Genomic DNA, 56,870 nt, shown 5'->3' with positions numbered 1-56,870 from the left:
CCATGATGACCTTCGAGCCTATTCTGACGCTAGACCCTAAACAGTGGGATACGCTGATGGCCGTCAACCTGCGGGCCTTTTTCCGTCTGTGCCAGCTTTGCCTGCCCCACATGCAGGGCGGCAGCATTGTCGTCGTCAGCTCAGTACACGCCCACCAGACCACGCCCAACGTGGTGCCCTACGCGGCCAGCAAGGGAGCCATTGAGGCCTTCGTACGGGGACTGAGCCTCGAAATTCCGCATACCCAGGCCCGGGTCAACGCCATTGCACCCGGCGCCGTCGACACGCCCATGCTCTGGAGCAACCCCAACGTGAAAAGCGGCAAGGAGAAAATTACCGGGCAGGTCGGTACGCCCGAGGAGCTGGCCTCTGCCATCTGCTTCCTGGCTTCCCCCGAAGCCAACTTTATCAACGGCTCCACCCTGGCCGTCGACGGCGGCCGCCTCGCCGCTTTGTAAATGGTGAAATGGTGAAGTGATGTTTAATGATACGTGTCCTTGCGAGCAACGCGAAGCAATCCGTCCTCTGAAATGTGCTGAGCCTTCTGAAGTGAAAAGCCCTTTACTACTGGTATGTAGTAAAGGGCTTTCTGGTAAAAGGACGCGTCGTACTGCGTAGAGGACGGATGGCCACGGCTGCGCCTCGCAAGGACATATTCTCCCCCATTCCTCACAGTAGCTCATTAACTTCCCTTCGGCGTCGGGTGGCGCTGCTCGGGGCCGGGCAAGGGCCGGCCGGCTGCATAGAGTACCGCGTCCCGCTCTCCGGCTTCGCGGGCCTGCACTTCGAAGGGTATATTGTAGTAGCCGTGCTTGGCCCAGTCGAGCAGGTAGCGCCACAGAAAACCCAGGCGGCCATACTGCTGAAACTGACGGATGTGCTCCATTTCGTGGGCCACCCAGTACGGGTCGCTCAGGAACTGCTCCCGGGTGGCTCCACTCAGGTGAATGCTGCTACCCAGCACCATAGCTACGCTGCCGGCTTTGAGCTTCAAACGCGCAAGGCGCGCCCAGGGCGAATTCTCAACAATACGAGGCAATTCCATAGGGCAAAAACTGAGGGCCGAGTATACGCCTATTCTAGATGGGTAGTTGCATCAAGCTCAACTACTATTTTGATATTATATTATACTTTATAAAGAACTTTTGGCGATTTAGGGGTAGAAACTAGGACGTTTAAAATTTAATGGGTTAGCTTTAACAAACGGGGAAGGCAGAAACCGTCTGTTTTCAACCCGCATTACCCCCTCAATCGATTCTCTTTTCGGTGGTTTAAGGAACCCAAACCTCACGAAAAAACAAAGTACTTCGGCTTCCCTGCTACCTCGGAAACGGAGATTTTGCCACCCTACGACGGACAATGAAAAACAGTATCCTGTATTGCCTCGCCGCTGCCTCGCTGGCCCTCTCTTTTTTCTTCGAATACGCTCCCGAATCCTCCACTACCTTTAGCGGTGCCTCAGTAGTAGCCACTGCCTCCCTCCTGCCCGACTTCTCGGGCGACAATGGTGACGAAAATCGCCCCCTGGCTACTGCCAGCGACTCCGCTGCCTACAGCCACTACTCCCAGGCCCTGGGCCTCAAGCTGACCTATAACGAAGACCAGAACCTGCTCCGCACCGTCACCGATTGGATCGGGACGCCCTACCGCTACGGCAGCAACTCCAAGTCGGGTACCGACTGCTCCGGCTTCGTAACCCGCGTTTTCAAGGAAGTATACGGCATTACGCTGCAGCGCAGCTCCCGCTCGATGTTTGAGAAGGTGAAGCGTGTAGGCAAAGACGAGATGCAAAGCGGCGACTTGGTATTCTTCCGTCGCGGCCCCGGCCAGCCTATCTACCACGTGGGTATCTACCTGCAGGACGGCAAGTTTGCCCACTCGGCTACGAACGGCGGCGTCATGATCAGCTCGCTGAATCAGCCTTACTACCACCGCAACTTTTACGCCGCCGGCCGCGTAGACCTCAACTAACCGGCCGCCGACCGTATCTAAGTAGCAAAGCCTCGTTCCTCCGAACGGGGCTTTTGTCGTTTTTAGCCCTCTCCGCGGGCAGCAATAACCATTTTGCGCCGAACCAGTATTAGGGCGTATATAGTGAATCCGCCACGGTCAGGCGCTCATTTTGTAGCTTGGCCCCAAATTTACCCCCTCTCCCATGGATAAGAATAACCCCAAAGGCTCCGACATTGCCGGCTCCCCAATCTTTAAGAAGTTCCTTGGCAAAGCTGAGGACTATATTAAACGTCCCACGCGCGTGAAGCAGCTGCTGAACGATGCTTACCAGAAAGCCAGTGAAAAGAACGACGTGGGCACCATGGCCCACGAAGCCTGGGAAAACCTCCAGATTCTGTTCCGCCTGATCAAAACGTCGGTTTCGGGCGAGTATACCGGCTTGCCTACGCCCACCATCGTGGCGGCCATTGCCGTAGTCATTTACTTCCTGAGCCCCATCGACCTGATTCCGGACTTCATCCCAGTGCTGGGCCTGCTCGACGACGTAGCCCTGGTAGCCTGGTTTACCAGCACCCTGACCGGCGAGATGGATAAGTTTAAGGAGTGGGAACGGAGCCGCCCCATTGTGGTGACCGAAGCTACCGACATAAAGCCCGGCCCGGCCACTACCATGCAGTCCTCGGACGGCACTACCGCCAACTCCGGCCCCAAGCCTGAGCACTCGGTGCACCAGACCTCGGACGCTTCGCTGATGGACGGCTTCCACGGTCAGGAAAGCTCCGAATCGACGAAGCGCGCCGGCAAGGTTGACCTGGGCCAGCCTACCAACAGCCGGGTATCGGACACCGATTCGGGCATCTCTTCCCCCGACAGCAGTAACCCCAACCCCAGCCTAACCGGCCCCAACGACCCAGCTCCCAAAACGGACGTGAAGCCCCACGCCGACGATATTGCCAACCGCGGCGACAGCAGCCGCCAAGGCAACGACGGTGCGCTGGATACTGGTGGCAACGTGCGCTAAGACGCGCTAGCAACCCAGCAAAAAGAAAGGCTCCCAACTTGCGTTGGGAGCCTTTCTTTTTGTGATACGAAGCGCTGGCTACGCAGCCCAATCGTGGGAGGGCGTATGAGTAGCCACGTAGGTCACAAAGTCGCCGACGGTGCTCAGCGGCACCTCGTCGGGGATGGTGATGTGAAAGTTACGCTCAATTTCGAGGATGATATCCACGACATCTACCGTATCGAAGCCCAGTTCCTGGCTCAGGTTGCTGCTCACGCGCAAGCGAGTTGGTTTGATGGCTTTACGCTTGCTGATAATTCGCAGCACCTGCTGCTGAATGGATTTGGGGCGGAAGTCGTTGAAGAACGCATAAGAAACGACGTTGAACCAAAGGGTTAAGAGGGCCGAGAATGTATGTTACGCTTCGGCCAACACTTCTCTCCGAACTGGGGAGTCAGTTTTAGTCGAATCGGTTGCAAGGTGATCTGCCGAGCGGCCGGTTATTTTTTCCCGCAGCTTTTCGCTGATCAGGTACATAACGGGCACTACCAGCAGGGTGATTCCGGTGGCAAACACCAAGCCGAAAATGATGGTCCAGGCCAGGGGGCCCCAGAACGTTACCGATTCACCACCGATGAAGAAGTGGGGATTCAGGGAGTTGAACAGCTCGTAGAAGTCGACGTTCAGACCGATAGCCAGCGGAATCAGGCCCAGCGTGGCGGCCGTAGCCGTCAGGATTACCGGGTTCAGACGGGTGCGGCCGGCCAGGATGATGGCCTCTTTGAGCGGCATACCCTGGGAGCGGAGCATATCGGTGAATTCGACCAGTAGAATACCGTTTTTCACCACGATACCCGCCAGGGCGATGATGCCCACGCCGGTCATTACGATACTCACGTTCATGCCCGTAATGGCCAGGCCCAGCAGTACCCCGATGATGGAGAAGATAACCTCTGTCAGGATGATAACCGGCTTGCTGAACGAGTTGAACTGCGTAACCAGAATGATGAAGATCAGGCCCAGGGCGCCTAAGCCGGCCAGCGGCAGGAAGTCGCTGGTTTCTTTCTGGTCTTCCTCAGCGCCACCCATTTTCAGGGTGTAGCCAGCGGGCAGGGGGTAAGCCTTCAGCGCCGTTTCCACCTGCCGGGCCACGTCGGGACCGGTAAAGCCGTTGAGCACGTTGGAAGAGATGGTAATTACCCGCTTCACGTCCTTACGCTTGATACCGCCGTAGGTCGTGCTGTATTTCACATCGGCTACCGACGAAATCGGCACTTGGCGCATCTGGCCCGTCGCGTCGCGGAAGGTCAGCGGCGAGTTCATGATGGCGTCCACGTCGGCGCGGTAAGGCTTGGCGTAGCGCACCTGAATCGGGTAGTCGTCGTCAGCGGTTTTGAATTTGCTGGCTTCCGAGCCGTAAATGGCCGTCCGCACTTCCACCCCGATCTGCGCCGTGCTGATGCCTTCACGGTTAGCGCGGGTCCGGTCGATGTTTACCGCAATTTCGGGGTTGCGGTCTTCCAGGTTGGAACGCAGCTGCTCGATGCCGCCGATTTTTTTCGAGTTGATGTAGGTAATCACATCCTTCGACAGGGCGGCCAGTTTTGGGTAGTCGTCGCCCATCACCTCGATGGCAATGGGCTTACCCGTGGGCGGTCCGCTGGATTCCTGGTCAACCGAGATTTCGGCGCCGGGAATACCTTTTACCACCTCCCGGATTTTATCCATGTAGATGCTGGTTGCCGGACCGGTCCGCTCGCTGAGCTCCTTGAAGGCAACGCCAATCTTGGCCAGGTTCGACTGTGACGTACCAGCGGCCGAAGCTTCGCCGGGGTCGGCGGCACCGATGGCCACGTTGGTAATCACCGATTCCACGTCGGGGTTATTGTTGCCAATAACACCATAGATACGCTTCTCCAGCACCTTGGCTACCGAGTCAGTTACCTCTACCCGCGTGCCCACCGGCATTTTCAGGTAGGTGTACACGAATTTCGGGTCACCCTTGGGGAAGAAGTCCACCTTAGGCTGCCGAGCACCCACGGCGAAGAACGATACCACCCCCAGCACCAGTACGCTGATCATTACCAGCGCGGGATGGCGCAGGGCCCAGGCTACCAGATTGGCGTAGCCATCCATGAAGCGGGGCAGCACCTTGGTCTGGAACCCGGCAATCATGTGCACGAACACGAATCGGTCGAGGAAGCACAGGACAATGATGGTCACGAACAGGTTGCCGGTGAAGGTCGAGCCGGTTACGTAGCCAATCAGGGCAATGAGCAGCAGCACACCCATGGCAATCAGGAAGTTCTTGGTCAGCTTGGGCTTCTCACCGCTGTGGTGGTCTTCGCGCTGCATGAATGACACGGCAAACACCGGGTTCATGATGAAAGCCACGACCAGGGACGACATCAGGGTGATGATGAGCGTCACGGGCAGGTAGTACATGAAGCTACCCACGATACCGGGCCAGAACAGCAGCGGCACGAAAGGCGCTACCGTGGTCAGAGTACCAGCCAATACCGGCACGAATACCTCACCGGCGGCGTACTTAGCGGCCTGCGCCGTCGTCAGCTCAGGGTGCTCGTGCAACAGGCGGTGGGTGTTTTCGATAACCACAATGGCGTCATCGACCACAATACCCAGGGCCAGCAGGAAGGCGAAGAGCACAATCATGTTCAGCGAGAAGTCGAACACGGGAATGAGCAAAAACGCCAGGAACATCGAAATTGGTACCGACAAGCCCACGAACAGGGCGTTGGTGGTACCCATGAAGAACATCAGGATCAGCGTCACCAGCAGGAAGCCGATGATGATGGTATTAATCAGGTCGTGCAGGGTTACGCGGGTGTCGTTGGAGGTGTCACCGGTGATGGTGATTTTCAGCTCCTTGGGCAGCGTTTTCTGGGCGTCCTCTACAATCAGCTTGATTTTATCGGAGGCGTCAATCAGGTTTTCGCCCTGGCGTTTAATCACGTTCAGGGTAATGGCATTCTTGCCGTCGAGACGGGCAAACGACTCCCGGTCCTTGAAAGCATCCTCTACGGTAGCAATGTCGCCGAGGCGCACGGCCGAGCCGCTCAGGTTCTTGATCTGAATGTTGGCAATGTCCGAGGCATTCACGTACTGACCAGCCACACGCACGGCGCGCTTCTGGCTGCCCACGTCGATGGAGCCACCCGAGATGGTGATGTTCTCCCGGGCAATGGCACCCTGAATGTCGCTGAAGCCCAGGCGGGCGGCGCGCAGCTTATACAAGTCCACGTCCACGTTTACCTGCTGTTCCAGGGCGCCGATGATGTCGACCCGGGTGATTTCGGGCAGGGCTTCAATCCGGTCCTGGAAGTCGTCGGCCAGCTTCTTGAGCTGGGCGGCGGGCAGGTTACCGGCCAGGTTGACGTTCATGATCGGCAGCTCCGACAGGTTTACTTCCTGCACGGTGGGCGGCGTGGGCAGGTCGTTGGGCAGCTCCGAGCTGGCCTTGTCCACGGCGTCCTTGATGAGCTGCTTGGCGTACTGCACGTCGACGCCGGAGCTAAACTCCACGTCTACAATACAATAGTCCTGATTGGAGGTGGAGTTGATTTTCTTCACCCCGTTTACGCTCTTGATTTCCTTTTCGAGTTGGCGCGTTACCAGGTTCTCGATGTCGGCCGGCGAGGTGCCGGGGTAAATGGTGGCCACGATGATGCGCGGAATCACGATGTCGGGGAATTTCTCTTTGCCCAGCTTGATGTAGGCAAAAATCCCCGCCACGCACAGCAGCAGCGTGATGATGTAAATACTCGTCTTATTATTGATGGACCAACTGGTTGGCCCAAACTCTTTTTCGATATCCTGCATGGTACTGAAGTAGGGGCAGCTGACAGCCACCCGACGTTGATTACTTCCTGATCCTGTATTCCCGGCTCGTGTGTCCGTACGGTGTAGAGAGGCAGGTTACCAGCGCCGGGCAGCTAAGCCGGGCGCTGGCGAAGACCTTCTACAGGGTTACTACCTGTCCTTCGTTCAAATTCTGATACCCGGCGGAAATCACCTGGTCGTTGGTCGTAAGACCCTGGGTTACTTCAATTTTACCGTTATAAGTAGCGCCGGTTTTGATGACGCGCTTGGCCGCTATTTTCTGGCCGCCCTTCTGCTCCACTACAAACACGTAGCTGTTCTGCTCGTCCTTCTGAACCAAATCCACCGGCAATACCGTGGCGTTGGCGCGGGTGTAGTTCTGGATGCGCACCGTGGCTACCATGTTGGGGCGCAGCTCGGGCACGGCCTTATTCAACCGGAATTCCACCGAGAAGGTGCGGCTGGCGGGGTTAATCGTGCGGCTTACCACGCGCACCGAAGCCGGAATATCTTCGCCGCCGAGGTCGGCCACGCTGATCAGGGCTTTGTCGCCCACCTTAATCTGGTTGGCGTAGGCTTCCGACACGTCGGCAATGATTTTACCGCCGCTGCCGCTCAGCAGGCGTACCACCGGCACGCCCGGGCCACCGTTTTCACCCACTTTGGCCGGCACGTCGTCGACAACCCCGCTGAAGGGGGCCACCACGTTGTACTGGGCGCGCTGCCGCTGCTGGGTAGCCAGGCTGCGCTGCAGGGCCTCGTAGTTGTTCTTAGCCTGCAGGTACTGGATTTCGGTCCCGATTTCCTGCTTCCACAGGCGAGCCTGCTTTTCGTATACCACCTTGGCCAGCTCCAGGCGGGTGCGCAGCTCAGCAATGCCCGACTCGAGCACGGCCGCGTCCTGGGTAGCCAGCACCTGGCCCTTGCTTACCCGGTCGCCGCGCTGCACCCGGATGCTGGTGAGCACACCCGGTACCCGGGGCGACACGCTGGCGTTTTCGTCGAAATCGACGCGGCCCTGCACTTCGAGGTAGCTCTTGAAGCTCTCGGGCTGCACCTTCATAATGCTAACCGGCGTGGCCTGTACTTCCGAGCTGTCGGCGCCGGCAGCACCGGTTTTGGCTTCCAGTTCGGCAATCTTGGCCTGGTTGGCGGCCTGCTCTTGTTTCAGCTTAGCCAGCTCAGCGGCCGGATCTTGCTTGCCACCGCAGGAAGCCAGGAAAGCCATTGCCAGCACGGCCGCAGAAGTAGTGTATTTCATGGTAGTGAAGCTAGAGGATAGCCTGCCGGGCAGGCTAACCGAAAAGGAAGGAAGTTTCTTGAGGGAGAAGTACATCGTCACGAACAATTAGCGGCGGCCCAGGGTGCCAGCAGCTTTGCCGTAGTCGACTTTGGCCACCAGCGCGTCGTAGAGGGCACTGTAGTAGTTGGTCTGGGCCTGGCGCAGGTCGGTTTCGGCCGTAATGACTTCCAGGTTAGAGCCTACGCCCTCCTGGAACTTGATTTTGGCGACGCGGGCCACGTTGGTAGCCAGCTCCAGGTTGGCTTTCTGGTTGCCGAGCACGGCCAGCGTATTCTGCAGGGTCGTGGTGGTTTGAGCCCGCTCCAGGTCGATGCCCTGCTGCAGGGTGGTGAAGCCCTTGTTCACTTGCTCCACGGCCAGCTTGCCCTGCTCGATGTTGTACTTCTTGCGGAAGCCGTCGAACACCGGAATGTTGAGCTGCAGGCCCACGTTGCCGAAGCCAAACCAGTTCTGGTTGATAAAGCCGGCTTCGCTGCGGGAGTTGGGGCCGCGGAACTCCATCAGGCCGCCGAAGCGGTTGTCGGAGCCGGTAAAGCCGTACTGGGCTACCAGGTTCAGGGTAGGTAGGTAGCCCGAGCGGCGGTTGCGCACGTCGAGGATGGCCAGGTCGCGCTGGGTTTCGAGCACCGAGTACTCGATGCGGTTGCCGTAGTTGAAGGCGTCGCTGAGGTTGATCAGGCTGCCGCGCTCGGCTTCCACCACCGCTTCGTCGAGGCGGTCGGTGAGCTCCACGGGCTGGCGCTGGTCGAGGCCCATCTGAAACTTAAGCAGGGCCACGCTCAGGTCGATGAGGCGGGCGGCGTTCTGCTGCTCAATCTTGAGGTTGTTGACCTGCACCTGCAAACGGTCCACGTCGAGCTTTTCTACAAAGCCTTCCTTGTAGGTCTGGGTGGTCTGGTATAATAAGGTGTCGAGACGCTGCACGTTGCGCGAGAGCAGTTCCAGCCGCTCGCGGGCTACGAGCGTGCTGTAGTAGGCTTTCGACACCTGCTCTACCACGTCGATTTCGCTTTGCTGGGTTTGCTTGATGGAAAGCTGCTGGTACACTTTAGCCGCTTTCAAGCCCAGCAGATACGAGCCGTTGAACAGCATCTGGGAAGCCGAAGCCGCCGCGTTGCCGGCGTATTGCAGGCCGAAGGCCAGGGGCTGGGGGCCAGTGGCGGGCAACGGCGTGTAAGCCGGGGCCAGGGTCACGGTTTCGCCGCGCTGCACCCGGGCCAGCTGCTCCTGAGTCAGGGTCGTACCGTTCAGCTGCCCGGCTCCGCCGGCAAAGGCGCCGAAGTCAACCAGGGACTTCTGCAGCTTGAGGTTGTCGGTCAGGGCAGCACCCACGTTGACCTGGGGCAAGCCGGCCGAGCGAATCTCGCCCACGCGGGCTACGGCAATCTGCTCATTGATGCGCGTGGCCTGCAGCGTCGACTTGTTCTTTAAGGCATACTCAATGGCCTGCTGCAGCGAGAACTGCACGGGCGTGGAAGTGGCCACGGGCTGGCCCGTGGAAGGCGTTTGGGCCAGAAGCTGCTGGATACCGATGAAGGCCAGAGCCGCCAACAGAAACAGGAAGCGAAGCGTATTTTTCATAAGAGCGAAAAACGATAAGCGGAAAGGGTAGAGGGCTAGTTGCCGGAGCAGGTTATTCTTCCGGTTCGGTTACGTTCCGGTACTGGTTAATCAGGCGGTGGCCTTTGAGGGTAGAAATGCCCGTGAGGTAGTGCTCAATCATGGCCACGTTGACGCGCTGCAACCCAAACTGCTTGGGTGGAAACACCGTGTTGTTGAACATCAGCTCGATTTCGGACAGGTGCAGGCGGGCCATTACTTCCACGTCCAGGTCGGGCCGGTACAAGCCTTCCTCCATGCCTTGGCGCAGGTTGGTCAGGATTTTCTGCAGGATGAAGGTGTTCTTGTGCTGCTCGAATAGCAGCCAGGCCTGGGGATAATACTTCTGCAGGTCGTGAAAAATGCTGGGGTGAATGCTGGCCAGCATTTCCTTGTGCCAGGTTACCAGGTTGAACATGGCCTCAATGGCGTTGGAGCCGGTGGCAAACGCCTGCTCGCAATCCACTTCCTCCCGGTTCAGCCGGCCCTGCATCACGGCCAGCACGATCTGGTCTTTGTTCTCAAACCATTTGTAGAGAGTCTTTTTAGACATGGCCAGGTGCGTGGCAATGTCGTCCATAGAAACGCTGCGGATGCCGTTACGCATGAACAGCTCGATGGCAGCTACTAAGATCCGGTCCTTGATTTCCATACTCACGCCACAAAGGTACAACGGAAACTTTTAACGACTCCAAAGTTTCCATTAATTTTTTGCTAATGGTTTGCATGAGTTCCGAGGGGCGGCCCCAAGGCTGACGAACGAACGGAGGGAATACTTTATTCGCCGCCAACTATATTTCCATAACTGGTGAGATGGTGAACTAGTGAGATGGTGAGTTTGATGTTATGACTGCGCAAAGCCGCGCCGCTAGAACAACAACTCACCAGTTCACCATCTCACCATTTCACCGCTTCCCCGTACCTTGGAGCTTCCATTTTCCTGGTTCCCCATCTCCCCTACCCTATGAAAATCCGCACTGGCTTTGGCTACGACGTGCACCAGCTACAGGAAGGCCTGCCTTTCTGGCTCGGCGGCATTCAGGTGCCCCACACCCACGGCGCCCTGGGCCACTCCGACGCCGACGTGCTCATTCACGTTATCTGCGACGCGCTGCTGGGCGCGGCCAACCTGCGCGACATTGGCTTCCACTTCCCCGACACCGACCCGCAGTACAAGGGCATCGACAGTAAGCGGCTGCTGGCCGAAGTGATGCGCCTGCTGCGTGAACGGGGCTACAGCATCGGCAACATCGACTCCACCATCTGCCTGGAAGTGCCCAAGGTGAATCCCCACATTGCCCAGATGCAGCAAGTGCTGGCCGAGGTGATGCAGATTCCCGTCGAAGACATTTCCATTAAAGCCACCACCACCGAAAAGCTCGGCTTCGTGGGCAAGCGCGAGGGTGTGGCCGCCTACGCCAGCGTCCTGATCGTGCAACCCTAGCGGGGAAATGGTGAGATTGTGAAATGGTGAGCTTTTAGGTTTGTATTGCGCGAACTACACTAACCGAACGACAACTCACCATTTCACTATCTCACCACCTCACCATATAATGAAGAAAACCTCCCTCTACACGCTGCTCTTGGCGGCGTGCTGCGCTACGAGTGCCGTGGCCCAGCAGGCCCCGGAGAAAGTGAAAGTCAAGCACAAGCGTGGCAAGACGGAAGCTCCGGCCGCCACTACTCCCGCCGAAACGCTGCCGCCCGCACCCAAGCTGCCCCCGCAGGAAGCCGACTGGTCCTTTGCCTATGGCGCCAGCATCACCCAGGCCGACCTGCGTGAGCACCTGACCATCCTGGCGTCCGATGCGTACGAAGGCCGCGAAACCGGCGAAAAAGGCCAGAAAATGGCCGCTGAGTACATTGCCAACCAGTTTAAGAGCCTGGGCCTGACTGGTCCGGTGCAGGGCTCCGACAACCCCTACCTGCAGCACTTCACGATGGAGCGCTCCGTCTGGACCGGCGACGCCACGCTGAAAGTGGGCGGGCAGAGCTACAAGTGGCTTACCGACTTCTACGCCTACGGCAGCTCCCCCTTCCAAACCGAAACCACGGTGCAGCCCGTGTTTGCCGGCTACGGCATCGAGCAGGAAGGCTACTCTGACTACGCCGGCCTGGATGTGAAAGGCAAGGACGTAATTGTGCTGCTGGGTGAGCCCATGAACGCCCAGGGCAAAGCCCTGCTAGGCAAGGACGGACAGGGCAGCAAGTGGGGCATGGACTTCCGGGCCAAGGCCAGCAAAGCCGCCGAAAAAGGCGCCCGCAGCGTGTTTTTTGTGGATGTTACCCCCGACGGCTTCACTAAGTCGGCGGCCCGGATGACGCCCTACATGAGCCGGCCCACCGTCACGTTTCTGGACGGTAAGGAAGCACCTCGTTCGGCCTTTTTCGTCTCGCCGGCGGTGGCCTACAAGATGCTGGGCACCACGGCGGCCAACCTGGGCAAGTACCAAAGCAGCGTGACCAAAGCCGGTAAGCCGGTAGCCAGCCTCTTCAAGCCGGCCAAGATTACCATAAAAGCCCCCAAGAAAAAGGACCAGTTTACGACCGAAAACGTGCTGGGCTTTCTGGAAGGCTCCGACAAGAAGGAAGAAATCCTGGTCGTGTCGGCTCACTTCGACCATATCGGCGTGATTGGCGGGCAGGTGCACAACGGCGCCGACGACGACGGCTCGGGCACAGTATCGGTGCTGGAGTTGGCCCAGGCCTTTACCAAGGCCAAAGCCGAAGGCCACGGACCACGCCGCAGCATCCTGTTTTTGACCGTGACCGGGGAGGAAAAGGGCCTGCTGGGCTCGGAGTATTACACTGACCATCCCGTGTTTCCGCTGGAGCAAACTATTGCCGACTTGAACATCGACATGGTGGGCCGCACCGACAAGGACCACGAGGGCAAGAGTGACTATGTCTACGTCATCGGTTCCGACAAGCTTTCCTCCGAGCTGCACCGCATCAACGAGGAAGCTAACCAGAAGTACACCCAGATTGACCTGGACTACCGCTTCAACGACCCCGAGGACCCGAACCGCTTCTACTACCGCTCCGACCACTATAACTTCGCTAAGCACAAGATTCCGGTGGCCTTCTTCTTCAACGGCGTGCACGACGACTACCACGGCCCGGGCGACGAAGTAGAGAAGATTGAGTTTCCGAAAATGGAAAAGCGGGCCCGCCTCGTGTTCCACACGGCCTGGGAGCTGGCCAACCGCAACGACCGGATTGTGGTTGACTCGAACAAGCAATAACGCCGGTTCCTAATTCTTACTGAGTAAAAGGCTGGTTGCCGGACGTCCTTACGGGCCCCGGCGGCCAGCCTTTTATCATTAAAGTGCCGCCAGCAGCACGCGGCCGCTGAAGCTCCCCCGTTCCTGTACCTTTGCCCCTGATATGACAAAACCTTTTCTCTTCGGCCTGCTGCTTGCGGCCACCCTGGTCAGCGCCGGCTCCCCGGCTTGGGCGCAAAAAACCAAGGTCAAAACCAAAGTCAAAACCGAGGCCAAGCCGGCAACTCCCGCACCCGACGCCGCGGCTACCGACTGGTCGGTGACCTACGCCAACACCATCACGGCCGAGGACCTGCGCAAGCACCTGACCATCCTGGCTTCCGATGCGTACGAAGGCCGGGAAACCGGGGAGAAAGGCCAGAAAATGGCCGCTGAGTACCTGGCTCAGCAGTTTCAGGCCCTGGGCCTGACCGGTCCGGTACCGAGCTCCGACAACCCGTTTATCCAGCACTTTACCCTGGAGCGCAGCCGCTGGGACCTGCCCAATATGAAGCTGCAGCTGGGCAAAAAGCAGTATATCTGGCTGGAAGATTATTACTCTACCGGTGAGTCGCCGTTTGGGCAGGAAACCACGCTGCAGCCCGTTTTCGTGGGCTACGGCATTGAGGATGGTGCTTACTCCGACTACGCCGGCCTCGACGTGACGGGCAAGGACGTAGTAGTGCTGCAAGGCGAGCCGCTGAAAGACGGCAAACCCCTGCTGCCGGCCGGCGCAGGCCCGAGCAAGTGGAGCGCCGACTCCCGGGCCAAAACCGCCCTGGCCACCCAGAAAGGAGCCCGCAGCATTATCTTTATCAACCCCGACGCGGCCAAGTTCACCCAGGCCCTGACCCGCTTCAAGCCGTATCTGAGTCAGCCGCGGATGAGCATGCTGGGCCAGGCCAAGGGCTTGCAGCCGCCCCGGGCCGCCGCGTTTTTCGTGTCGACGCCGGTGGGCTATGAGCTGCTGGGTACCTCGGCCGAGGGCCTAGCCAAGTACCAGGCGGCCGTAGCGGCGGCCGGCAAGCCCGTGAAGTCGCCCTTTAAGCCCGGCAAGCTGCTGATTCGGGCCCCGCGTAAATCGGAAACCTTCGCCACCGAAAACGTAATGGGCTACCTCGAAGGCTCTGATAAGAAAGACGAAGTGCTGGTACTTTCGGCCCACTACGACCACCTGGGCATCCGGGACGGCAAAGTGTTCAACGGGGCCGACGATGACGGCTCGGGCACGGTATCGGTGCTGGAGCAGGCCGAAGCCTTCAGCAAAGCCAAGGCCGAAGGGTACGGGCCGCGCCGCAGCATCCTGTTTCTGGCCGTCACGGGCGAGGAAGAAGGTTTGTTTGGCTCCGAGTACTACACCGACAACCCGGTTATTCCGCTGGAGCACACCGTCGTGGACTTGAACATGGACATGGTGGGCCGCACCGACCAGAACCACAAGGCCGGCGACCAGTACGTGAGCCTGGTGGGCTCCGACAAGCTTTCCTCCGAGCTGCACCGCATCAACGAGGAAGCTAACCAGCGCTACACCCAGCTTGAGCTGGACTACCGCTACAACGACCCCAAGGACCCCGAGCGGGTTTACTACCGCTCCGACCACTACAACTTCGCCAAGCACAAAATCCCGGTGATTTTCTACACCACCGGCGACCATGCCGACTACCACCAGGAAACCGACGAGGTCGACAAAATCGAGTTTCCGCTGATGACCAAGCGCAACCACCTCGTGTTTCACACGGCCTGGGAGCTGGCCAACCGGGAGCAGCGCATCGTGGTAGATTCCAACAAGCCGTAACTCCGACTTGCTTTTTTAGCCGGCATTTGGCCCGCACTGCGGCGCCCGGTTTGGTTCTTGATCAGGGGCGGGCAAGAACCAAACCGGGCGCCGGCTTTTCTGACCTCTCCCCTTGCAACCTTCCGCGTGAAAAGAATTCTGCTTTGCGTGTTTCTGGCCGCTGCCGGAGCATTGCCCATAGTGGCCCAGCCCAGTGCCCCGGCAGCCCGGCCAGCCCCAGCCCCGGGCCTGGAATATTCGGCCAGCATTACTCCCGAGCTGCTGCGAGAGCACCTGACCATTCTGGCTTCGGACGCCTTCGAGGGACGCGAAACTGGCCACCCCGGGCAGGTAAAGGCGGCGCAATACCTGACGCAGCAGTTTGAGCAGCTCGGCCTGCGTGGGCCGGTTAGCGGCGGGAGCAGCCCGTTTCAGCAGTCGTTTGGCATCTTGGGCACGACGCCGACGGGCGCGGGCACAGTGCGGGTGGGCTCCACCACATTTGTGGACGGGCAGGATTTTGTCTTCTTCGGGGCCTCCACCTTCCCCGAATCCGCGGCTCCGGCCGACCCGGTATTTCGGGGCTTTGGCATCGAAACGGCTACCTATAACGACTACGCCGGCCAGCCCGACGTGCGCGGCCGCGACGTAATCGTGCTGCAGGGGGAGCCCAACAACGGCCTGGGCCGCTATCTGTTTTCGGGCTCCAAGCAGGAAAGTGAGTGGAGCTCCGTGTTTCGGAAGGCGGCCCTGGCCCGCGACAAAGGTGCCCGCAGCCTGACGGTGGTGACGTATGCCACACCCAAGGAGTTTGCCCGGCTGGCCGGCCCCGTGCAGGTCGACTCGCCGGAACCCACGTATTTCCTCGCCAGCCCCGTGCTGCAGCCCGAGGAGAAGGAGCTGCAGGTGCAGGTGCCGCCGGCCTATATCACCACTATCATTACCAACGGTCCGCTGGGCGCGGCCCTGCTGGGTACCACTGTGCCCCTGCTGTGGGGCTACGACGCGGAAAGCTATAAGCTGAAGCAGCCCCCGGCTCGCCTGCAGCCAGTACCGTTCACGATACACCTGCCCCAGAAGCGCGAAGCGTTGACTTCCAGCAACGTACTGGGCTTTCTGGAGGGCTCGGATAAGAAAGACGAAGTGCTGGTCATTTCGGCCCACTACGACCACGTGGGCGTGCAGCACGATACGATTTACAACGGGGCCGACGACGACGGCTCGGGTACTTCGGCGGTGCTGGCGCTGGCCCGGGCGTTCAGCCAGGCCAAGGCGGCCGGCCACGGCCCGCGGCGCAGCATTCTGTTCTTGCTGAATTCGGGCGAAGAAAAAGGCCTGCTGGGCTCGGAGTACTACACCGGTCACCCCGTGTTCCCGCTGGCGCAGACCATTGCCGACCTCAACATCGACATGATTGGGCGCACCGACAAAGCCCACCAGGGCAAGCCCGGCTACCTCTACCTGATTGGCTCCAACCGGCTCAGCACCGAGCTGCACACGCTCAGCGAAGAAGCCAACGCCCGCACGACCCACCTGCGCCTCGACTACAAGTACAACGACCCCAAGGACCCCGAGCAGCTCTATTACCGCTCCGACCACTACAACTTCGCCCGCCACGGCATTCCGATTATCTTCTACACCAGTGGCCTGCATCAGGACTACCACAAAGCCACCGACGACGTGGACCGGATTGAGTTCAAAAAGCTGGCCGAACGCGCTAAGCTCGTGTTCTTTACGGCCTGGGAGCTGGCTAACCGCGAAAAGCGCCTAAGCGTGAATGCCACCCGGCCCTGAGTGAGCCCAAAAGCTAGGACTCCGGACATAATTGGAGGTCAATGGCACGCGGGGCTGGTCGTTCCGCGTTATATTTGTTTAGACCCCGCTCCTAACTACTGCCTACTGCTATGACCAAAGTTGCCCAATTCCTGACCGACTCCGAGCATAAAGCCTTTGATCTGGAGCACCGGCGCAAGATTCGCTTCAACATCGGCAAGTACAACGCGGCGGTGCAAACCGGCCTGGGCTGGTACCACGACCACGAATTGGCGCGGGAGCGGGCTTCTTACCTCAAGGCCACGGCCATCAACAACCTGGACCACTACCTGCTGGAGTTCGAGAAGAACTTCACCAAGCGCGGGGGCAAGGTTATCTGGGCCCAGAATGCCGAGGAGGCACTCAACGAAATCGGCAAGATCATGCAGCGCAAAAAGGCCCGCACCGTGGTGAAGGCCAAGAGCATGACCACCGAGGAAATTCACCTCAACAAGTACCTGGGCAAAAACGGCATCGACTCGGTGGAAACCGACCTGGGCGAGTTCATCGTGCAGCTCAACGGGGAACGGCCCTACCACATTGTGACGCCGGCCATGCACCTCTCCAAGAAGGACATTGCCGACATCTTCGTCAAGCACCTCAAGATTGAGCCCACCGACGACGCCCAGAAGCTAGTGCTCACGGCCCGCCACCTGCTGCGCAGCAAGTACACCTCGGCCGAAGTAGGCGTGACGGGCGGCAACTTCCTACTAGCCGACATTGGCGGCATTGCCGTAACCGAAAACGAAGGCAACGCCCGCCTCTCCGCTACTTTCCCCAAAACCCACATTGCCATTGTGGGCATCGAAAAGGTCATTCCCAGCGTCCACGACCTGGATTTGTTCTGGCCTTTGCTCAGCACTAGCGGCACCGGGCAGCAGGTTACGGTCTACAACACCATTTATACCGGGCCGCGCCAGCCCCTGGAGAAGGACGGGCCCGAGGAAATGTACGTGGTGCTGCTCGACAACGGCCGCACCAACCTGCTGGCCCAGCCCGACAAGCGCGAAGCCCTGCACTGCATCCGCTGCGGAGCCTGCCTGAACGTGTGCCCGGTGTACAAGAACATCGGCGGCCACACCTACGAGGCCACTTACTCCGGCCCCATCGGCTCGGTGATTACGCCCCACCTGTCGGGTTTGCAGGAAAACAAGCACCTGAGCTTTGCCTCATCCTTGTGCGGAGCCTGCTCGTCGGTGTGCCCGGTCAAGATTAACATTCACAACATTCTGCTCAAAAACCGCCAGCAGAGCGTGCAGGCCGGCTATTCCGACAAGGAAGAGCAGCGGGCCATCAAGCTCTGGCTCTACGGCATGAAGCACCGCTGGCTCTGGGATATGGCCCCGGTGAGCGGCAAAAACTGGGTGCTGAGCCGCCTGCTGGGTCAAACGGGCTGGAGCAAGCGCCGCGAAGCCGTGCAGGTAGCGCCCAAGACCTTCCGCCAGCTTTGGAAGGAACGGAAGTAGCCGTCAAGGTTTCACCTGAACCTGGGTTTTCAGCTTCTTAAGCTGAACGGCGGCCTCAGCGCCCAACTATTCCGGGTGGTAGCAGTACATACGCCTAGCGGGCACGTTGCCACGCGGTTGCGTATTCTCTATGCTCGATTTGCTGTTGCGGGTTGCTGCCTTTGCGGGCGGCGCCTTTCTCATCATTACGGTTGTCTTATCCGCTATCCGCTCGTTTGTTCTGCCCCGCAATGAGTCGGTGCTGATCAACAACTGGGTGTTTATGGGTATTCGGCACCTGTTCAGCTTCCTGGCTGCGCGCTACAATACCTACGCCAAGCGGGACCGAATAATGGCCCTGTATGCGCCGGTAGCCCTGGTAACGCTGCCTATTGTGTGGCTGCTTATCCTCTCGGCTGCCTACGCAGGCATCTACTGGGCTTTGGGCGAAGGCGACTTCACCAAAAGCTACCTGCTCAGCTCCTCTTCCCTGCTCACGCTGGGCTCGGTGGAAGCTACTACCGTGCTCATCAGCATTGTGACGTACTCTGAGGCCACTTTTGGCCTGCTGCTCATCACCCTGCTGATTTCCTACCTGCCCACGATGTACCAGGCCTTTACCCGCCGTGAGCTGGTGGTAGCCCGCGTGGAGCTGCGCTGCGGCATCAACCGCACGGCCACCGAGCTGATCGGGTGGCTGAATCGCAGCGGTAACCTGACCGATGACGGGCCGCAGTGGAAAGTCTGGGAGGAATGGTTTGTAGAAATCGAGGAAACGCACACGTCGCTGCCTATTCTGTCGTTTTTCCGCTCGCCCCAGCCTGGCCGCTCCTGGGTCACGACGGCCGACCTGATTCTGGAAACGGCTGCCGTAATTATCAGCACCGTAGACCAGAAGCGCGACGCGGACATGGAAATGTGCTTCAAAGCCGGCTGCGTGGCCATCAACCGGGTGTCGCGCTACTTCGAGGAACGCGCTCAGGCTGAGCCGGCCGAGGTTATAGCCGAGGAAGACCCCATTGAAGACCCTACCCGGCGGGATTTTTTCCAGACCTACGACCAACTGCGTGAGGAAGGCGTGGCCCTGCACCCCGACCGCGAAGAAGCCTGGAAAAAGTATAAAGAGCTACGCACACGCTACAGCGACGCCGTGCAGTTCCTGGCCAAGCTGATCATGGCGCCCGAGTCGAAACCGGTGGGTGGCAACCACCAATAAGGACCCGGGAGAAGCAGCCGGCTGGTGTTTCAGAGGTGACTAACTACCTTTTTCCGCAGAATATGACTACTGCCAACACCTAGCTTTTGAGGCAAGGGGTAGCTGCAAGCACTACTCGCTCAGTGCAATAAAAAAGCCCCATCAGCTGTGCTGGCGGGGCTTTTTTGTGAAACAGTATCAGGAGCAGGGCTTACTGGTGGTCTTCGTCGGGCAGAATATTCACGTCCTGCACTAGCACCATCTTCTCGATTTCCCGGCCCCGGGTCGTGTTGGCCAGGCCGCCCAGGGCGGTTTCCTTGTAACGCGTTTCCATGCTCTGTCCCACTTCGCCCAGGGCGGCCACGCACTGGTCCACCGGAATTACGGGGTCGACGCCGGCAATTGCAATCTGGGCCGAGGAAAAGGCAATGGCCGCCGCCGAAGCGTTGCGCACCACGCAGGGCACTTCTACCAGGCCCGCCACCGGGTCGCAGACTAGGCCCAGCATGCACTGAATGGTAATGGCCACGGCCGCGAATACCTGGTCGATGGTGCCGCCCAGGCAGTAGACGATGGCGCCCGAGCCCATGGCGGCGGCGCTGCCGGTTTCGGCCTGGCAGCCGCCCACGGCCCCAGCCAGGGAGGCATTCTGCTCGATGATAAGGGCAATGCCGGCCGCTACCAGCAGCCCTTCCAGAATCTGGCGGTCCTCGAGGCGGTGCAAGTCCTGAATGGTAACTAGCACGCCGGGCAGAATGCCCGAGGCCCCGGCCGTGGGCGCAGCTACTACCCGGCCCATGCACGAGTTAACTTCCTTGGCGCCCAGCGCCCGGGTAATGAGCTGCTTGAACTCCGGCGACAAGACCGTGACGGGCGAAGCGGCAATTTTCTTGGCTCCGTTATTAATCATGCCCGAGCGGGACGTCATGTCTTCGGTCAGGCCGGTTTTCACCGCGTCGCGCATCACGTCGTAGGCGCGCTGCAGGCCGGGCCAGATATCGGCCTCGGCCCGGCCTTTCTGCTCGACTTCATAGTCGAGCACGGGCTGGTAGAGCGGCTGCCCGGTGGCCTCGCAATGGGTTTGCCAGGAAGCAAAATCAGTGAATAACAAAGACATGATGGGTGGAAACAAGGGTGGGAAACAACTCAGAACACGACTCCCGAACGGGCAGTTCGCCGGCGGGGGCCACGAAAATCGGGAGAAATTCTTCGTGGCTGGCTACTTTCCGGGTATCTACGCCAAAATGAGGCCGGCGGCGAGGCCCGCAACTTTCGGCCGCGGGCTTGCCGAGCCCCGGCCAATGGCTGTATCTTGGGAAGCATTTGACAGCATCTTTCTACCGTTTAAAACCATCCGGCTTTGTTTCCTTCCTTTTGCGGCCGCCTGGTGGGCACCGCCTTACTAGCCAGCAGCCTGATGGGCTGCAACTACACCACGTCCGTGACCAACAGCGAGGAGGACCGCAAGCCCGCCGAGCTGGTCACCGACTCGTTTCTGATGAACCAGAAGCAGGGCCGACGGGATGCTAACCTGCGCCTGTTTGGGGAAGAAATGTGGGAAACGACCTCCCGCGAGAAAGTGCGGCAGCTGTGGGCCCGGCGCGACACCCTGCTTGGGCCCTTGGTGCATACCGAGTTGGGGCCGTGGCAAACGCAGGTAGTGAAGGGCACCAACCCCAGCAGCAACTACGTGCTGCAATACAAAAGCAAGTACGCCAAAGGCAGCGCCCTGGAAACCTTTACTCTGGAGCGCGAAGCCGATGACTCCATAAAAATTGTGGGCTACAACATCAGCCTCGACGCGCTGTAATTGTGCCATTCATGTAAATGCCAACAGCGCCAGACCTGCCCTGCACGTCTGGCGCTGTTGGCATTTGGCAGCTTTCGAGCTTAGGCCTGCTGGGGCTCGCCTACCAGCTTAATGGCGGCCGAGTTGATGCACAGGCGCAGGCCGCTCGGGGCCGGACCGTCGGGAAAAACGTGGCCCTGGTGGGCGTCGCACACGTTGCAGAGCACTTCTACCCGGGTCATGCCGAAGCTGGTGTCCTTCTTGTAGCGGATGGCGTTTTCCTGCACCGGCTGGGTGAAGCTGGGCCAGCCCGTGCCACTCTCAAACTTGGTGCGTGAGTCGTAGAGCGGGGTGCCGCAGCACACGCAGGCGTAGAGGCCGGCTTCGTGGGCTTCGCAGTATTCGCCGGTAAAGGCCCGCTCGGTGCCATGCTGCCGGGTTACGTAGTATTGTTCAGAGGTGAGTTGGGCTTTCCACTCGGCGTCGGTTTTCTCCACGCGGTGGTCGGGGGCCGGGCTGCCGTGGTTGGCCAGCCGGATAACGTCGTTCCAGGTTTGCATATAAAGTTTGGTTTGGTTCCGTCGGAATTCAACAGTTCAGATGCTTTGCAAACGCGGCAGGTAGCCGGGAAGTTTTTTAACCGGCACTTCCTTCGGCTGGCTAGGCCTGCCACTGCTGCACCTCGGCCGCCACATGGAGCTGCCCGGCCGGGACCTGGGCCTGCAGAAAATCGAGCAGGCGTGTCAGGCGGCCGTTTTTTTCGACGGCACGCAGCGACACGGTGCGGCTAGCGCCGCTGGCCTCCTGAACGCGCAGCACCGGCCCGCGCCGCAGGGCCATGACCACCGCAAAGATGCCCAGCAGCACCGGAATTACGGGCACCACTATTTCTTCTATGTAGATCCGACCACCGGCATCGGAGCGAAAAAACGCCACGATCAAGCCGGCATACCATAGGCCGAAGCCAATCAGGCCCAGGCCAAAAGCCAGCATCAGGCGCCAGTTGCGAATATCGGCGCCGCGCTGCACGTAGAGCGTGGCCTCGCGCAGGGGAAGACTGGCATAGCGGAACCGGTTCCGCAGAAAATAGATAGAGTGCTCATCCAAACCGAACTCGTCGGTATAAAACAGGTACGGGTCATAAGAGCCAAATTACGGTTGCAAGTACGCTTATTGTGGCCGGGCCCCAACGCTTTTGCGGCCGTATCGTTCGGGGTATGGTGCCTGTTTACCGCTCGTACCTTGTTGCCGCTACCGCCCCATGAAGATTCTTACCGCCGCCCAAACCCGCCAGGCCGACCAGGCCACCATCCAAGAAGAAGGTATCAGCTCCGAAGCCCTGATGGAGCGCGCTGCTACGGCCTTCACTCAGTGGTTGCTGGCCCGCCAAACCCCGGCCGAGGCCGGCGAAATCCTGGTGTTCTGCGGCCCCGGCAACAACGGCGGCGACGGGCTGGTAGCAGCCCGGCAGCTGCACGCGGCCGGCTATTTGGTACAAGTATTTGCATTGCCGGCCGATAAGTACTCCCCGACTTTGAGGCCAACCGTTGGCGCCTGCCCTCAGAGTTGCCCTATCAGGAGCTAACCGAAGCCGCGCTGCCCGTTATTCCGGCCGGGGCCCTGGTTATCGATGCGCTGTTTGGAACCGGCCTGACGCGGCCGTTAACGGGCCTGGCCGCGGCGGTAGTAGCTCACCTGAATCAGGCCCAGGCGCGCATTGTGGCCGTAGATATGCCCTCAGGCCTGCTGGCTGATGCCGCCCAGCCCGCCGACAGTCCCGTCGTCCGGGCCCGGCACACGGTGAGCTTCGAACTGCCCAAGCTGGCGTTTCTATTGCCCCGCAATGCCGAGTATGTGGGGCAGTGGCATACCGTCCCGATTGGGCTGAGCCGGCAGTTTCAGGCCCAGGCCGAAAGTCGGCTCTTCCTGATAGATGCCGCGCTGCTGGCGGGCCGGCTGCCCCGGCGGGGCCGGTTTGGGCACAAGGGCACCTACGGGCACGCCCTGCTGCTGCTGGGCAGCCGCGGCAAGATAGGGGCCGCCGTGCTGGCTACCCAGGCCTGTTTGCGCAGCGGCGTAGGGCTGCTTACCGTTCGTACGCCGGCCGTGGGCTACGACATTCTGCAAACCAGTGCGCCCGAAGCCATGGCCCTCACCGACCCGGCTGCTGACTTTCTGAGCGAGCTGCCCGAGCTTACGCCGTATTCCGCCATTGGTATGGGCCCGGGCATTGATAAGGCGGATTCTACCAAAGTTGTTCTGGAACAACTGCTGCGCACAGCCCAGGTGCCACTGGTGCTGGATGCCGACGCGCTGAATCTGCTCGGGGCTAATCCCGATTTGCTAGCCCTGCTCCCACCTGACTCTATCCTGACGCCCCACCCCAAAGAGTTTGAGCGCCTGAGCGGCTCGGCCCGCGACGATTACCACCGCCTGGAGCTGCTGCGCGAGTTTTGCCACAAGCACCGCTGCTACACCGTGCTCAAAGGGGCCCACACCTGCCTGGGTACACCCACCGGAGAGCTGTACTTCAACACGACCGGCAACCCCGGTATGGCCACCGGCGGCAGCGGCGACGTGCTGACCGGCCTGCTCACGGCCCTGCGCGCCCAGCACCTTTCGGCCCTTGATGCGGCTCTGCTAGGCATCTACGCCCACGGCCGGGCCGGCGACCTGGCGGCCCGGCACACCGGCGAAGTGGGCCTCATTGCCGGCGACCTGACGCGCTTTATCGGTCCGACCCTGCAGGAATTGACCACGCCGGATGCCTTTTAGCCCTGCTTACGCCACCCAGTATACGGCCAGAAACTGCACTACCATCACTCCGTCGGCCAGCAGGGCGAAGTAGTAGTCGGGCCGGGTTTCGTCGGCAAACCACACGAGCAGGCCGGTGAGCAAGGTGGGAATAGTGAGCACCAGCAAATGAGCCGGGGTTACGCCCTGCGGAATCAGCAGGCCCGATACGGCTAGGCACAATAGAGCCAGCACCTTGGCCGCCCGGAGGCCGAAAATGCCCGGAAACGTGCGGGTGCCGCTGAGCAAATCTTTGGTGTAGTCGCGGATGTCGAAGACGAAAGCCAGAGCCAGGATAAAGAAAAAGCGGCGGCCAAACAGCACCAGCACCACGGGTGCCGTCAGGGCTTTGCCCAAGTACAGCGCCGGCACCCACACGGTAATGGCGGCCCAGACGTAGGCAATCAGAAATACCTTGAGCAGCGGCAAGTCGCGCAGGGCCCACCAGCGGCCGGCTACCTTCACGATAGGAAAGGAATAAAGCAGGGAAATGGCCGCCAGGTGGCCCAAAAACAGCGTGAGGTGGCGCCAGCCATCGAGCCAGAACAGGGCACCCGCCACCGCCAACGACACCAGGGCTAGCCCAAACAGCTCCCGGCGGTGCTGAATCATCCAGCGCTTCCGCTCCGAAAGCACGGCCTGCTGCCGAAACTTGTAGGGCAGCACACTGTCAATGTTGTAGAGAAAGAGCGTGGCCGAGAAAATCAGCAGGGCCAGCCGGAAGGGAATGTGGACGCGCCAGAACAGAAAAGTAGCCCAGGTCAGGCTAGTAGCCGCTGCCGCCACCAGGCCGCTGCTGTACAGCAGCGCATCCAGCCCGCGCTTTAGGCCCGAGGATGAGGAAGGAACGGCGGCCGCTGATTTTTCGCTGACTTGGCGCATGGCTCCGGGCGGAAGAGAGAAGTGGAAACTCTGCTTACGCCGCGGGGCAAAGATAAGGTTCCGGCGAGTTACTCGCCGGTTTCGTCGTTGCCGGCATCCACCGGCTTCGACTGCGGGGAGCCGTGCTGCCGCAGGAAAATGGACAGCCCGACGATGGACACAATGGAGAGAAACTCGCTTTGCCAGTTCTGAAACGACTGAAACCAGAACCGGGAAGTAGCCATGAATTCGAGCAGCCCCACGGTGGGTTCCCCGTGCTGCTGCTGCTCAATGTTATAGACCGAGAGGCCGCCGCGGGCGTGCAGCCACACGGAGGCAAAGAACAGCAGGAAGAAAGCCAGGCTCAAGGACTTTTTGTAGAGTTCCAGCATCCAGCCCCCGCGCTTTACCGGGCCGGGCGCGTCTTCCTTGCTGGCATCCGGCTCCCGGTCTACCTCTTCTTCTTCGTAGAGTTTTTTCGATTCGGAAGAGCCTTTCTGCCGAAGCCAGATGGTGAGCATTACGTACACGCCCATCTGCAGAAACTCACTTTCCCAGTTCTCGAAAGTGGCTTCCATGAAGTGGCCCGAGGTCAGGTACTGGCCCAGCGTCAGGGCCGGCAGCTTCAGGTCTTCCAGGTCGTTATTGTACTCGTGCCAGCCGGTGAGAGCCTGGCCCACCATGGTGATGAGCACCAGAGTAAAACCGACCAGCAACAGGCTGTTTTCGTAGAGGAAACGCAAAAACGGCGACTTAGCGGGTTCTTTAGGCATGCTTGGCCTACGTAACCAGCTCCGCAATAGGTACAGCCGAGCTGCTAATTTGTCCCGCTTCTTCCACGCAAAAGCCCCGCCGACCAGAGGGCCAGCGGGGCTTGCAGACGAGCGGCGTAGCGCTGCTTACAGCTGCTCGACGTTGGTCGTTTTCTTCACGCCCGAAGCGTCGAAGGTGTCATTGTAGAGCTTGATGCTGTCCTCGATGATGCGGTAGGCATCTTCGCGGCCCATGAAACGCTCTACCGTTACCTGCTTGTGCTCCAGCGCCTTGTAGTCTTCGAAGAAGCGACGCATTTCCAGCAGCGTGTGCGGGGGCAGGTCGGCAATGTCGTTGTAGTGGTTCACGGAAATGTCGTGGGCAGCCACGGCAATGATTTTATCATCCTCTTCGTCGCCGTCAATCATCTGCATCACCCCGATTACCTTGGCATCCACCAGGCACATGGGCACGATATCAACCGAGCAGATAACCAGAATATCCAGCGGGTCTTTGTCGTCGCAGTAGGTCTGGGGGATAAAGCCGTAGGCGGCGGGGTAGTGCACGGCCGAGAACAGCACCCGGTCCAGCTTCAGCATGCCGCTGTCTTTGTCGAGTTCGTACTTGCCTTTCGAGCCTTTGGGAATTTCAATGATGCCGTTCACGATGGCGGGGGCGTTTTCGCCGCGCTCCACATCGTGCCAAGGGTTAAAGTGAGCCATGTTGGTAGAGAAGGCGCGCCTGACGCGCCCGGTTCGTTTAAGAGAGGTAAAAAGTCGTGCGGGCGAAATGCCCGTTGGTCGGCGGGGCGCGTAGCCTGCGCCCGTTTCGCTGTGCTGGACAAACAAAACTGGTTACGCTGGCCCGAATTTAAGCACGTATTACGTGAAGCTGGTGAAAAAGCTGGTTGAATTGTGATTTTCTACGGACAAACCGCCCAAACCCGGTTTTGCGACCCGCCGCTCCGGCCGGGCCCGGAGGCTTTGCCTTTAGCGCAGAACTTCCAGCAGCGGGGTGCCGGTGCTGCCGTTGGGTTCCTGAATGTGCAGCCAGCTGGCCAGGGTGGCAGCAATGTCGGTAATCTTGGCCGGCATCCGCGACTCGCCGTGCTTGACGCGCCAGCCCCAGAACACCAGCGGCACATGGGTGTCGTAGTTGTTCAGCGAGCCGTGGGTTGTGCCCTTGCTTATGGGGAAGGAGTACGACTCCAGCCAGCCCGGCTGCAGCACCACCATCACGTCGCCGCTGCGCTTGGGGAAGTAGCCGTTTTCCAGGTACATCAGCATGCCGCTTTCCCAGTGCGACTTCTGCAAGTCGTCGGCGGTGATGGCGCGGTTGACGCCCGAGAGGTTTACGGCAATGTCTACCACCTCATCCTGTACCGTGCGCAGGTTAAGCTGCTTCTGGGCAATCAGGGGGCGGTTGAGGTACACTTGCTGGTTTTCGTAGCTCAGCACCCAGTTGCCGGCCCCGTGCCGCTTCACCAGCTGCTGCTGAATCGAGTCGCGCATGAGGCGGGGGCCCACCGAGCCGGCCGGCAGGTGGTGCTCCAGCATGAAGTTGGGCGACTGGGCCGCGGCGTGGTCGGCCGACAAGAACACGAGCACCTGACCTTTGCCCACGGTTTTGTCGAGGGAGTTCAGCAGGCGGGCAATATCCTGGTCGAGGCGCAGGTAGGTATCTTCGGTTTCAATGGCGGTGGTGCCGAACTGGTGCCCCACGTAGTCGGTCGAGGAAAAGCTCAGGGCCAGGAAGTCGGTTTGGCCGCGCTGGCCTAGCTGCTCGGCCCGCACGGCTTCCAGGGCAAAGTCCAGCGTAAGGGAGTTGCCGAAGGGTGTGGAGCGAATCAAGTCTAGGTTGCGGGGCGTGGCTACGGGCGCTTTTTCACCCTCGGCCTTCAAAGCCCCCTGCACGGCCCGGGGTGCCTGGGCGCTCAGCTTGGGCAGGTCGTGGGGAAACACGGGCTTGTCCTCGCCCCGGAAAGCCGATTCCCAGGCCACGTCGTCGGGGGTGCTTTCGGTGTATTGGCTGATGGGCAGCAGGGTTTCCCAGGGCTTGTCGAGGTACTGGGCGGCCCGCTGCTGGCTGTTGAACTGCGCCACCCAGGCGGGCAGCTGCTGGGCGTAGAACGTGCTGGTGATAAAAGCGCCGTTGGAGCCGTCGTACCAGTAGGCGGCGTTGGCCGCGTGGCCGGCGGGCAAGATGGAGCCCCGGTCCTTGATGCAGACCCCGATTACCTTGCTCTGGAAGTTGGTGGCCAGGCGCAGCTCGTCGGTGATGGTCGTGGTCAGCATGTGGCGCGGCGACATCTGCCCCTCGGGCCCGCTGCCGCCCACGCCCCGCACGGTTTTGTCCTCGGTGACGTAAGTACCCTTGCCTTCCTCGCGCACAAACCAGTTGTTGCCCACGATGCCGTGCATAGAGGGCGTGGTGCCGGTATAAATGCTGGCGTGCCCGGGCCCGGTGTAGGTCGGCACGTAATTGTAGTGGGTGTTTTCGTAGCTAAACCCTTCGCCCAGCAGCCGTTTGAAGCCGTCGTTGCCGTACTTATTCCAGTAGCGGTACAGGTAGTCGTAGCGCATCTGGTCCACCACGATGCCGACCACGAGCTTGGGGCGGGCAATGGGCTTGGCGGTTTTCTGGGCAAAGGCGGGAGCCGCCAGCATGGCAGCGCCCCACAGGAACAGGCTCTTTTTCAAATCCGTAACGCGTTGGTTCGGCTGCGCCGCCGCTCCACGAAATTGGGCCGGCTACAGCGGCCGCAAAGGTAACAGCCTGCCGCCGTAATCACGGCGCTAGCGGCCAAAATAGCCGGTGGTGCGTACACGCAGTGCTACTTCCGGCTTCTCATGTTCTGCTTTCCCTATGCCTTCTTCGCCAACTCCCTACGCCCTTATCTTCGACATGGACGGCGTCCTGATTGATAATACGCCCTACCAGGCCAAGGCTTTCCAGCTATTGTTTCGGGAGCATGGTCTGACTACCAATGCCCGGCAGCTGCTCAAGCGCCTGAACGGGATGCCGGCCACCAACATTCTCAAAACTGTGTTTCGTAACCCAGTGCCGGAAAAGGAGCTCAAGGAGTACGCCTCCCAGCGCGAGTTTCTGTACCGGGTGCTGTATTGGGACAAGCGTAAGGAAACTCCCGGCCTTACGGAGTTTTTGCGGGCTGCCCGCACTGCCGGCTTCAAAATCGGGCTGGGCACCGGCTCCCCGCCCGAAACCATCAGCTACATCATCGACCACCTCGACCTGCGCCAGTACTTCGACGTGATAACCGGCAAGGACGACGTGGACAAGGGCAAGCCCCACGCCGACACCTTTACCGTCGTATCCCAGAAGCTGGGCGTGCCGCCGGAGCGTTGCGTGGTGTTTGAAGATGCCCTGCTAGGTGAGCAGGCGGCTTACAAGGCCAAGATGCGGGTGGTGGCCGTGAGCAGCGGCCTGAAGCCCGAGCAGTTTCAGGCCCCACTGCGGGTCATCAAAGACTTCACCGAAATCACGCCCGAGCAGGTGCGCGAGCTGCTGGACCAACACCCCGATACGCCCAAGCCAAGTAAAGAAATGGCCAAGCGCGACTATATGAAGCTCTAAAAAACGCTGTGGCGCGGCCTAGGCGACCTGGCTTACCCGGGCCTGCCACTGGGCCGCGTTTACGCCTTTGAGCAGCAGCCACAAGCTCATGCACAGCTCCCCAATCAGGCAGGGCAGCAGAATGGTCGGCAGCAGCACGTTGGCCAGCTCGGGAGCAAACAGGGCCGCCGTACACGCCACCAGGTAGCAACCGCCCGCAGCCTGCATCAGCAAACCCAGCACCTTGGGAAAGTAGCCCGACTTGTAAATCAGGTAGCCGTTGAGCAGGCAGGTGCAGCCAAAGAAAATTAAGGCCACATTGAAGGAAATGTCGTGCAGGCGCAGGGCTATATGGCCCAGCATGGGCAGCTGCCGGGGACCGAAAGCAGCTAGGTAGTCGGCGCTGCTGAGCAGGGGCAGCACCAGCAGCATAAACACTTTGCTAACCGCCTCCACGGCTAGCGAGGCCAGGTTAAACACCACCGACAGCATCACTAGCGCGTGATTCACGGGCCGCAGCAGCAGGTACTCAATCCAGAGCAACGGCAGGGCGCACAGTACCAGCAGCACATTGGCCGCCACGGCCCAGCGCCAGAGCAGCGGGGAAGCCAGGATATTGCGGGCCGTGGCGGCCGCGTCGGCTCCTACGAGCTGGCTCATCACGAAGCCCTCGGAAAAGAGCCCGCACAGAATAATGGTCAGATACAGGGCCCCGCCCAAACGGGCGTAGGGCAGCGGTGAAATGTCGAGGGTGCGGGAGCTCATCAGCGGCGTTTGCCGGGTAAGGTAGCGAAACAATATTTGCCCGAACCTATATTCCACTTGGGCAAGCTATTGTACTACCCAGGCAGCCGGCGCCAGGTCCGCCAGAGGCAGCCGCACTCTGGTGCAGCCGAGGCCACACTTGGCCCACGCTGCTTTTTCACAGAAAATTATCAGCATCCGCAAGCCTTGCTGCCGGTATACGCGTACATCGCAGTCAAAACTGCGTATACCACGCCAAGGTATACGACTGCAACAAGTGCAGCATGAGTATGTACCTGTTCCTGGTATACAGCTCCCTTATTCTCACCGGCTTGATGTACCGCCGGGCTCCGCTTGAGCGGGTCCGAATGTAAGCATACTTTTTCGCCCTTATGACAACCTCTTCTCCTTCGCCCGAAGTTAATCTGGTCACTGTGGTCCGCGCGCATTTCGGCCTGTCGGTGCGGCAGCTGGCCCACTACCTGGATGTATCGGCCGGCTTTATTGCCCACATCGAAACCGGCCGCAAAGGTATGCCCGCGGCCATGGCCCCTCGCCTGCACGGCCTCAGCCGCCTGCTGCCCCCGCCGCTGGGTCAGGGCCCGGCCGCTCCTCCCGAGCCCAGCGGCTACGACCCTCTCACGCCCCTGCCCCACCCGAAGCCCTGTTCCGCCCTACTGATGCTGCTGCAGCCGCTCCCGAGCTGCTGCGCCGCCGCCTGCTCGACTGCCAGGAGCAGTTGCAGGAGCTCGGGCAGCGCCTGACCCAGCAACAGAACCGCTCGGCTAGCCTGGCCCGGCGCCGGCGCGGGGTAACTCAGCTCCAGACGGCCCCCTTCCCTACCGAGCCCGCCGAAACGGCCCGCTACGCCCGGTGGCTGGGGAGCTGGCCACCGACCTGGCCCGCGACGAGCCCGATCCGGCCGCTTCCGCCGCCGCCCGGGTGCTGCTGGCTGCCCGCGTAACGGCCCTGCGCGCCGAAGCCGCCGCCCTGGCTGCGGTAAGTCCGGCGGCGTAAGGCTGAAACCAGTGAGCCAGGGCTGCCGGCAGTAGCCTGGTAAGCTGGCTACTGGTAAGGCACGAAGCCGCCGCTGCTTGTAGCCAACGAAAAGGCCGGGTGCTGTTGCGCCCGGCCTTTTGGTCTTCCAGTAGTTTTAACAGTGGGGTTACTCGCGTACCAGGCGACCGGCGTGGTGCCCGGCCCGTACGATATAGAGCCCGGCAGGCAGCCCGGCCGGCAGCACCAGCTGGGCCGAGCCAGCGGCGTCGGCTGGGGTAGTCAGCACCACGCGGCCCAACCTGTCGAGGACCCGCACCAGGGCGCCGGGCTGCGCACCGGTGAGCGTGAGCGGGCCGTGGCTGGGGTTGGGGTAGAGTTGCAAGGCAGCGCTGGTGGGTACCGCAACCACCCGCACGGGCGAGTAGCTGACTGTGCCATCGGTATCCACCTGCCGCAGGCGGTAGTAAAGTACCGACACGCCCTGGGGCAGCCTGGTGTCCAGCCACGCGTAGCTCCGGCGGCTTGTGCTGCTGCCCGCCGCTTGCACCGTGCCAATGGCGGCAAAGGTTTTGCCATCCAGGCTGCGCTGCATTTCGAAGGTGGCGCTGTTCTGCTCCGAGGCTGTGGCCCAGGCCAGGCGCACGGCGCCTTCCCCTGCAGGGCGGCGGTGAACTGCGTCAGCTCTACCGGTAGCGGGGCGGCGGGGCACCATAGATGGCGATGCGCACCGTAACCTTGCTACCGTCGCCCACAGTCGTAAAGTAGCCGCCAGCCACGATTTGGCTGCTGGTGACGAGAAGAGCCTCAACACCATTGTTCAGCCCCGTGCCCACGGCGCTCCAGGCTGAGCCGTTCCACTTGGCGAGGCGGTTAACTGTCGTTACGCTGCTAGCGGTATTTACAGTGGAGAAATGTCCGCCCACGTAGAGCTCATTGCCCCACGCAGCCAGGGCATGAACGGTGCCATTCACTCCATTGTTAAAGCTGGTAGCCGTAGACGCGCCGTTGCCCAGGGCACTCCAGGTGGTGCCGTTCCATTTAGCGATGCTGTTAACCGGCACCGGGCCGCTGGCATTGGTGGCCGTGGAGAATAGGCCGCCTACGTACAGGTTATTATCCAGCACGGCCAGGGCATCGACTAGGCTGCTTACCCCATTGTTGGTGCTGGTAGCAGTAGCCGAGCCATTACCCAGCGCACTCCAGGCCGTACCATCCCACTTCACTATTCGTTGGGCTAGCACGATTGCACTGGCGCTGTTGGCTGCCGTGAAGTTGCCACCCATGTAGAGGTCAGTGCCCAGCACGGCCAGGACATTGACGGAACTGTTTACCCCGTTGTTGGTGCTGGTAGCAGCGGCTGAGCCATTGCCTAGCCCACTCCAGGCGGCACCGTCCCACTTGACAATATTATTAGCCCTCACCGAGCCGCCGGTAGTGTAGGCCGCCGTAAAGCTGCCACCTAAGTAGAGGTCATTGCCGAGCACGGCTAGGGCATAGACACTGCTGTTTGCTCCATTATTGATAATGTTGGCGGAGGCCGAGCCATTGCCCAGCCCACTCCAGGCCGTGCCATCCCAGCGGGCGATGTTGTTGGTCTCTACCGGACCGCCGGTAGTGTAGGCCGTTGTAAAGCTGCCACCCACGTAGAGGTCATTGCCGAGCACGGCTAGGGCATAGACGAGGCGGCTCACGCCGTTGTTGGTGCTGGTAGCCGGGGCTGAGCCGTTGCCCAGCGCGCTCCAGGCCCTACCGTTCCACCGGGCTACCCGATTGGCTGCTACCGGGCCCACGCTGGTAAAGTCGCCGCCCACGTAGAGGTCTCCGTTGGCAGCCCGCGCTACGGCGCGTATGTACCCATCGGCCCCGTTCAGACCCGAGCCCAGGCTGCTCCAGGCCGCGCCGTCCCACTTGGCGACATAGTTAATTGTGGCCGGGCCACTGGCGCTGGCGACGGCGTTGAAGGCTCCGCCCACGTAGAGATCATTGCCCAGCACGGCCAGGGCAGTGACATAGTTATTCGTCCCGTTGTTGGTGCTCGTGACCGGGGCTGTACCGTTGCCTAGCCCACTCCAGGTGGTGCCGTCCCACTTGGCGAGGTTGTTGGCCGGCACCGAAGTGCTGGCGTTGGCGACGGCGTTGAAGGTTCCGCCCACGTAGAGTTCGTTGTTCAGCACGGCCAGGGCATTGACGGAAGTATTGACCCCGTTGCTAGCGAGGGTCGCAAGGCCCGAACTTAGTCGGCTCCAACTCACGCCGTCCCACTTGGCTATCCGGCTGGCTGCCACTGTGCCGCTGGTACCGTTGGCAGCGGTATGCTGGCCCCCCACGTAGAGCTCATTGTTCAGCACGGCCAGGGCATTGACGACGTTGTTTACCCCGTTGTTGCCAACGGTGGCCACGTTAGAGCCGTTGCCCATCCCGTTCCAAGCCGAGCCGTCCCAGCGGGCCACGAAGCGGGTCGGCACCGAGCCGCTGGCACTGGAGGCGTCAGTGAAGCGCCCACCCACGTAGAGGTCGGTTCCCAGTACGGCCAGGGCATTGACGGTGTTGTTTACTCCGTTGTTGGTGCTGGTAGCTACCGCGGTGCCATTGCCCAGCCCGCTCCAGCTCGTGCCGTTCCACTTGGCCACGCGGTTAACGGACATCGAGCCGCTGGCACTATAGGCCGTCGTGAAGCTGCCACCCACGTAGAGGTCCGTTCCCAGTACGGCCAGGGCATACACCACACCTACCCCATTATTATTGTAGGTAGCCACCGTACTGCCATTGCCCAGCCCGCTCCAGGCCGTGCCGTTCCACTTGGCCACGCCATTGACGGCCACCGGCCCGCCGACGGTATACGCCTGGCTAAACAGGCCGCCCACGTACAGGTCGTTACCCAGCACGGCCAGGGCATTGACGGAACTGCTTACCCCGTTGTTGATGCTGGTAGCCGGGGCGGTGCCATTGCCCAGTCCGCTCCAGGCCGTGCCGTTCCACCGGGCTATTCCGCGGGCCGCTACTGCGCCCACAATCGTAAATTCACCGCCCACGTAGAGGTCCCCGTTAGCGGCCCGCGCTACGGCCCGCACGATGCCATCGGCACCGTTCATGCCGAAGCCGTCCTGCCATGTATCATCATCCGCGCCGGCGGGCCGGAAGGTGGGCTGTCCCGAGGCCGAATCAAGCTTCATGCGGTAGCCAGTGGCATCGAACGAGCCGGCTCCGCCCGGGCGCAGCGTGCCGTCGGCGTTGAGTACGGTGCCCAAGGAGGGAGTGGTGCCGCCGGCGGGAGCCTGGGCCTGGGCCGCCCAGGGCAGCAGGCCGAGCACTACTGCCAGGCAGCGCAGCAGCCGGCCCGGGCCCCCGAATGCCGGGAATAGAAGCCGTCAGACAGCGCCGCCAGGCACGACACAATACGTTCTGCGGCGCGCAATTCGCACCGGGAAATAGCAGTAGAGAATGGAATCATGCAACAGGCGGAGCGCCACTTCCGGGGTGTAGGCTAAGGCGGGAACCGGGCGAGCCGGAAGTCTGATAAGCTATAGAGCACTAAGAGCGAAGGGTAAAGGTACTACGGCTGAGCCTTAGGGTACCCTGGTCGTACTATTTTTCTCTGAAACGAGAGCCTGAATCCCGGTCACTGCTGCTAATCAGTAAGCGGCAGGGCCAAACAGCGCCGACGACGCGCCCCAGTGCAGCAGAAAAGGTAGCCCATGCCCCCATGCCGAGTACGTAGACAAACTCCTTACCTTGGGGAGGTTTGTCTACGCAGGTACGTAGACAGAGTAGCTTCTTTATCGAGGCTTGTCTACGTACCTGCGTAGACAAGCTTGTCCTAGTAAGGAAGCTTGTCTACCTAAACCGACTTCCGTAGGGGCTTTTGCTTCCTGTGGCTTCTCCCGGCTGAGTCGCAGTACCGAAAAAGGCGGTACTACCACCGAGAGCAGCGCTGACCACACTTTCACACCAACTCGTTTTGCCTGCTTTTATGCCTGATACCGAGTCTCTCATAAGTTTAACGGCCGCCGTTCGGGCACACTTCGGCCTGACGGTCCGGCAGCTAGCCCGTTATCTGGGCGTGTCGTCGGGCTTTGTGTCGCACCTGGAGGCGGGGCGGCGGGGCCTGTCGCCCGCCCTGGCCCCGCGCCTGCTGGTGCTCACGCCCCTGCTGCCCCCGCCCCTGGGCAGGGCCCGCCACCCGCTGCTGCGGCCTCCGCCCCCTTCGATCCACTGGCGGCCCTGCCCGCCCCGACGCTGCCGTGCTGCTGCCCCCGGACCAGCCACCACCGAGCACCTGCGCCGGTACTGGCGCCGGTACTGGCGGCGCTACCAGCTTCAGCTGCTCAGCCAGGGGCAGCAGCTGGCTCTGTTCCAGCGGCAGGCCGCGGCCCTGGAACACCGCCGAGCTGGGCTGGTCCTGCTACGGGCCGCCACCCCTCCTACCGACCCCGCCGAAGCTGCCCACTACGCCCGTTGGCTCGACGAGCTGGCCGCCGACCTGACCGTGGCTGACCCCGACCCAGCCGCCACGGCGGCCACCGGCCGCCTGCTGGCCGCCCGCGTGGCGGGGCTGCGTGCCACGCTGGCCCTACTACTGGCGGCGTAGCCTCCCCGGGCTTTCCAGGCCCTACCTTTTGGGGCCGGACCTAGTGTTAAAATTCAATATTCCAATTATCTTATACCCGGCAACTTCGCCACCTTTATCTATCCTATTTATGCCATTTCCAGTAGCATTACTTACCACTCAAGCCGAGTGCGACGCCGCCCTGGCGGCCCTGCAACGCGAGCTGCGCGAGTTCACCCTCAACGATGAGGTACTCGATTTGCGCGCCGATAAGTCGGCGGAGCGGGCACAAGACCGGGCCAAGGCCTTGCAGCAGGCCAAGGACGAGGTGGCGCGCCTCACCCCGCAGGTAGCCGCCATGACGGCCGGCACCCGGGAGCACCGCTTCCTCGACCGGCTCCTGACCCAGGCCACGCGCCGGGTGCAGGATTTGAGTTTGCCGCCCGCCCCCGGCACCAAAACGCCCGTGGATGCTTTCCTGCAAGCCGTAGATGGGCGCCAGGTAGCTGTGCAGGTGCCCGAGCTGGAGCAGGCCATCCAGGAAGTAACCAACCACCGGCCCACGCTAGCTGCCTAGTCGGCCTTTTTAATTAGTTCTACCCCTATCTGCAACTAAAAGAAACGCCCCACCCGGCTCCGTGCCAGGTGGGGCGTTTCGAGTTGTGAGCGGGCCGCTACCGGTTAGGTCTTACTCGGGGTTGGCGCGCCGGTCCTACTCCACCACCAGCCGCGCCACGGCTTGCCCGGCCCGCACCAGGTATACGCCCGCCGGCAGCCCGGCCAACGGCACTGTTACCTCGGCTTGGCCTGCCCCCACGGCCTGGCTGTGTACCAGCTGCCCCAGGCTACTAAAAATCTGTACCTGAGTTGTCCCAGTGGGTACCTGTACGCGGGCCGCCTGATGGGCCGGGTTGGGCGCCAGCTGCAAGCGAGCTGCCTCCTGCCCGGCTTTGGTGCTCAGGGTGGGGCCAGCCGCGTTGTTGAGCCAGGTCGACACACTTCCGCTGCTAATGTTAGCAACCAGCACATCCAGGTCGCCGTCGGTGTCGATGTCGCCGGTCGTTACGCCGATTGGTTCGCGGCCCGTAGTAAGGGTAGCACTGAGCGTCAGCTGCCCGGTGCCATTATTGAGGGCTACCAGCACTTGGTCCGTGCCCTGGCAGCTTACCACGACGTCGGGGGCCCCGTCTCCGTTCACATCGGCGGGCACCACCACGCGGGGCATTCCAAGGGCCAGAAACGTACTGACTACACTGAAGGCGCCTTGTCCATCGTTGCGGGCCAGCGTCACCGTGCTGTTTCTGATATTCGTGATAAGCAGGTCCAGGTCGCCGTCGGCGTCCATATCGGCTGTGGCCATGTTGCTTAACTCGCCACCCAGGCGCAGGGCCACAGAGCGGACAAAACCGCCGTTTCCGTCGTTGCGCAGCAAGTCCACGGTGCCCTCCACGTCATAGTTGATTACCAGCGCATCCTGGTCACCGTCGCCCTCCACGTCGGCGGGGCCACAAACCACGGCGCACTGCCGGTTACGACCACCTCCGCAGCCGCGAAGGTGCCCGCGCCGTTATTGCGCAGCATGCGCAGCCCCGGATTGGCTCCGTCGCCCACGGCCAGAATATCCAGGTCGCCGTCCCCGTCCACGTCGGTCAGGGCCAGGTGCCGGGGCTGGATGCCCACGGGCAAGTCGCTGCCTGCTCCAAACACGCCCCGGCCATCGTTGGGCCGGATGCTTACGGTGCCGGTGCCGTAGTTGGCCGTGAGAATATCCAGGTCTCTATCCCCGTCCACGTCGCCTAGCAGCACCCAGAACGGAATACCGCCGACTCGCACGCTAATGGTTCCCCCGAACGTCCCCTGCCCGTTATTGAGGCGTATGCTTACGTCACTGCCGCCCAGGTTGGCCGTCACCAAGTCCAGGGGGCCGTCGTTATTCACGTCGCCGGTCGTCACGTTGAAGGGGCCGTTGCCCATAGCCAGCGTAACCGGGGCCGCAAACGTACCGCTGCCCCCTGGGCGGCGGCAGTCAGTTCGTACACTGTGGGGCGGGCCAGGGTAGTACCAGTGCTGCTGCGTACCGTGGTGGGCACGCTCACCAGTACTTTCTCGCCGGGCCGGAAGCCGTTAGCGGGCTGAAAGGTGAGGCTATTGGCAGCCACAGTCGTGGTGCCTGGCAACAGCCCCGAATATTGGCTGCTGAACACTTTCAGGCCACCGGCCGTGGCCGCATCGGCGGCCAGCGGCTGCGAAAACCGGACGCTTACGCTGCCGGTGCGCGGCATGGCAGTAGAATTGGCGGCGGGCAGCAGGCCCGTCACGGCAAAGCTTTGAGCTGAGGCAGCAGCCACTGGCAACAGGAAGGCCAGCGGCCCCAGGAAGTAACGCTTCATCAATAGGGTAAAATAAAAGGCGAAAACAGGGTTAAAGTTAACCTGCCGGCCGGTAATGGGCACCCAGCTGCAGAGAAGATTGTGGGCAACTTCTCTGCAGCTGGGTGCTCGCTACCAAATGGTCCGTCTCGTTGCCTACTCCACCAGCAGGCGCTGCACCTGCGCCCCCGCCCGCACCACGTACACGCCCGGGGCCAAACCCACTGGTAGATTTAGCTGGACCGTGCCCGCCGCATCGGCGGTAGCCGCAGCCACCCGGCGGCCCAGAGCATCGAGCACCGCAATGGCGGCCCGCGGAGCCACGCCCGCTACCGTCACGGCCGTGCGGGCGGGATTGGGATAGGTCGAGAAAACTGCAGACGCAGTGGCCGCCGTTGAGGCCAGCGTGACGGGCTGGTTGAGGCGGCTGGTGATGGAGCCAGGGGAGCACACTACATAGTCAAGGTCGCCGTCGGCGTCCAGGTCGCCTGGGGTTACGGCTATAATGCCGTTGTTTTCCGACACTTCAGCATTGATAGCAGGGACCGAAAATACACCGAGGCCGTTGTTGAGGCGGATGCTCACCCCACGGGGAGCAGTGGCGGGTGTAAGCAGATCCAGGTCACCATCGGCATCTACGTCGCCTAGCGCGATGCTCCTCACGCTACCAGCCATAATTGGTATCTGACTTTCCGCCCCGAACAGTCCGGCACCGTTGTTCAGGAACAAACTTAGAAAACCGGAGGCATTATTAGTTCCGACTATTAAATCCAGATCACTGTCACCGTCTACATCACCTAAGGTCAGGGCCCGGGGTCATTTGCCACAGCTAGGCTTGGCACAGCAGCTCGGGCCGTGAAGACCCCAGCTCCATTATTAAACCGAAACTCTATTTTACCAGTGACATTAAAGGAGCCTGGTGCGACCAGATCCAAAGCACCATCCCCATCTAAATCACCCACTGCCAGGGCGGATAATCCACTGCCCAGGCCAGCAATTTCAGCGTTTGCAGCAGGTGCCGTGAAGACACCCGCCCCGTTATTGAGCCGAACACTGCCGCCGCTAAGCAGGTCCAAGTCGCCATCCCCATCCACGTCGACCAGGACCAAGGCACGCTGACTAAACCGTAATGCTACTTCTGCCCCACCGCTGGGGCAGTAAATACTCCACTGCCATTATTAATCCGGACACTTGAACTGGGGCTACCTAAGTAGTTCGTCGTTACAAAATCCAGGTCGCCGTCGCCATCAATGTCGCCTAGGGCCAAACCAGTGGTTTGCTCTCCCGCTGCCACGGTGGCATTGGCTGGAGAAGCAGTTAATGAACCAGTACCATCATTAAGTAGAACACTCACAGAATTGGCAGAAGTGTTAGATGTCAACGCGTCCAAGTCGCCGTCCCCATCTATGTCTCCAAGCACCAGGGCCGATGGGTTCGTAACCCCTGGCAGCGCGGCCGTGCTGCCCGGCACAAAGCCGCCCCGGCCGGTGCCGCCTACGGCCGTCGTAAACTGCAGCACGCGGGGTGCGGCCAATGCGCCCCGGCGCTGGCGGCAGCCGTCGTTACTGTTGCCTGCACCGTTTCGCCAGGCATAAAGGCGTAGGGTGCGGGCGTAAACCGGAGCGTGCTGCCACTTACTACGGTCGGCGTAGCCGTGGTGCGCAAGCCCCCGCGCTGACTGCTGAATACCTTGAGGGCCGAAGCCGAAGCCGGCGTGAGCGGCTGACTGAAGGTGACCGTAACCGCCGCCATACGGCTGGCGGCTGGCGCATTAGCGGCCGGTACTACGGCCGTGATGGTAGGCGCCTGGGCCAGTGCCGCCCCCGCGGGTAGCAACAGAAACAGGGCCGAAACAAAGCTAGCCGGCACTTGGCCGGAAAAAGTGGCTCGCACCGGCCGACTACGGTAAAAAGGATTCATGCGCACACAGATAAAACCAGAGAAAAATAGTTGCTCGCGCAGGGTATTGCTAACAGGTACAAGCAGCTAAGTAAAGCTACGCATTTGAACCGCACCGCCTTGCGCCCACAAAAAAGGCCCGCCTCCTTGCGGAAGCGGGCCCTTTATAAATTCTAGTAGCGTTTCCTTAGCCGCGGCTGTCAAATTGATTACTGTACGGCTATACGACGAGTCTCAGTAAAGTTGCCAGCCTGCAGGCGCAACGTATATATTCCGGTCGGCAATGCGGTTACATCGAGAACTAGGCGGGTACCGGCTGCAGGCAGCGGCAACTGCTGCTGTAGCACCGGTTGCCCAAGTACATTGAGCAGCGTACCCTGCACAGTAGCGGCACCACTTACAGCTGGCACATCGACTGTCAGCTGATCATGTACCGGATTGGGATACAGTACTAAGCCGGCAGTAGGCCAAGCTGACAGTGTAGTCAAGGCGGTACCAACTACAAACTGGGTATTACTGGTAAGTATTCCCCGGGCGTAGTTACCGTTACCACACCGGAAGTAGTACCACTGGGCACCGTCACGGTCAGGGTGGTGGGAGACGTGACGTTGAACGAGCCAGCGGGAGCCGCAGTACCGTTGAAGCTGACAGCCGTGGCCCCAGTCATGTCGGTACCACGCACCGTGACCAATGACCCAACAGGTCCTTGCGTTGGGTTCAGAGTAGTACGTAAAGGGGAGAGTTGATTGAGACGCACGCTTAGCGTACCAACACCTACTGTAGTACCGTACCGGGTATTGTCATTTGTGCTCACCAGGTCGAGCGCGCCGTCGCCGTTTACGTCTCCTAACGCCACCGTAACCGGATGGCTTGCTCCGACGGCGGGTTCGGGCGCCTGGGTAGGCTCCACTAAGATTCCGCTGTTCAATCCGCCGTTCAGGCGCAGACTCACTGCCTTCGCGCCAGTGCGGGGTCTTCATTGCCAACGACTACGTCTAAATCCCCATCCCCATCAACATCGCCTAGGGCGAGTTCTACCGGCCGAACCGCGACGCCCACCGAAGAGTGCAGCTCAAATTTCCGGTTCCCGGTGTTTCGCCACACTTCCACCACGTTGGCGGGAGACCACCGGTTCACGACCAGGTCGATTCGCCCGTCGCCGGTAACGTCGCCCAGCCCCATGCCATACACCGGGTACTCTATCTGAAAGCTAAAGCCCGACACGAACCGCGCGGTGTTCAGTCCGTTGTTCAACAGAACGTAAGCCACGTCAGTGGTGGAAAGGCCGAGTATATCCAGGTCGCCATCGGAATCAATATCGCCCAGCTCCATCCGAAAAAATCCGCCGGCCGAAAGCTCGGCTCCGACGGCAGGTGCTACGAAGTCGCCCGTGTTCAGCCCGCGGTTCAGCCGCAGACTAATCGTGCCTACGCCTCCCTGGTAGTTTACCAGCATATCCAGATCCCCGTCGCCATCTAAGTCGCCTAGTCGCACCGCCCCGGGAGTTTGTACCAGCGGGATGGTGGTCTTGTTCGCCGGCACGGTGAAGTTGCCGCTGTTTACCCCATCGTTGCGGCGCACCTCGACCAGCCCGGCATTACAGGCATTGACCAGATCCAAATCCCCGTCGCCATCTATATCACCCAGGGTAATGGCAGACTCACCCCGGTCAATATCGAAACGGCCGCCAACCGTTGGGGCCACGAAGTTGCCGCTGTTGAGTCCGCTGTTGCGGTAGATATTGACCGTGCTTACATCATCTCCCTGCACGCCGCTATTGGCGCTTACTAGGTCCAGGTCGGTATCCCCGTCGATGTCGGCCATTAACACGGTACGTGGCCCATTCGCTACTATCAACTCAGCATTGGTAGCCGGTGGGCTAAAAGCGCCGCCACCTAAAGCGGGCGCGGCGGTAATAAACTCATAGACCTGCGCCGGCACGCCCACGTTGGTTAGGCTTTTGACTGTATTGGGCACGCTCACCTGCACTTTCTCGCCGGGTTGGAAAGCAGTAGTCGGCGTAAAAATGATGGAGTTACCGCTCTGGGTGTAGGTTCCGGCCTTCTTGCCGCCGGCAACCCGGGAGTTTACCTGCACATTGGTAATTGTGACCGGATCAATGGGTTGGGCAGTAGTAATTGTCACGGCGGTTGCGCGAGGCGCGTTTACCGAGTTGCGCGTAGGCAGCAATCCAGTAATGGTAGGTGTTTGGGCCTGCGCTGTAACCGTTAGTAAGCAAATACTACAGAGTAAAAGGTTTTTCATGCAATGGTTAATGAATTAATTAGCTAGGAAACGGACAACAGAAGTACAGTTGGCAAACTCATCCGACCAAAAGACATTAAAAAAACAGCCAGCTTTTCGAGAAGAAAAGCTGGCTGTTCTGAATAATTAAACAGCGTTTCCTTAGCCGCGGCTGGCCGCCAGAGCTTCGGCCCCACCCACGATTTCGAGAATCTCGGTGGTAATAGCCGCCTGACGGGTGCGGTTGTAGGTAAGCTTGAGCGACTTGAGCAGTTCACCAGCGTTGTCGGTGGCTTTGTCCATGGCCGTCATGCGGGCGCCGTGCTCCGAAGCGTTGCTTTCCAGTACGGCCTTATACAGCTGCACCTTTAGCGACTGGGGAATCAGGGTCTGCACGATTTCCTCTTTCGAGGGCTCGAAGATGTAGTCCACGTTCGAGGTAGCAGCGGCCGCAGCAGGAGCCTCCACCGGCACCAATGGCAACAGCTGCTCCGCCCGCACGATCTGCGTGGCCACGTTCTTGAACTCGTTGTACACCATCGTTACCTCGTCGAACTGCCCGGTGCGGAAGCCTTCCATCGCCTGCTCGGCCGCTACGCGAACCGTTTCAAACGACAGCTGGCTAAACACGTGGGTGTAGTTGCCCAGTACGGGGCCGCGCTTCGAGAAGTACTCGTGGGCGCGCTTGCCAATGGCCAATACCGTAATGGTGCCGGCAGCAGCCTGAGCAGCGTAACGCTCCGCAATCAGGGCATTCACCCCTTTGAAGATGTTGCTGTTGAAAGCTCCGGCCAGGCCCCGGTCGGAAGTAATGGCGATGATCAGCACGCGGCGCACCTCGCGCTGCTCGCCGTACTCGCTCACTACGTCGTCGCCGGCCAGGCTGGTGAGGTTGCTCAGAATGCTGTTGAGCCGCTGGGCGTAAGGGCGCATGCGCAGGATGTTGTCCTGGGCCCGACGCAGCTTGGCGGCCGCCACCATTTTCATGGCTTTGGTGATTTGCTGCGTGCTTTGCACCGATACAATGCGGTTGCGGACTTCTTTTAAGCTAGCCATTCTCGTGAAAATAAGTTGTCAGTTGCTCGTTGTCGGTTGTCAGTTTGGGTAAGACCCTGCGGCCTTCTCCTGACAACTGACAACCAACAACTGACAACCAATGAATTACTTGGAAGCGTAAACCGCCGACAGGTCTTTGGCAACCTGACGGATGGCGCCGGTGATGTTATCATCCAGCTTGCCGGCCTTCAGGGCCTTGAGCTCCTCGGGGTGGCGCGACTGCATCACCTGGCGGAACTCGGTTTCGAAGGCCCGAACCTTGTCTACGGGCACCTGGTCGAGCAGACCGTTGGTAGCGGCGTAGATGATGGCCACCTGGTCTTCCACCTTTACGGGTGAGAACTGGGGCTGCTTCAGGATTTCGAGGTTACGACGGCCCCGCTCGATGGTGAGCTTGGTCGAGGCGTCCAGGTCGGAGCCGAACTTGGCGAAGGCTTCCAGCTCGCGGAACTGAGCCTGGTCGAGCTTCAGCGTACCAGCCACCTTCTTCATCGACTTGATCTGAGCGTTACCACCTACGCGCGATACCGAGATACCGACGTTGATGGCGGGGCGCACACCGGAGTTGAAAAGGTTGGTTTCGAGGAAGATCTGACCGTCCGTAATCGAAATTACGTTCGTCGGGATGTACGCCGAAACGTCACCAGCCTGAGTCTCGATGATGGGCAGAGCCGTCAGCGAGCCACCACCTTTCACCAGGTGCTTGATGCTCTGGGGCAGGTCGTTCATGTCGGCGGCAATCGAATCGGAAGAGTTGATCTTCGCGGCACGCTCGAGCAGGCGGCTGTGCAGGTAGAATACGTCACCGGGATATGCCTCACGTCCGGGAGGACGACGCAGCAGCAGCGACACTTCGCGGTAGGCTACGGCCTGCTTCGACAAGTCGTCGTAGACAACCAGAGCAGGACGGCCCGTATCACGGAAGAATTCGCCGATGGCGGCACCGGTGAAGGGAGCAAAGAACTGCATTGGCGCCGGGTCGGAAGCCGAAGCGGCTACTACCACGGTGTAGTCCATGGCGCCACCGCGCTGCAGGGCGTTTACTACCTGGGCTACGGTCGAAGCTTTCTGGCCTACGGCTACGTAGATGCAGAAAACCGGCTCGCCGCGCTCGAAGAACTCGCGCTGGTTCAAGATGGCGTCAAGAGCTACCGTCGACTTACCCGTCTGACGGTCGCCGATGATGAGCTCCCGCTGACCCCGGCCAATCGGAATCATAGCGTCGATAGCCTTGATACCCGTCTGCATGGGCTCGGTTACGGGCTGACGGTAGATTACACCGGGAGCCTTACGCTCCAGGGGCATGTCGAACGTATCGCCGGCAATAGGGCCGCGGCCGTCGATGGGCTGACCGAGCGTGTTTACTACGCGCCCGATGATGCCCTCACCAACCTGGATCGAAGCAATCTTATTGGTCCGCTTTACGGTGGCGCCTTCCCGGATTCCGCTGTAGTCGCCGAGCATTACGGCACCTACGTTGTCTTCTTCCAGGTTGAGAACCAGCGCTTGCAGGCCGTTTTCAAATTCAATCAATTCCCCGACTGGGCATTGCCCAGCCCGTAGATGCGGGCTACACCGTCACCAACCTGCAGAACCGTACCAACCTCTTCGAGTTCGGCTTCAGTCTTGAAGTTGGACAGCTGCTCCCGCAGAATGGCGGATACTTCATCCGGACGCACGTCTGCCATGTTGTTAATTTATATGGTGTTGGTAGGGGTTCTCTTTAAAAGAATTGCGCAGCTTGCGCAAGCTGTTGCGAACCGACTCGTCGAGCTGACGGTCGCCGACCCGCAGGATGAAGCCACCAATCAGCGACTCATCAACCTTTTCTTCGAGCGTAACGTTCTGCAAACCCGACTGTTCGCGAACAATCGTGTTCAGCTGCTCGCGCAAGGCCGGTGCCAGCGGGGCCGCGGTGGTAACCTGGGCTACCTGCATGCCGCGCAGGGCGTCGTACTGACTTTGAAACTCGGTGGCTACCCATTCCAGGGCGCTTTCGCGGTTGTGCTGGGTCACAATGGAGAAAAACTTCTCCGTGATTTCCGACACTTTGCCGCCGAAAATAGCCCGCAGAATCGCCAGCTTCTTATCGGATTTCACGATGGGATTGCGCAGCAGCAAGCGCAGGTCACGGTTTTGCTCCAGCGTTTTGCGGAACAGGTCCATGTCGAGCTTTACTTGCTCCAGCGTTCCACGCTCCTCGGCCAGATCCAGCAAGGACTTGGCGTAGCGGGAGGCAACTCGTTGTTCTGACATCGTTCTTAGTATTGAGTAGCTGGTAGTTGGCAGCAAGCACCTGAGCGGTAAAGCAGCAGGCAGCTCACGACCGAGTACTCACTACTAATTCAACTTTACATCCTTCAGGTACGAGTCCACGAGTTGCTGCTGGGAGCCGGCATCAGCCAGTTCACGGCGCAGAATGCGCTCAGCAATATCGATGGAAAGCTTGGCGGCCGTGTTCTTCACCTCGGTCAGCGCAGCGTGTTTCTCATTCTGAATGGCTTCGCGGGCCTGCATGATCATGCGGCTGCCTTCTTCGGTAGCCTTGTCCTTGGCCTGCTCGATGAGCTGGTTCGCCATTAGGGTAGCTTCCTGCATCATCTTGTCGCGCTCCATACGGGCTTCGGCGATGAGCTTTTCGTTACCGGCTTTCAGCTGCTGCATTTCGAGCTTGGCCTGTTCGGCCATGCGCAGGGCGCTTTCAATCGAATCCTCACGCTCTTTGAGGGAGCCAAGAATGGGTTTCCAGGCAAATTTGGCCAGCAGAAACAGCACGATGAGGAAAATCACCAGCTGCCAGAAGATCAGGCCAATATTGGGGGTTATTAAGTCCATATACTCAGAGTAGGAAGTGGGTGGATCAAGGAAGAGAAAAGCGGTAAACCGGCCATTCCAGCAACCCCAGAAAGCCAAGTCAGCCCGCCGCGCCGTGCGCCGAAGCGATGCGCAGCGGGCTGCTCAGGCAGTGCCCCTAGCTCTAGAGGTTGAACGAAATCAGCAAGCAGACTACTACGGCGAACAGACCCAGACCTTCGATCAGAGCTGCTACGATCAGCATTGCCGTTTGAATTTTGCCGGAAGCTTCTGGCTGGCGGCCGATGGCCTCCATAGCGCTACCACCAATACGACCGATACCCAGACCTACGCCCAGAGCAACCAGACCGGCACCGATAGCTGCACCAAATACAGCCAGACCTGCCGAATTAGTAATAGCCTGCAACAAGAGAGAAAGAAGCATAAAAAAGAATTAGTGGGGAGTGAAAAACAAAAAATGAGGGAAGGAAGACTAGTGGGCGTGGGCCTGCTCGGCACCGTCGCCACCGCCCATCTGGTAGTCGGCATCGTGGTGTTCTTCCACTGCGCCGCCAATGTACATGGCCGTGAGCAGGGTGAAGATGTAAGCCTGCAGAATGGCAACCAGCAGCTCCAGTATGTTGATGAACAGGCCAAAGGCCAGGGTCACGGGGCTGATGAAGATGCTCTGGAAGATGAAGATGAGCGAAATGAAGCTCAGGATTACAATGTGGCCGGCCGTGATGTTGGCGAACAAACGAATCATCAGGGAGAAGGGCTTTACCACCACGCCGACGAGTTCTACCGGAATCATGATAATCAGCAGGGGCTTCGGTACGCCGGGCGTAGCGAAGATGTGGGCCCAGTAGTTCTTGTTGGAACTGGCCAGCGTGATAATCAGCGTCAGCAGCGCCAGGGTCATCGTCACGGCAATGTTGCCGGTGAGGTTGGCAGCACCGGGCATCAACCCCAGCAGGTTGTTGAACCAGATAAAGAAGAAGATGGTCAGCAAATACGGCATGTAGCGCTCATACTTCGGTCCGATAGACTTCTTGGCTACCTCGTCGCGGATGAAAACTACGATGGGCTCAAAGAACGACTGGACACCGCGGGGCGCACCGCCGTGGTTTTTGCGGTAGCCACGGGCCACGGCCGTAAACACGAGCAGCAGAATAATACCGCTCAGAATAAGCGAGGCTACGTTTTTGGTAATCGAGAAATCGTATACCTTGCCGCCGTCTTCGGCCACGAGATGCTCATGCTCCAGCTTCAGGCCATTGTAGGCCTGGCCGTGGGCCAGCTGCGAGGAAGAGAAAACACTCAGGCCCTTGGCCGGTTGATAAGCAATAACGGGCAGCGGCAGCGTGAGGTGCGTACCGTGTTCTTCGTCGCCGAGGGTGGCGAAATGCCATTCGTGAGCGTCCCCGATATGGTGCAGAATCATCTCCCCGGGGCTGAAGGCCTCCTTGTCGGTAGCTTCGGCCTGTGTTGCGGCGGGTTCGTTGGCAAACACAGGAAGCGAAAGAATGCAAAAGAGAGCTATCAGTAAACGCTTCATTCAAAGAGGGTTAGGTTGTTGCTCACAAAACCTTCACAATTGGCTTTCACCCGGTTTTGAAAACGGGCGCAAGTTACTCAGGATGCTCCAGATTTCAAACCCGGCAAATAAGAAATACATTAAGAAGAAGCTCCCGAGAAATGTCCAGGTCCCGTGGCCCTGCTTGCCGCCACCTTTATAGAGGAAGACCAGCACCAGCGTCAGCGACAGAAGGAGCCGCAGCACCATGCCCCGAAGAAGGCGACCATAAACCCGTCGGGATTGGCCTTGAGCAGCACTGCCGTCAGCCAGTAGGTGACGCCGGTGAGTACGGCAAAGAAGCCCAGAATGTAGTAGGCCAGCGGATGAATGACAGTGGCGCCGAACTGCATCTGCAAGCCATACATGATGGCCCAGATAATGGCGCAGAAAATCAAAAAGTTGCGAAGAAACTGCACAGCTGGAAATTCTATTCGTTGCGGGAAAGGGAGCGGATAACCTGGTAGGTGGCGGCAATCAGGCCGAATACCATCAGGCCGATGGTGTACCAGGGCTTGTCGTTGTGGAAATACTCGTCGAGCTTTACGCCTCCCCAGGCACACACTCCTATTATAGCCAGCATCTGAAAGCCGAGCCCGGAATACTTGGCAAACGCCCGGAGCCGGTCGGTTTCGTTGGGGTCTTGGGGTGAGGGAGAAGCAGCGGCCATGACGGAAGCAGGTTTGGGGTGCGAAAGTATTGATTTTCCGGGCACTGACAGCCGATATGCTGCCAGATACGCAAGCAAACGGTGGGGGCTACGGAAAAACCGTAATTTTACCCAAAGTGCTGCGTTGTAGAAGCAGCGCAGGCTGCCGGAGCGAACGAATCGGCGGAGACTGCGCGTTTGAATCTGCTACCCCAGGCCTCGACTCTACTATCTGCTTTGACAAAGTATCCGCTTTTCCGCCTGCTTATTGCCCCGGTTGCCCTGCTGCTGGGCGTGGCTGCCTGCTCTTCGGAACGTAAGTCCGTGGTAGGCCGCACCTACGAGAACATCGTGGCCCGCGACAACGGCTTTTTCCTGGCCCGCGAGAAGCTGCGCGCCACCGAGGCTACCTTATATCAGGCCCGCGTCAACGATTATAACCGGGTGCTGCCGCTGTTTCCAACCCTGGATGACGCAACGGTGGGCCGGGTGACGGCCGACCTGGACGATATCATCAAGAAGGCCTCCCTCCCGATTCAGCACCGCCCCGGCTCCGACTGGACCGATGACAGCTACCTGGTTATCGGCAAGGCACGCTATTATAAGAAGGAGTACGAGGACGCGGGCAAGACCTTTAAGTACGTCAACACGACCAGCAAGGATCCTAATGCCAAGCACGAGGCGCTGATCTGGTTGATGCGCACGTTTCTGGCCCTGAAGGAATACGAAAATGCCGCGGCCGTATCGGACCTGCTCGATAAGGAACAAGGCGTGGAGCAGAATGCCCGGGAGCTGTTTCTGACTCGGGCCGAGTACTTCTTGCTTACCGGCGACCAGAAACAGGCCATCGTCAACCTCGAAAAGGCCACTCCCTATATCTCGCCCAAGAATGAACAGTCACGCACGCGCTACATTCTGGCCCAGCTCTACCAGGCCGGCGGGCAGGACAAGGAAGCGTACGCGCAGCTGAACAGGATTCTGAAGAAGAACCCGCCCTATGAGCTCGACTTCTTCTCGAAGCTGATGCTGGGCCAGGTTTCGGATTTGAACGCCACGGACCGGGCCCGCCTGGACAAGTACTTCGCCAAGCTGCTCAAGGATACCAAGAACAAGGAATATACCGACAAGATATACTACGAAATGGCGCGGCTGGAATACCGGCAGCAGCAGTACGACAAGTCCCTGGCCCTGCTGCGTAAAGCGGCGCGGGCTAATAGCACCAACCGGGCTCAGAAAGCCTACACCTTTCTGCTTTCGGGCCGCATCTACTACGAGAACCTGCAGAAGTACCGGCTGGCAGCCGCCTACTACGACAGCACCGTGCAGAACATGGACCGGGCGGCTCCCGAATATGCCGCCACCGCTGAGCGCAGCGACATCCTGCGGGAGTTTGCCAAGCAGATTACCACCGTTGAAACCCAGGATAGTCTGCAGGCTCTGGCCCGGCTGGACTCGGCCGCGCTGCGCACCCAGCTGCTGACTTTTGCCACAGCCGAAATAACAGCCCGTAAGCAGGAAGCCGACCGGATAGCAGCGCAGCAGGAGCGCACCGCCCGGATGGAGCAGCAGGCAGCCAGCGGCGTCAGTGCCCTACGGCCCGGCGAGTCGAACGTGGACCCGCTAGCCTTGGCCAACGGCGCCGGTGGCGCACTCTTTTACTTCGACAACCCGACCGCGCTAAGCACGGCCAAGGCTGAGTTCGTCCGCCGCTGGGGCGACCGGCAGTTGCAGGACAACTGGCGTACCAGCAGCCAGATTTCATCTTCGCCGGCTACCGCCCAGGGCGGCAACGTACCCCTGACTATTGCGGGCGGGAGCAGCACGCGGGTTAACCCGGTGGGGGATGCTACGCTTTCTGCTGCCGCAGACCCGGCCACCCAGGCCCGCCTACTGGCTGCTACCTACCGCCAGAACCTGCCCCTGACCGAAGCTCAGCTGCAGGCTTCCCAGAAGCAAGTGGAAGAGGCCCTGTTTGCCCTGGGCGCTATCTATGGGCAGCAGCTGAAAGAGCCGGCCCGCGCCGCCGAAACCTATGAGAAGCTGGTGGCCCGTTTTCCGCAGAGCAAGCACTCTCCGGAGGTTTTCTACAGCCTCTACCTGACTTATAAGGAACAGAACGACCCCAAGGCTGAGGCTTATGCCCAGCGCCTGCGCCAGGAGTATCCCAACTCGTCGTATGCCCGCCTTGTGGCCGACCCGGAGTATCTGCGGCGTGCCTCGCTGGCCAATGAGAAAGTGGCCATTCAGCTCGACTCAGCCTTTGCTTTCTACAAGAAGCAGGAGTTTAAGAAGGCTACCGCCGTGCTGGCCCGCACCAAAAAGCAAACCCCGGTAAGTGACCTGAACGACCGGGTGGCTTACTTGAGCACCCTACTGGTTATCCGGACCCAGCCTCCGGCAGCAGCCAAGCCAGCCGTAGAGAAATTTTTGAAAGAATATCCCGAGAGTCCCCTCAACGGGCAGGCAAAGGAGTTGCTGGCCAGCTATAAGCGCTACGAAGAAGGCCAGATTGCCGGGGCCCTAGCCTCAACCGACAAGCCGGCGGTGTCGATGTTCCGGCCGGGCGAGGTAGAAAACCGAATGCGGATATTCTATGCTCCCGACGAAACGCCGGCGTCTTTGATAACGCCCCCGCCGGCCCCGGTCAAATCTGAGCCGCCTACCAAAGCTCCGGTTCCGGCAGTGCCGGCTCCAGATGCTACCACCCCTACCCCAGCCATACCAACTCCGGCAGCACCAGCTCCCGAAACTAAAGCCACGCCCACTAAGCCTGCCGCCCGAAAGAAGGTTCTGAGCAAAAGAGAAATAGCCGCTGCCGCCGCGGCTGCCGCTGCTTCTACTACTCCGGCTACTACCCCTCCGGCTACCGCAGCCCCCGTCACGCCGGCCCCGGCCACTACGCCAGCGCCAACCAATACGCCCCCGGCACCTACTTCCCCACCTCCTGTCCCGAGAAGCCTGCCACGCCGTATGCCACCAACTTGACGGCCGGGCACGCAGTGGTGCTGACTTTCCCGAAAGGAGCGGCTCCTGCCCAGGGCCTGCCGGCTCAGTTAGTTACCTACAACAACCGCTTCTACCGCGCCAACAACCTGCAGGTACAGCCAGTACTGCTCGGCGACAATATGGACTTGGTAGTAGTACAGTCCCTGCCCGGCGCGAAAGTGGCGCAGAACTATGCTCTGAAGCTACGCGGGCCTCAGTCGCCGCTGAGCAAATTGCGGGGTGCGGGTTACCAAACCCTCATTATCGGTATTGATAACCTCCCGCTGCTGCTGCAAAGCAAGGATGTGGAGGAGTACCTGCGCTTCTACGAGAAGACTTACAAATAATTCTGAATCGTGAATTTCGGAGTATGAATTGCTCTGCATGACAGGCTCAGCTCAGGCCGGAATTCATCATTCATCATTCTGATTGCATACATGGCTTACCCCGCCACCAAGCCCAAGACCACCCGCAAACCCCAACGACCGGGTCGTTTTACCGGCCTAACCCGCACGCTCTGGTTTTTATTCGGAGGCGGTGTACTAGGCCTGATTCTGTACATCCTGGCCGTCAGCGTCAATTTCCTGAACCTGTTTGGGCGCATGCCCAACCTGAAAACGCTGGAAAACCCCAAAAGTGAGTTGGCGTCCGAAATCTACTCGGCCGATGGCGTACTCATGGGCAAGTACTTCCGGGAAAACCGTACGCCCGTCGACTACGAAGACCTGCCCCAGAACCTGATTGATGCTTTGATTGCCACGGAAGACGTGCGCTTCGAGGGCCACTCCGGCATCGACTTTAAGGGTCTGTTTGCCATTCCTTACTACGTGGCCACCGGACGCAGCCGCGGCTCGAGTACGCTCACCCAGCAGCTGGCCAAGGTGCTGTTCCGCACCCGCGGCGACCTAAACGACGGCACCCTGAACGACGTGCCGGGGCTGCGCATGCTCATCATCAAAACCAAGGAGTGGATTATGGCCGTGCGCCTGGAGCGCAGCTACACCAAGCGCGAAATCATGCGCATGTACCTTAATACCAACGACTTTGGCTCTAACGCCTTCGGTATTAACGTAGCGGCCAAGACGTTCTTTAATAAGTCGCCGAAAAACCTGAACCTGGAAGAGTCGGCGCTGATGGTGGGGGTGCTCAATGCTCCCTCCCGCTACAGCCCGGTGCAGAACCCTGAGCAGGCCAAAACCCGCCGCAACTGGGTGCTCTACCAGATGCGCAAGTACAACTACATCACGCCCGAAGAGCACGCTGTGGCGGCTGCCAAGCCCATTGTGCTGCACTACAGCGTCGAAAACTCCAACAAGGGTATTGCCCCTTACTTCCGGGCCGAGGTTAGCAAGTCGCTGCTGCAGTGGGCCAAGGAAACTGACCACGACCTGTATGCTGATGGCCTGAAAATCTACACGACCATCGATTCGCGGATGCAGAAGTACGCGGAGTCGGCCGTGGCTGAGCACATGAAGCAGCAGCAGAAGATGTTTGATGCGCACTGGAAAGGACAGTTGCCCTGGCGCGACGAGAACGGTAAAATCATTCCCAACTTCTTGCAAACTGCCATCAAGCGCACGGAGCGGTACCGTTCCCTGGAAAACCGCTTCGACGGCAACAAAGATTCCATCAACTACTATCTGAAGAAGAAGTACAAGATGATGGTTTTCTCCTGGCAGGGCGAGAAAGAGGTTATGATGTCGCCGCTCGATTCGCTGGCCTACTACAAGCGCTACTTGCACTCCGGCTTTATGGCCATGAACCCGCTCAACGGGCAAATTAAGGCCTGGGTGGGCGGCACCAACTTCAAGTACTTCAAGTACGACCACGTGAAGCAGGGCAAGCGGCAGCCAGGCTCCACCTTTAAGCCTATCGTCTACACCGCCGCTATCGACCAGGGTTACTCACCCTGCTACCAGCGTCCCGACGTAGCCACGACTTTCCCCGCCGTAGCGGGCCGTGCACCTTACACGCCTAAAAACTTTGAGGGTGGCTTCTCCGGCCGCACGTTTACCATCCGCCAGGCCCTGGCGCGGTCTATGAACTCGATTACGGCCTGGCTGGTGCAAAAGCTAGGTCCCGAAACGGTGGTATCGTACGCCAAGCGCCTTGGTATTACCTCCCTATCGAAGCCGTACCAGCCGTAGGGTTCGGCTCCAGCGACGTGAGCATCTACGAATTGAGCGGGGCCTACAGCACCTTCGTGAATAAGGGCGTGTGGACGGCTCCGATGATGGTGACGCGCATCGAGGACAAGAATGGCAACGTACTGCGGGAGTTCGTACCCCAGACGCGCGAGGCCCTTAGTGAGGAAACGGCCTACCTAATGACTTATATGCTACAGGCATCCACCACGGAGCAAGGTGGCACTTCGGTTATCCTGAAAACTGGCTTTAAGTTTCCCTACGAAATCGGAGCCAAAACCGGTACCACCAGCAACTACTCCGACGCTTGGTTTATGGGCATCACTCCGGACCTGGTGTGTGGTATGTGGGTAGGCGGCGAAGACCGGAGCATCCACTTCCGCAATGGCTCCTACGGCCAGGGGGCGCGGGCAGCATTGCCCATCTACGGCCTGTTCATGCGCAAGGTATACGCCGATAAAAGCATCGGCGTCAGCACTAGTCCCTTCCCCAAACCCGAGCAGCCGCTGTCCATCGAAATCGACTGCAGCCGCTACTACGGCGGGCAGCGCGACACAATTCCTTACGACCAGAAGCTCAACCAAACCGACTTGCAAGACATCGACGAGGAAGATATTTAAACCTGGTCTAAAGATCCTCAAGGGCACGAACACAAAGTGGCAGGCGGTTTTCGTCTGCCACTTTGTGTTTTAGAATATAGCCTCGGCTAAACTTGTTTGACCGAATTATCCCAACCTCTGCTTTGTTTTATGAGTTAAATCCGTACTCCGCCTCCGTCTTATTTCCCTATGGCTGCTAAAGACCATCTGCAAGAACAAATCCGGCACCTTCCTCACCGGCCCGGCATCTACAAATTCTTTGACGACGAAGGTATTATCTACGTTGGCAAAGCCATTGACATTCGTAAGCGGGTCAGCAGCTACTTCAACAAGCAGGACCACAACAAGAAGACCCAGCAGCTGGTGCGCAATATCAAGCGCATCGAGTTTACCATTGTCGACAGTGAATCGGACGCGTTTCTGCTGGAGAACAACCTCATCAAGCAGAATCAGCCCAAGTACAACATCCTGCTCAAGGACGGCAAAACCTACCCCTACTTGTGCCTGACCAACGAGCGTTTTCCCCGCCTGCTTCCCACACGCAAGAAAATCAACGACGGCTCCCGCTACTATGGCCCGTATGCCAACCTCACGGCCATGAACATCCTGCTGGAGCTGATTCGGGCCTTGTATCCGTTGCGCACCTGCACTTATAACCTTTCGCCCGAAAACGTGGCAGCGGGCAAGTTCAAAGTTTGTCTGGAATACCACCTGGGCAATTGCAAAGGGCCCTGCGAGGGGTTAGTTGAGGAGGAAGTTTACAACCAGAACATCCAGCAGATCCGTAACATTCTCAGCGGCAACCTGAGCGTACCCAAGGCCTACTTCAAAGAGAAGATGATGGCCGCCGCCCAGGACCAGCAGTTTGAGCTGGCTCACTCCTTCAAGCAGAAGCTCGACCGGCTCGACGAGTTCCAGGCCAAGTCGACGGTAGTAAATGCCTCCTTGTCCAATATCGACGTCTTCAGCATTGCCGCCAACGAGAAAAGTGCCTTTATCAACTACCTGAAGGTGATGAATGGCGCTATTATTCTCACGCAGTCGGTGGAAGTGCAGAAGAAGCTCGACGAAACCGATGCTGAGATTCTAGCTCCCATGATCATGCAGATGCGGGAGGAGTTTGAAAGCCAGTCACGGGAAGTGCTAGTCAACGTAGCCTTACCGGAATTGCCGATTGCAAACGCCACAGTCACCGTTCCTCAAATCGGTGATAAGCGGAAGCTGTTGGAGCTTTCTATCAAGAACGTCATGTATCTGCGCAAGGAGAAGGAGAGCATGAACGACCGGTCGAAAGACCTGAACGAGGTCCGTATCATGGAAACCATCAAGAAAGATTTGCGTCTTACGGAGCTTCCTAAGCACATCGAGTGCTTCGACAACTCCAACTTCCAAGGCGACAATCCGGTAGCTGCTATGGTGTGTTTCCGCAACGCCAAGCCCAGCAAGAAGGACTACCGCCACTATCACATCAAAACTGTAGTAGGCCCCAACGACTTCGACTCGATGTACGAAGTTGTAACCCGCCGCTACCGCCGCTTAGTGGATGAAGGTGCCTCGCTGCCCCAGCTTGTTATTGTCGACGGAGGAAAAGGTCAACTCAGCATGGCCGTCAAGGCATTGAAGGATCTGAATCTGTGGGGCCAAATACCGGTCATCGGCATCGCCAAGCGCTTGGAAGAAATTTACGTACCCAACGACCCTTTGCCGCTTTACATTGACAAGAAGAGCGAGTCCTTACGTCTTTTTCAGCGCATGCGTGACGAAGTACACCGTTTTGGCATCACCTTCCACCGTAGCCGCCGCGACGCCGCCACGCTCAAAACAGAGCTAACGGACGTGAAGGGCCTGGGCCCGGTTACTGCCGAGAAACTGCTGACTAAGTTCAAGTCAGTAAAGAAGATTAAAGAGTTAACCGAAGCGCAATTGATTGAAGAAGTAGGTAAGGCTAAAGCTCGTATTCTGCTCACTTACTTTAGTGAGCAGGAGGCCACTGAGCCTGGTCTCGCGGTAGAATAGTCGCCAAATTCTTAGACAAACAAAAAGGCCCGGCGCATGCGCCGGGCCTTTTTGGTAATTAGTAAGCTATTAGAAGCTCCAAAGGTTGTACTCATACTCGATGAGGTCCGAAGCAGCCTGCTGGGCAGCCAGGATACCCTGCTGCGGCCCGCCGTATACTTCGTCCAAACGCGAGTCGTTTGGGTTAGAAACCTTCACGATATACGAGTTGAACAGCCACAGTTCAAAAGCGTCAGCCAAGTTCTTGTGCTGGGCATCATTTTGCGAGTTAAACCAGATAGCCTTATCGGGGTTAGCTCGGAACACGCGCACCAAGTCGCTGTACTTGAACGTGCCAATTGGAGTTTCAATACCCGATACGTTCGAGCTTAGCGTGGAAGGAACCAGCAACGTAACGGTTTTGATGTCGTGATACATCCGTGACCGTTTCTTGTCAAAGATCATATCCTCTTTCAATTCCATCTGGTACAAGTCCTTGTAGCGGTACTCGTAGCTTGGTGGTGCGGCAGGGGCCTTAGGCTTGGAGGCAGTTTTGCCTTTTTTACCTTTGGTCTTAGGAGCGCCCCAGTCGTCATCGGTGCTTTCTTCGCTAAAACCAGCCGCTTTTTCTTCTTCGCTTAAGCCTGCACTAGCTTCTACATATGACATCCGGCTCGATACTTCCGGACCGGTAAAGGTAGAAGTCAAAGAGTCATTGCGATAAGCTTGAAGCTCACCGCGCTTAACGGCTTCCAGAATCACCCGGCTAATTTCTTTGCCCTCCGAGAACATTGGCTTGTTCTGCTTTTCGCGAAGGTCAACCGCACGCCAGATCGTTTTCCGGAACATAATGTCCGAGTTAGGAATCGGGCGATACGAGCCGTTGCTGCTGGCGGTCGTAGCTTGTTCCTGAGCCGATGCTGAGACCGACAGCGTCAGGCTGGCCGCCAAAGCGGCGAAGGAGAGGAATTTGTTCATACCGTGGTAATCAAAAAAGCGCTGCGGTTAGTTCAGAAGAATAACGCTTACAGCAACGGAATATTGAACTGCTTCGCTACGTTTACTTCTTCCTGCTGATCCTGGAAGTTCAAACGACGAACTTCTTTCACTTCGATGTAGAGACGGTCACCTTCACGGGCCGAGTTTACAACATCACTCAGGTTAGCCTCAGGACCGTTGATGGTACGAGTTGGAATGGCAGGGCGCTTACCACGTACCAGAGTTACTTCGTAGCGCGTTACGCGGTAACGAGCATCCTCTGGCAGGAAGGTAGCAAAACCAGCATCCGGCACAGCCTTCAAGCTCATGTTGCGAACTGC

The 56,870-nt window shown here is 59.5% G+C and carries 55 protein-coding genes and 4 pseudogenes (2 of these 59 only partly in view); 21 read left to right on the top strand and 38 right to left on the bottom strand.

What is annotated here, in order from left to right:
• Nucleotides 1-458: the 3' portion of an SDR family NAD(P)-dependent oxidoreductase gene (locus MUN79_RS07405; protein ID WP_244677087.1), read on the top strand. The gene continues 277 nt to the left of window position 1, outside the view; 458 of the gene's 735 nt are visible here — the last part of the coding sequence; the start codon falls outside the window, past its left edge; the stop codon is at nt 456-458.
• Between the two features lie 224 nt (nt 459-682).
• On the opposite strand, the gene MUN79_RS07400 is transcribed toward MUN79_RS07405, so the two are convergent.
• Nucleotides 683-1,045 carry a hypothetical protein gene (locus tag MUN79_RS07400; protein WP_244677086.1) on the bottom strand — a complete coding sequence of 121 codons (363 nt, stop codon included), beginning with the start codon at nt 1,043-1,045 and terminating at the stop codon, nt 683-685.
• A 314-nt stretch (nt 1,046-1,359) separates the two neighbouring features.
• Between MUN79_RS07400 and MUN79_RS07395 the strand changes: the two genes are divergently transcribed.
• On the top strand, nt 1,360-1,971 hold the full coding sequence (locus tag MUN79_RS07395; protein WP_244677085.1) for a C40 family peptidase: 612 nt from the start codon (nt 1,360-1,362) through the stop codon (nt 1,969-1,971).
• 184 nt (nt 1,972-2,155) lie between these two features.
• Nucleotides 2,156-2,509 (top strand): annotated as a pseudogene (locus tag MUN79_RS30730) (YkvA family protein); the annotation flags it as partial.
• A gap of 543 nt (nt 2,510-3,052) precedes the next feature.
• Here MUN79_RS30730 and MUN79_RS07385 read toward each other — a convergent pair.
• From MUN79_RS07385 to MUN79_RS07365, 5 genes are all read right to left on the bottom strand, one after another.
• On the bottom strand, nt 3,053-3,280 hold the full coding sequence (locus MUN79_RS07385) for an acyl carrier protein (protein ID WP_244677084.1): 228 nt from the start codon (nt 3,278-3,280) through the stop codon (nt 3,053-3,055).
• Between the two features lie 90 nt (nt 3,281-3,370).
• A complete protein-coding gene (locus tag MUN79_RS07380; protein WP_244677083.1) occupies nt 3,371-6,793 on the bottom strand; it encodes an efflux RND transporter permease subunit in 3,423 nt (1,140 codons plus the stop codon).
• A gap of 139 nt (nt 6,794-6,932) precedes the next feature.
• Nucleotides 6,933-8,054: an efflux RND transporter periplasmic adaptor subunit gene (locus MUN79_RS07375; protein WP_244677082.1), complete on the bottom strand. Its 1,122-nt coding sequence runs from the start codon at nt 8,052-8,054 to the stop codon at nt 6,933-6,935.
• A gap of 87 nt (nt 8,055-8,141) precedes the next feature.
• Entirely contained in the window at nt 8,142-9,677 is a 1,536-nt protein-coding gene (locus tag MUN79_RS07370) for a TolC family protein (protein WP_244677081.1), read from the bottom strand.
• A gap of 52 nt (nt 9,678-9,729) precedes the next feature.
• A complete protein-coding gene (locus MUN79_RS07365; RefSeq protein WP_244677080.1) occupies nt 9,730-10,347 on the bottom strand; it encodes a TetR/AcrR family transcriptional regulator in 618 nt (205 codons plus the stop codon).
• A gap of 312 nt (nt 10,348-10,659) precedes the next feature.
• On the opposite strand from MUN79_RS07365, the gene ispF reads away from it, so the two are divergent.
• The 6 genes from ispF to MUN79_RS07335 all read left to right on the top strand — a co-directional run bounded on the left by ispF (nt 10,660) and on the right by MUN79_RS07335 (nt 19,205).
• Nucleotides 10,660-11,139, top strand: coding sequence for a 2-C-methyl-D-erythritol 2,4-cyclodiphosphate synthase (gene ispF, locus MUN79_RS07360; protein WP_244677079.1), 480 nt, complete (start codon nt 10,660-10,662; stop codon nt 11,137-11,139).
• Between the two features lie 109 nt (nt 11,140-11,248).
• Nucleotides 11,249-12,940, top strand: a complete 1,692-nt coding sequence (locus MUN79_RS07355; protein ID WP_244677078.1) for a M28 family peptidase — start codon at nt 11,249-11,251, stop codon at nt 12,938-12,940.
• A 142-nt stretch (nt 12,941-13,082) separates the two neighbouring features.
• A complete protein-coding gene (locus MUN79_RS07350) occupies nt 13,083-14,753 on the top strand; it encodes a M28 family peptidase (RefSeq protein WP_244677077.1) in 1,671 nt (556 codons plus the stop codon).
• 126 nt (nt 14,754-14,879) lie between these two features.
• Nucleotides 14,880-16,526 (top strand): M28 family peptidase, encoded by a 1,647-nt coding sequence (locus MUN79_RS07345; protein WP_244677076.1) that lies wholly within the window; start codon nt 14,880-14,882, stop codon nt 16,524-16,526.
• 110 nt (nt 16,527-16,636) lie between these two features.
• Nucleotides 16,637-18,010 carry a LutB/LldF family L-lactate oxidation iron-sulfur protein gene (locus MUN79_RS07340; protein ID WP_244677075.1) on the top strand — a complete coding sequence of 458 codons (1,374 nt, stop codon included), beginning with the start codon at nt 16,637-16,639 and terminating at the stop codon, nt 18,008-18,010.
• A gap of 130 nt (nt 18,011-18,140) precedes the next feature.
• On the top strand, nt 18,141-19,205 hold the full coding sequence (locus tag MUN79_RS07335) for a hypothetical protein (RefSeq protein ID WP_244677074.1): 1,065 nt from the start codon (nt 18,141-18,143) through the stop codon (nt 19,203-19,205).
• 190 nt (nt 19,206-19,395) lie between these two features.
• On the opposite strand, the gene sdaAA is transcribed toward MUN79_RS07335, so the two are convergent.
• A complete protein-coding gene (gene sdaAA, locus MUN79_RS07330; protein WP_244677073.1) occupies nt 19,396-20,301 on the bottom strand; it encodes an L-serine ammonia-lyase, iron-sulfur-dependent, subunit alpha in 906 nt (301 codons plus the stop codon).
• Nucleotides 20,302-20,544: 243 nt separating this feature from the next.
• On the opposite strand from sdaAA, the gene MUN79_RS07325 reads away from it, so the two are divergent.
• Nucleotides 20,545-20,994 (top strand): DUF4019 domain-containing protein, encoded by a 450-nt coding sequence (locus tag MUN79_RS07325; protein ID WP_244677072.1) that lies wholly within the window; start codon nt 20,545-20,547, stop codon nt 20,992-20,994.
• A gap of 80 nt (nt 20,995-21,074) precedes the next feature.
• Here MUN79_RS07325 and msrB read toward each other — a convergent pair whose 3' ends face one another.
• Both msrB and MUN79_RS07315 read right to left on the bottom strand, forming a co-directional pair.
• The gene (gene msrB / locus MUN79_RS07320; RefSeq protein WP_244677071.1) at nt 21,075-21,533 is read right to left on the bottom strand and encodes a peptide-methionine (R)-S-oxide reductase MsrB; all 459 of its coding nucleotides are present in this window, start codon (nt 21,531-21,533) and stop codon (nt 21,075-21,077) included.
• Between the two features lie 100 nt (nt 21,534-21,633).
• The gene (locus MUN79_RS07315) at nt 21,634-22,080 is read right to left on the bottom strand and encodes a hypothetical protein (RefSeq protein ID WP_244677070.1); all 447 of its coding nucleotides are present in this window, start codon (nt 22,078-22,080) and stop codon (nt 21,634-21,636) included.
• 154 nt (nt 22,081-22,234) lie between these two features.
• On the opposite strand from MUN79_RS07315, the gene MUN79_RS29895 reads away from it, so the two are divergent.
• Together MUN79_RS29895 and MUN79_RS07305 are read left to right on the top strand one after the other, a co-directional pair.
• Entirely contained in the window at nt 22,235-22,558 is a 324-nt protein-coding gene (locus MUN79_RS29895; RefSeq protein ID WP_262923004.1) for an NAD(P)H-hydrate epimerase, read from the top strand.
• On the top strand, nt 22,540-23,748 hold the full coding sequence (locus MUN79_RS07305) for an NAD(P)H-hydrate dehydratase (RefSeq protein ID WP_262923003.1): 1,209 nt from the start codon (nt 22,540-22,542) through the stop codon (nt 23,746-23,748). Before MUN79_RS29895 ends, MUN79_RS07305 begins: the two co-directional genes overlap by 19 nt.
• 6 nt (nt 23,749-23,754) lie before the next feature.
• Here MUN79_RS07305 and MUN79_RS07300 read toward each other — a convergent pair whose 3' ends face one another.
• From MUN79_RS07300 to pafA, 4 genes are all read right to left on the bottom strand, one after another.
• Nucleotides 23,755-24,648 carry a UbiA prenyltransferase family protein gene (locus MUN79_RS07300; protein ID WP_244677069.1) on the bottom strand — a complete coding sequence of 298 codons (894 nt, stop codon included), beginning with the start codon at nt 24,646-24,648 and terminating at the stop codon, nt 23,755-23,757.
• Nucleotides 24,649-24,716: 68 nt separating this feature from the next.
• Complete coding sequence (locus MUN79_RS07295; RefSeq protein WP_244677068.1) at nt 24,717-25,400, bottom strand: DUF6766 family protein; 684 nt, start codon at nt 25,398-25,400, stop codon at nt 24,717-24,719.
• Nucleotides 25,401-25,526: 126 nt separating this feature from the next.
• Complete coding sequence (locus MUN79_RS07290; RefSeq protein WP_244677067.1) at nt 25,527-26,102, bottom strand: inorganic diphosphatase; 576 nt, start codon at nt 26,100-26,102, stop codon at nt 25,527-25,529.
• Nucleotides 26,103-26,369: 267 nt separating this feature from the next.
• Nucleotides 26,370-28,079, bottom strand: coding sequence for an alkaline phosphatase PafA (gene pafA, locus MUN79_RS07285; RefSeq protein WP_244677066.1), 1,710 nt, complete (start codon nt 28,077-28,079; stop codon nt 26,370-26,372).
• Nucleotides 28,080-28,245: 166 nt separating this feature from the next.
• Here pafA and MUN79_RS07280 point away from each other — a divergent pair, with 166 nt between their 5' ends.
• Nucleotides 28,246-28,974 carry an HAD family hydrolase gene (locus MUN79_RS07280; protein WP_244677065.1) on the top strand — a complete coding sequence of 243 codons (729 nt, stop codon included), beginning with the start codon at nt 28,246-28,248 and terminating at the stop codon, nt 28,972-28,974.
• Between the two features lie 18 nt (nt 28,975-28,992).
• On the opposite strand, the gene MUN79_RS07275 is transcribed toward MUN79_RS07280, so the two are convergent.
• A complete protein-coding gene (locus tag MUN79_RS07275; RefSeq protein WP_244677064.1) occupies nt 28,993-29,718 on the bottom strand; it encodes a DUF4386 domain-containing protein in 726 nt (241 codons plus the stop codon).
• Between the two features lie 371 nt (nt 29,719-30,089).
• On the opposite strand from MUN79_RS07275, the gene MUN79_RS07270 reads away from it, so the two are divergent.
• Together MUN79_RS07270 and MUN79_RS07265 are read left to right on the top strand one after the other, a co-directional pair.
• On the top strand, nt 30,090-30,461 hold the full coding sequence (locus MUN79_RS07270; RefSeq protein WP_244677063.1) for a helix-turn-helix domain-containing protein: 372 nt from the start codon (nt 30,090-30,092) through the stop codon (nt 30,459-30,461).
• A gap of 109 nt (nt 30,462-30,570) precedes the next feature.
• On the top strand, nt 30,571-30,714 hold the full coding sequence (locus MUN79_RS07265; RefSeq protein ID WP_244677062.1) for a hypothetical protein: 144 nt from the start codon (nt 30,571-30,573) through the stop codon (nt 30,712-30,714).
• Between the two features lie 148 nt (nt 30,715-30,862).
• On the opposite strand, the gene MUN79_RS07260 is transcribed toward MUN79_RS07265, so the two are convergent.
• Together MUN79_RS07260 and MUN79_RS07255 are read right to left on the bottom strand one after the other, a co-directional pair.
• Complete coding sequence (locus tag MUN79_RS07260) at nt 30,863-31,408, bottom strand: T9SS type A sorting domain-containing protein (protein WP_244677061.1); 546 nt, start codon at nt 31,406-31,408, stop codon at nt 30,863-30,865.
• Entirely contained in the window at nt 31,380-34,007 is a 2,628-nt protein-coding gene (locus MUN79_RS07255) for a beta strand repeat-containing protein (RefSeq protein ID WP_244677060.1), read from the bottom strand. The genes MUN79_RS07260 and MUN79_RS07255 overlap by 29 nt, the downstream gene beginning before the upstream one ends.
• A gap of 659 nt (nt 34,008-34,666) precedes the next feature.
• Here MUN79_RS07255 and MUN79_RS07250 point away from each other — a divergent pair.
• Complete coding sequence (locus MUN79_RS07250) at nt 34,667-35,284, top strand: helix-turn-helix domain-containing protein (RefSeq protein WP_244677059.1); 618 nt, start codon at nt 34,667-34,669, stop codon at nt 35,282-35,284.
• A 109-nt stretch (nt 35,285-35,393) separates the two neighbouring features.
• The gene (locus MUN79_RS07245) at nt 35,394-35,819 is read left to right on the top strand and encodes a hypothetical protein (protein ID WP_244677058.1); all 426 of its coding nucleotides are present in this window, start codon (nt 35,394-35,396) and stop codon (nt 35,817-35,819) included.
• A gap of 135 nt (nt 35,820-35,954) precedes the next feature.
• Here MUN79_RS07245 and MUN79_RS07240 read toward each other — a convergent pair whose 3' ends face one another.
• The 20 genes and pseudogenes from MUN79_RS07240 to MUN79_RS07155 form a co-directional block, all read right to left on the bottom strand.
• Nucleotides 35,955-36,758: an FG-GAP-like repeat-containing protein gene (locus tag MUN79_RS07240; protein WP_244677057.1), complete on the bottom strand. Its 804-nt coding sequence runs from the start codon at nt 36,756-36,758 to the stop codon at nt 35,955-35,957.
• Entirely contained in the window at nt 36,704-37,216 is a 513-nt protein-coding gene (locus MUN79_RS07235) for an FG-GAP repeat domain-containing protein (RefSeq protein ID WP_244677056.1), read from the bottom strand. The genes MUN79_RS07240 and MUN79_RS07235 overlap by 55 nt, the downstream gene beginning before the upstream one ends.
• Complete coding sequence (locus tag MUN79_RS07230; RefSeq protein ID WP_244677055.1) at nt 37,192-37,632, bottom strand: Ig-like domain-containing domain; 441 nt, start codon at nt 37,630-37,632, stop codon at nt 37,192-37,194. Before MUN79_RS07230 ends, MUN79_RS07235 begins: the two co-directional genes overlap by 25 nt.
• Before the next feature lie 135 nt (nt 37,633-37,767).
• Nucleotides 37,768-38,340: a T9SS type A sorting domain-containing protein gene (locus MUN79_RS07225; RefSeq protein ID WP_244677054.1), complete on the bottom strand. Its 573-nt coding sequence runs from the start codon at nt 38,338-38,340 to the stop codon at nt 37,768-37,770.
• Nucleotides 38,341-38,358: 18 nt separating this feature from the next.
• A pseudogene (locus tag MUN79_RS31740) lies at nt 38,359-38,418 on the bottom strand (hypothetical protein); the annotation flags it as partial.
• Nucleotides 38,415-38,705: an FG-GAP repeat domain-containing protein gene (locus tag MUN79_RS07220; RefSeq protein ID WP_244678289.1), complete on the bottom strand. Its 291-nt coding sequence runs from the start codon at nt 38,703-38,705 to the stop codon at nt 38,415-38,417. The gene MUN79_RS07220 and the pseudogene MUN79_RS31740, both read right to left, overlap by 4 nt.
• 38 nt (nt 38,706-38,743) lie before the next feature.
• On the bottom strand, nt 38,744-38,965 hold the full coding sequence (locus MUN79_RS07215) for an FG-GAP-like repeat-containing protein (RefSeq protein ID WP_244677053.1): 222 nt from the start codon (nt 38,963-38,965) through the stop codon (nt 38,744-38,746).
• A 140-nt stretch (nt 38,966-39,105) separates the two neighbouring features.
• Entirely contained in the window at nt 39,106-39,531 is a 426-nt protein-coding gene (locus MUN79_RS07210) for an Ig-like domain-containing protein (RefSeq protein ID WP_244677052.1), read from the bottom strand.
• 188 nt (nt 39,532-39,719) lie between these two features.
• Nucleotides 39,720-39,998 carry a T9SS type A sorting domain-containing protein gene (locus MUN79_RS31735; protein ID WP_375378212.1) on the bottom strand — a complete coding sequence of 93 codons (279 nt, stop codon included), beginning with the start codon at nt 39,996-39,998 and terminating at the stop codon, nt 39,720-39,722.
• An 11-nt stretch (nt 39,999-40,009) separates the two neighbouring features.
• On the bottom strand, nt 40,010-40,462 hold the full coding sequence (locus tag MUN79_RS07205) for a hypothetical protein (RefSeq protein WP_244677051.1): 453 nt from the start codon (nt 40,460-40,462) through the stop codon (nt 40,010-40,012).
• Nucleotides 40,459-41,775, bottom strand: coding sequence for an FG-GAP-like repeat-containing protein (locus tag MUN79_RS07200; RefSeq protein ID WP_244677050.1), 1,317 nt, complete (start codon nt 41,773-41,775; stop codon nt 40,459-40,461). Before MUN79_RS07200 ends, MUN79_RS07205 begins: the two co-directional genes overlap by 4 nt.
• Before the next feature lie 141 nt (nt 41,776-41,916).
• A complete protein-coding gene (gene atpG, locus MUN79_RS07195) occupies nt 41,917-42,810 on the bottom strand; it encodes an ATP synthase F1 subunit gamma (protein ID WP_244677049.1) in 894 nt (297 codons plus the stop codon).
• A gap of 105 nt (nt 42,811-42,915) precedes the next feature.
• Nucleotides 42,916-44,498 (bottom strand): annotated as a pseudogene (gene atpA, locus MUN79_RS07190) (F0F1 ATP synthase subunit alpha).
• A gap of 4 nt (nt 44,499-44,502) precedes the next feature.
• Entirely contained in the window at nt 44,503-45,066 is a 564-nt protein-coding gene (gene atpH, locus MUN79_RS07185; protein ID WP_244677048.1) for an ATP synthase F1 subunit delta, read from the bottom strand.
• Between the two features lie 84 nt (nt 45,067-45,150).
• Nucleotides 45,151-45,645, bottom strand: a complete 495-nt coding sequence (locus MUN79_RS07180; RefSeq protein WP_244677047.1) for a F0F1 ATP synthase subunit B — start codon at nt 45,643-45,645, stop codon at nt 45,151-45,153.
• 142 nt (nt 45,646-45,787) lie between these two features.
• On the bottom strand, nt 45,788-46,048 hold the full coding sequence (gene atpE, locus MUN79_RS07175; protein ID WP_244677046.1) for an ATP synthase F0 subunit C: 261 nt from the start codon (nt 46,046-46,048) through the stop codon (nt 45,788-45,790).
• Nucleotides 46,049-46,096: 48 nt separating this feature from the next.
• Nucleotides 46,097-47,161 carry a F0F1 ATP synthase subunit A gene (gene atpB / locus MUN79_RS07170; protein ID WP_244677045.1) on the bottom strand — a complete coding sequence of 355 codons (1,065 nt, stop codon included), beginning with the start codon at nt 47,159-47,161 and terminating at the stop codon, nt 46,097-46,099.
• A 33-nt stretch (nt 47,162-47,194) separates the two neighbouring features.
• Entirely contained in the window at nt 47,195-47,389 is a 195-nt protein-coding gene (locus MUN79_RS07165) for a hypothetical protein (protein WP_244677044.1), read from the bottom strand.
• Nucleotides 47,362-47,598: a hypothetical protein gene (locus tag MUN79_RS07160; RefSeq protein WP_244677043.1), complete on the bottom strand. Its 237-nt coding sequence runs from the start codon at nt 47,596-47,598 to the stop codon at nt 47,362-47,364. The genes MUN79_RS07165 and MUN79_RS07160 overlap by 28 nt, the downstream gene beginning before the upstream one ends.
• 11 nt (nt 47,599-47,609) lie before the next feature.
• Entirely contained in the window at nt 47,610-47,849 is a 240-nt protein-coding gene (locus tag MUN79_RS07155) for an AtpZ/AtpI family protein (RefSeq protein ID WP_244677042.1), read from the bottom strand.
• A 216-nt stretch (nt 47,850-48,065) separates the two neighbouring features.
• Here MUN79_RS07155 and porW point away from each other — a divergent pair, with 216 nt between their 5' ends.
• The 4 genes and pseudogenes from porW to uvrC all read left to right on the top strand — a co-directional run bounded on the left by porW (nt 48,066) and on the right by uvrC (nt 55,572).
• Nucleotides 48,066-50,813, top strand: a complete 2,748-nt coding sequence (gene porW, locus MUN79_RS07150; protein WP_244677041.1) for a type IX secretion system periplasmic lipoprotein PorW/SprE — start codon at nt 48,066-48,068, stop codon at nt 50,811-50,813.
• On the top strand, nt 50,810-51,160 hold the full coding sequence (locus MUN79_RS07145; protein ID WP_244677040.1) for a hypothetical protein: 351 nt from the start codon (nt 50,810-50,812) through the stop codon (nt 51,158-51,160). Before porW ends, MUN79_RS07145 begins: the two co-directional genes overlap by 4 nt.
• Nucleotides 51,161-51,250: 90 nt before the next feature.
• A pseudogene (locus tag MUN79_RS07140) lies at nt 51,251-53,577 on the top strand (penicillin-binding protein 1A).
• A 168-nt stretch (nt 53,578-53,745) separates the two neighbouring features.
• Complete coding sequence (gene uvrC, locus MUN79_RS07135; RefSeq protein WP_244677039.1) at nt 53,746-55,572, top strand: excinuclease ABC subunit UvrC; 1,827 nt, start codon at nt 53,746-53,748, stop codon at nt 55,570-55,572.
• Between the two features lie 69 nt (nt 55,573-55,641).
• Here uvrC and porN read toward each other — a convergent pair whose 3' ends face one another.
• Together porN and porM are read right to left on the bottom strand one after the other, a co-directional pair.
• Nucleotides 55,642-56,529 (bottom strand): type IX secretion system ring subunit PorN/GldN, encoded by an 888-nt coding sequence (gene porN / locus MUN79_RS07130; RefSeq protein WP_244677038.1) that lies wholly within the window; start codon nt 56,527-56,529, stop codon nt 55,642-55,644.
• Nucleotides 56,530-56,576: 47 nt separating this feature from the next.
• Nucleotides 56,577-56,870, bottom strand: partial view of a type IX secretion system motor protein PorM/GldM gene (gene porM, locus MUN79_RS07125; protein ID WP_262923002.1) — the 3' portion only. It continues 1,287 nt past the right edge of the window; the window shows 294 of its 1,581 coding nt (coding positions 1,288-1,581); its start codon lies beyond the right edge, outside the window; it ends in the stop codon at nt 56,577-56,579.

It is taken from the genome of Hymenobacter cellulosilyticus (assembly GCF_022919215.1).
GTDB lineage: Bacteria > Bacteroidota > Bacteroidia > Cytophagales > Hymenobacteraceae > Hymenobacter > Hymenobacter cellulosilyticus.
The sequence above is the reverse complement of the archived record's forward strand: the minus strand, read 5'-3'. Positions and strand labels throughout refer to the sequence as shown.

Bases quoted from the DNA above. Each gene is read 5' to 3' on its own strand.
- msrB (WP_244677071.1), bottom strand. From the start codon at position 21,533: ATGCAAACCTGGAACGACGTTATCCGGCTGGCCAACCACGGCAGCCCG.
- MUN79_RS07275 (WP_244677064.1), bottom strand. From the start codon at position 29,718: ATGAGCTCCCGCACCCTCGACATTTCACCGCTGCCCTACGCCCGTTTG.
- MUN79_RS07375 (WP_244677082.1), bottom strand. From the start codon at position 8,054: ATGAAATACACTACTTCTGCGGCCGTGCTGGCAATGGCTTTCCTGGCT.
- MUN79_RS07335 (WP_244677074.1), top strand. From the start codon at position 18,141: ATGCTCGATTTGCTGTTGCGGGTTGCTGCCTTTGCGGGCGGCGCCTTT.
- MUN79_RS07290 (WP_244677067.1), bottom strand. From the start codon at position 26,102: ATGGCTCACTTTAACCCTTGGCACGATGTGGAGCGCGGCGAAAACGCC.
- MUN79_RS07370 (WP_244677081.1), bottom strand. From the start codon at position 9,677: ATGAAAAATACGCTTCGCTTCCTGTTTCTGTTGGCGGCTCTGGCCTTC.
- uvrC (WP_244677039.1), top strand. From the start codon at position 53,746: ATGGCTGCTAAAGACCATCTGCAAGAACAAATCCGGCACCTTCCTCAC.
- MUN79_RS07355 (WP_244677078.1), top strand. From the start codon at position 11,249: ATGAAGAAAACCTCCCTCTACACGCTGCTCTTGGCGGCGTGCTGCGCT.
- MUN79_RS07270 (WP_244677063.1), top strand. From the start codon at position 30,090: ATGACAACCTCTTCTCCTTCGCCCGAAGTTAATCTGGTCACTGTGGTC.
- ispF (WP_244677079.1), top strand. From the start codon at position 10,660: ATGAAAATCCGCACTGGCTTTGGCTACGACGTGCACCAGCTACAGGAA.
- MUN79_RS07235 (WP_244677056.1), bottom strand. From the start codon at position 37,216: ATGGGCAACGGCCCCTTCAACGTGACGACCGGCGACGTGAATAACGAC.
- MUN79_RS07180 (WP_244677047.1), bottom strand. From the start codon at position 45,645: ATGGACTTAATAACCCCCAATATTGGCCTGATCTTCTGGCAGCTGGTG.
- MUN79_RS07200 (WP_244677050.1), bottom strand. From the start codon at position 41,775: ATGAAAAACCTTTTACTCTGTAGTATTTGCTTACTAACGGTTACAGCG.
- MUN79_RS07395 (WP_244677085.1), top strand. From the start codon at position 1,360: ATGAAAAACAGTATCCTGTATTGCCTCGCCGCTGCCTCGCTGGCCCTC.
- MUN79_RS07155 (WP_244677042.1), bottom strand. From the start codon at position 47,849: ATGGCCGCTGCTTCTCCCTCACCCCAAGACCCCAACGAAACCGACCGG.
- MUN79_RS07280 (WP_244677065.1), top strand. From the start codon at position 28,246: ATGCCTTCTTCGCCAACTCCCTACGCCCTTATCTTCGACATGGACGGC.
- MUN79_RS07300 (WP_244677069.1), bottom strand. From the start codon at position 24,648: ATGCGCCAAGTCAGCGAAAAATCAGCGGCCGCCGTTCCTTCCTCATCC.
- MUN79_RS29895 (WP_262923004.1), top strand. From the start codon at position 22,235: ATGAAGATTCTTACCGCCGCCCAAACCCGCCAGGCCGACCAGGCCACC.
- porN (WP_244677038.1), bottom strand. From the start codon at position 56,529: ATGAACAAATTCCTCTCCTTCGCCGCTTTGGCGGCCAGCCTGACGCTG.
- MUN79_RS07245 (WP_244677058.1), top strand. From the start codon at position 35,394: ATGCCATTTCCAGTAGCATTACTTACCACTCAAGCCGAGTGCGACGCC.
- MUN79_RS07260 (WP_244677061.1), bottom strand. From the start codon at position 31,408: ATGGTGCCCCGCCGCCCCGCTACCGGTAGAGCTGACGCAGTTCACCGC.
- MUN79_RS07250 (WP_244677059.1), top strand. From the start codon at position 34,667: ATGCCTGATACCGAGTCTCTCATAAGTTTAACGGCCGCCGTTCGGGCA.
- MUN79_RS07400 (WP_244677086.1), bottom strand. From the start codon at position 1,045: ATGGAATTGCCTCGTATTGTTGAGAATTCGCCCTGGGCGCGCCTTGCG.
- MUN79_RS07165 (WP_244677044.1), bottom strand. From the start codon at position 47,389: ATGGTGCTGCGGCTCCTTCTGTCGCTGACGCTGGTGCTGGTCTTCCTC.
- MUN79_RS07295 (WP_244677068.1), bottom strand. From the start codon at position 25,400: ATGCCTAAAGAACCCGCTAAGTCGCCGTTTTTGCGTTTCCTCTACGAA.
- sdaAA (WP_244677073.1), bottom strand. From the start codon at position 20,301: ATGTCTTTGTTATTCACTGATTTTGCTTCCTGGCAAACCCATTGCGAG.
- atpH (WP_244677048.1), bottom strand. From the start codon at position 45,066: ATGTCAGAACAACGAGTTGCCTCCCGCTACGCCAAGTCCTTGCTGGAT.
- atpE (WP_244677046.1), bottom strand. From the start codon at position 46,048: ATGCTTCTTTCTCTCTTGTTGCAGGCTATTACTAATTCGGCAGGTCTG.
- atpB (WP_244677045.1), bottom strand. From the start codon at position 47,161: ATGAAGCGTTTACTGATAGCTCTCTTTTGCATTCTTTCGCTTCCTGTG.
- MUN79_RS07350 (WP_244677077.1), top strand. From the start codon at position 13,083: ATGACAAAACCTTTTCTCTTCGGCCTGCTGCTTGCGGCCACCCTGGTC.
- MUN79_RS07340 (WP_244677075.1), top strand. From the start codon at position 16,637: ATGACCAAAGTTGCCCAATTCCTGACCGACTCCGAGCATAAAGCCTTT.
- MUN79_RS07365 (WP_244677080.1), bottom strand. From the start codon at position 10,347: ATGGAAATCAAGGACCGGATCTTAGTAGCTGCCATCGAGCTGTTCATG.
- atpG (WP_244677049.1), bottom strand. From the start codon at position 42,810: ATGGCTAGCTTAAAAGAAGTCCGCAACCGCATTGTATCGGTGCAAAGC.
- MUN79_RS07230 (WP_244677055.1), bottom strand. From the start codon at position 37,632: ATGAAGCGTTACTTCCTGGGGCCGCTGGCCTTCCTGTTGCCAGTGGCT.
- MUN79_RS07210 (WP_244677052.1), bottom strand. From the start codon at position 39,531: ATGAATCCTTTTTACCGTAGTCGGCCGGTGCGAGCCACTTTTTCCGGC.
- MUN79_RS07380 (WP_244677083.1), bottom strand. From the start codon at position 6,793: ATGCAGGATATCGAAAAAGAGTTTGGGCCAACCAGTTGGTCCATCAAT.